The sequence below is a fragment of the Flavobacterium sp. Flavsp81 genome (assembly GCF_059491325.1).
Window position 1 is genome coordinate 2,364,530 of record NZ_CP168505.1, and the last position, 57,671, is coordinate 2,422,200.

At 34.5% G+C, this 57,671-nt stretch carries 52 protein-coding genes, 3 tRNA genes and 3 rRNA genes (1 of these 58 cut by a window edge); 27 read left to right on the forward strand and 31 right to left on the reverse strand.

The window, feature by feature from the left end:
• Positions 1-145 carry the 5' portion of a DUF8828 family protein gene (locus ACEN92_RS09605; RefSeq protein ID WP_007809997.1) on the reverse strand. It extends 83 nt beyond the left edge of the window, so only the first 145 of its 228 coding nucleotides appear in the window; the start codon lies at positions 143-145; its stop codon lies beyond the left edge, outside the window.
• Positions 146-172: 27 nt separating this feature from the next.
• On the reverse strand, positions 173-1,558 hold the full coding sequence (locus tag ACEN92_RS09610) for an MATE family efflux transporter (protein ID WP_495642146.1): 1,386 nt from the start codon (positions 1,556-1,558) through the stop codon (positions 173-175).
• Positions 1,559-1,865: 307 nt separating this feature from the next.
• Here ACEN92_RS09610 and ACEN92_RS09615 point away from each other — a divergent pair, with 307 nt between their 5' ends.
• Complete coding sequence (locus ACEN92_RS09615; protein WP_495642147.1) at positions 1,866-2,381, forward strand: hypothetical protein; 516 nt, start codon at positions 1,866-1,868, stop codon at positions 2,379-2,381.
• A gap of 79 nt (positions 2,382-2,460) precedes the next feature.
• On the opposite strand, the gene ACEN92_RS09620 is transcribed toward ACEN92_RS09615, so the two are convergent.
• A complete protein-coding gene (locus ACEN92_RS09620; protein ID WP_495642148.1) occupies positions 2,461-3,336 on the reverse strand; it encodes a PPK2 family polyphosphate kinase in 876 nt (291 codons plus the stop codon).
• Between the two features lie 208 nt (positions 3,337-3,544).
• On the opposite strand from ACEN92_RS09620, the gene ACEN92_RS09625 reads away from it, so the two are divergent.
• The 8 genes from ACEN92_RS09625 to ACEN92_RS09660 all read left to right on the forward strand — a co-directional run bounded on the left by ACEN92_RS09625 (position 3,545) and on the right by ACEN92_RS09660 (position 11,236).
• Positions 3,545-4,381, forward strand: coding sequence for a DUF6929 family protein (locus ACEN92_RS09625; RefSeq protein ID WP_495642149.1), 837 nt, complete (start codon positions 3,545-3,547; stop codon positions 4,379-4,381).
• A 183-nt stretch (positions 4,382-4,564) separates the two neighbouring features.
• Positions 4,565-5,521 (forward strand): STM3941 family protein, encoded by a 957-nt coding sequence (locus ACEN92_RS09630; RefSeq protein ID WP_495642150.1) that lies wholly within the window; start codon positions 4,565-4,567, stop codon positions 5,519-5,521.
• A gap of 47 nt (positions 5,522-5,568) precedes the next feature.
• Complete coding sequence (locus ACEN92_RS09635; RefSeq protein ID WP_495642336.1) at positions 5,569-6,069, forward strand: RNA polymerase sigma factor; 501 nt, start codon at positions 5,569-5,571, stop codon at positions 6,067-6,069.
• Positions 6,070-6,071: 2 nt separating this feature from the next.
• Entirely contained in the window at positions 6,072-7,034 is a 963-nt protein-coding gene (locus ACEN92_RS09640) for a hypothetical protein (protein ID WP_495642151.1), read from the forward strand.
• A gap of 33 nt (positions 7,035-7,067) precedes the next feature.
• Entirely contained in the window at positions 7,068-9,215 is a 2,148-nt protein-coding gene (locus ACEN92_RS09645; protein ID WP_495642152.1) for a vWA domain-containing protein, read from the forward strand.
• A gap of 75 nt (positions 9,216-9,290) precedes the next feature.
• Complete coding sequence (locus ACEN92_RS09650) at positions 9,291-9,878, forward strand: LURP-one-related family protein (protein ID WP_495642153.1); 588 nt, start codon at positions 9,291-9,293, stop codon at positions 9,876-9,878.
• A 110-nt stretch (positions 9,879-9,988) separates the two neighbouring features.
• Entirely contained in the window at positions 9,989-10,705 is a 717-nt protein-coding gene (locus ACEN92_RS09655; RefSeq protein ID WP_495642154.1) for a 3-ketoacyl-ACP reductase, read from the forward strand.
• A gap of 21 nt (positions 10,706-10,726) precedes the next feature.
• The gene (locus ACEN92_RS09660; RefSeq protein ID WP_495642155.1) at positions 10,727-11,236 is read left to right on the forward strand and encodes a hypothetical protein; all 510 of its coding nucleotides are present in this window, start codon (positions 10,727-10,729) and stop codon (positions 11,234-11,236) included.
• 119 nt (positions 11,237-11,355) lie between these two features.
• Here the strand turns inward: ACEN92_RS09660 and mtaB are convergent, their stop codons facing one another.
• Complete coding sequence (gene mtaB, locus ACEN92_RS09665; RefSeq protein WP_495642156.1) at positions 11,356-12,690, reverse strand: tRNA (N(6)-L-threonylcarbamoyladenosine(37)-C(2))-methylthiotransferase MtaB; 1,335 nt, start codon at positions 12,688-12,690, stop codon at positions 11,356-11,358.
• A 493-nt stretch (positions 12,691-13,183) separates the two neighbouring features.
• On the opposite strand from mtaB, the gene ACEN92_RS09670 reads away from it, so the two are divergent.
• A complete protein-coding gene (locus ACEN92_RS09670; protein ID WP_495642157.1) occupies positions 13,184-13,702 on the forward strand; it encodes a hypothetical protein in 519 nt (172 codons plus the stop codon).
• A 99-nt stretch (positions 13,703-13,801) separates the two neighbouring features.
• On the opposite strand, the gene ACEN92_RS09675 is transcribed toward ACEN92_RS09670, so the two are convergent.
• From ACEN92_RS09675 to hisS, 11 genes are all read right to left on the reverse strand, one after another.
• Positions 13,802-14,605, reverse strand: a complete 804-nt coding sequence (locus ACEN92_RS09675) for a Cof-type HAD-IIB family hydrolase (protein ID WP_495642158.1) — start codon at positions 14,603-14,605, stop codon at positions 13,802-13,804.
• A 73-nt stretch (positions 14,606-14,678) separates the two neighbouring features.
• Positions 14,679-14,897: a putative signal transducing protein gene (locus tag ACEN92_RS09680; protein WP_495642159.1), complete on the reverse strand. Its 219-nt coding sequence runs from the start codon at positions 14,895-14,897 to the stop codon at positions 14,679-14,681.
• A 33-nt stretch (positions 14,898-14,930) separates the two neighbouring features.
• Positions 14,931-15,746 carry an alpha/beta hydrolase gene (locus tag ACEN92_RS09685; protein ID WP_495642160.1) on the reverse strand — a complete coding sequence of 272 codons (816 nt, stop codon included), beginning with the start codon at positions 15,744-15,746 and terminating at the stop codon, positions 14,931-14,933.
• Between the two features lie 18 nt (positions 15,747-15,764).
• Entirely contained in the window at positions 15,765-16,427 is a 663-nt protein-coding gene (locus ACEN92_RS09690; protein ID WP_495642161.1) for a DEAD/DEAH box helicase, read from the reverse strand.
• A 94-nt stretch (positions 16,428-16,521) separates the two neighbouring features.
• The gene (locus ACEN92_RS09695; protein WP_495642162.1) at positions 16,522-17,685 is read right to left on the reverse strand and encodes a sigma-54-dependent transcriptional regulator; all 1,164 of its coding nucleotides are present in this window, start codon (positions 17,683-17,685) and stop codon (positions 16,522-16,524) included.
• 107 nt (positions 17,686-17,792) lie between these two features.
• Positions 17,793-19,109, reverse strand: a complete 1,317-nt coding sequence (locus ACEN92_RS09700) for an ABC transporter permease (RefSeq protein ID WP_495642163.1) — start codon at positions 19,107-19,109, stop codon at positions 17,793-17,795.
• A 61-nt stretch (positions 19,110-19,170) separates the two neighbouring features.
• Entirely contained in the window at positions 19,171-20,100 is a 930-nt protein-coding gene (locus ACEN92_RS09705; RefSeq protein WP_495642164.1) for an ABC transporter ATP-binding protein, read from the reverse strand.
• 163 nt (positions 20,101-20,263) lie between these two features.
• Entirely contained in the window at positions 20,264-21,373 is a 1,110-nt protein-coding gene (gene dnaJ / locus ACEN92_RS09710) for a molecular chaperone DnaJ (RefSeq protein WP_495642165.1), read from the reverse strand.
• 77 nt (positions 21,374-21,450) lie between these two features.
• Positions 21,451-22,029: a nucleotide exchange factor GrpE gene (locus tag ACEN92_RS09715; RefSeq protein ID WP_495642166.1), complete on the reverse strand. Its 579-nt coding sequence runs from the start codon at positions 22,027-22,029 to the stop codon at positions 21,451-21,453.
• A gap of 344 nt (positions 22,030-22,373) precedes the next feature.
• Positions 22,374-22,444 (reverse strand) — tRNA-Trp (locus ACEN92_RS09720).
• A 119-nt stretch (positions 22,445-22,563) separates the two neighbouring features.
• Positions 22,564-23,991: a histidine--tRNA ligase gene (gene hisS / locus ACEN92_RS09725; protein ID WP_495642167.1), complete on the reverse strand. Its 1,428-nt coding sequence runs from the start codon at positions 23,989-23,991 to the stop codon at positions 22,564-22,566.
• A gap of 190 nt (positions 23,992-24,181) precedes the next feature.
• Here hisS and ACEN92_RS09730 point away from each other — a divergent pair, with 190 nt between their 5' ends.
• Entirely contained in the window at positions 24,182-25,426 is a 1,245-nt protein-coding gene (locus tag ACEN92_RS09730; RefSeq protein WP_495642168.1) for an ABC transporter permease, read from the forward strand.
• A 152-nt stretch (positions 25,427-25,578) separates the two neighbouring features.
• Here ACEN92_RS09730 and prmC read toward each other — a convergent pair whose 3' ends face one another.
• Genes prmC through ACEN92_RS09745 form a run of 3 tightly spaced genes read right to left on the reverse strand, consistent with a single transcriptional unit; the run spans position 25,579 to position 27,763 of the window.
• Positions 25,579-26,433: a peptide chain release factor N(5)-glutamine methyltransferase gene (gene prmC / locus ACEN92_RS09735; RefSeq protein WP_495642169.1), complete on the reverse strand. Its 855-nt coding sequence runs from the start codon at positions 26,431-26,433 to the stop codon at positions 25,579-25,581.
• Positions 26,434-26,463: 30 nt separating this feature from the next.
• Complete coding sequence (locus ACEN92_RS09740) at positions 26,464-27,273, reverse strand: hypothetical protein (protein ID WP_495642170.1); 810 nt, start codon at positions 27,271-27,273, stop codon at positions 26,464-26,466.
• Between the two features lie 4 nt (positions 27,274-27,277).
• Positions 27,278-27,763 carry a GNAT family N-acetyltransferase gene (locus tag ACEN92_RS09745; protein ID WP_495642171.1) on the reverse strand — a complete coding sequence of 162 codons (486 nt, stop codon included), beginning with the start codon at positions 27,761-27,763 and terminating at the stop codon, positions 27,278-27,280.
• 97 nt (positions 27,764-27,860) lie between these two features.
• Here ACEN92_RS09745 and ribD point away from each other — a divergent pair, with 97 nt between their 5' ends.
• From ribD to ACEN92_RS09760, 3 genes are read left to right on the forward strand one after another with little or no spacing between them, the layout of a single operon-like run.
• Positions 27,861-28,913: a bifunctional diaminohydroxyphosphoribosylaminopyrimidine deaminase/5-amino-6-(5-phosphoribosylamino)uracil reductase RibD gene (gene ribD / locus ACEN92_RS09750; RefSeq protein ID WP_495642172.1), complete on the forward strand. Its 1,053-nt coding sequence runs from the start codon at positions 27,861-27,863 to the stop codon at positions 28,911-28,913.
• On the forward strand, positions 28,906-29,508 hold the full coding sequence (locus ACEN92_RS09755; RefSeq protein ID WP_495642173.1) for an HAD family hydrolase: 603 nt from the start codon (positions 28,906-28,908) through the stop codon (positions 29,506-29,508). Before ribD ends, ACEN92_RS09755 begins: the two co-directional genes overlap by 8 nt.
• Before the next feature lie 11 nt (positions 29,509-29,519).
• A complete protein-coding gene (locus tag ACEN92_RS09760) occupies positions 29,520-30,152 on the forward strand; it encodes an IMPACT family protein (protein WP_495642174.1) in 633 nt (210 codons plus the stop codon).
• 31 nt (positions 30,153-30,183) lie between these two features.
• Here the strand turns inward: ACEN92_RS09760 and ACEN92_RS09765 are convergent, their stop codons facing one another.
• Complete coding sequence (locus ACEN92_RS09765) at positions 30,184-30,588, reverse strand: acyl-CoA thioesterase (protein WP_495642175.1); 405 nt, start codon at positions 30,586-30,588, stop codon at positions 30,184-30,186.
• A 188-nt stretch (positions 30,589-30,776) separates the two neighbouring features.
• Between ACEN92_RS09765 and dnaA the strand changes: the two genes are divergently transcribed.
• From dnaA to scpA, 10 genes are all read left to right on the forward strand, one after another.
• Positions 30,777-32,204: a chromosomal replication initiator protein DnaA gene (dnaA, locus tag ACEN92_RS09770; RefSeq protein ID WP_042565136.1), complete on the forward strand. Its 1,428-nt coding sequence runs from the start codon at positions 30,777-30,779 to the stop codon at positions 32,202-32,204.
• A gap of 7 nt (positions 32,205-32,211) precedes the next feature.
• Complete coding sequence (locus ACEN92_RS09775; protein WP_495642176.1) at positions 32,212-32,679, forward strand: low molecular weight protein-tyrosine-phosphatase; 468 nt, start codon at positions 32,212-32,214, stop codon at positions 32,677-32,679.
• 84 nt (positions 32,680-32,763) lie between these two features.
• Positions 32,764-33,477, forward strand: a complete 714-nt coding sequence (locus ACEN92_RS09780) for an SAM-dependent methyltransferase (protein WP_495642177.1) — start codon at positions 32,764-32,766, stop codon at positions 33,475-33,477.
• Positions 33,478-33,499: 22 nt separating this feature from the next.
• Positions 33,500-33,880: an energy transducer TonB gene (locus tag ACEN92_RS09785; RefSeq protein ID WP_495642178.1), complete on the forward strand. Its 381-nt coding sequence runs from the start codon at positions 33,500-33,502 to the stop codon at positions 33,878-33,880.
• Between the two features lie 78 nt (positions 33,881-33,958).
• A complete protein-coding gene (locus ACEN92_RS09790) occupies positions 33,959-35,086 on the forward strand; it encodes a methionine aminotransferase (RefSeq protein WP_495642179.1) in 1,128 nt (375 codons plus the stop codon).
• Positions 35,087-35,160: 74 nt separating this feature from the next.
• Positions 35,161-36,042, forward strand: a complete 882-nt coding sequence (locus ACEN92_RS09795) for an SDR family oxidoreductase (protein WP_495642180.1) — start codon at positions 35,161-35,163, stop codon at positions 36,040-36,042.
• Positions 36,043-36,291: 249 nt separating this feature from the next.
• Positions 36,292-36,900 (forward strand): uridine kinase, encoded by a 609-nt coding sequence (gene udk, locus ACEN92_RS09800; protein ID WP_348098733.1) that lies wholly within the window; start codon positions 36,292-36,294, stop codon positions 36,898-36,900.
• A 158-nt stretch (positions 36,901-37,058) separates the two neighbouring features.
• The gene (locus ACEN92_RS09805) at positions 37,059-37,385 is read left to right on the forward strand and encodes an FtsB family cell division protein (RefSeq protein ID WP_495642181.1); all 327 of its coding nucleotides are present in this window, start codon (positions 37,059-37,061) and stop codon (positions 37,383-37,385) included.
• Between the two features lie 16 nt (positions 37,386-37,401).
• Positions 37,402-38,766, forward strand: a complete 1,365-nt coding sequence (locus ACEN92_RS09810; protein WP_495642182.1) for a methylmalonyl-CoA mutase subunit beta — start codon at positions 37,402-37,404, stop codon at positions 38,764-38,766.
• A gap of 43 nt (positions 38,767-38,809) precedes the next feature.
• Positions 38,810-40,951 (forward strand): methylmalonyl-CoA mutase, encoded by a 2,142-nt coding sequence (gene scpA, locus ACEN92_RS09815; protein ID WP_495642183.1) that lies wholly within the window; start codon positions 38,810-38,812, stop codon positions 40,949-40,951.
• Positions 40,952-41,017: 66 nt separating this feature from the next.
• On the opposite strand, the gene ACEN92_RS09820 is transcribed toward scpA, so the two are convergent.
• From ACEN92_RS09820 to dapF, 5 genes are all read right to left on the reverse strand, one after another.
• Positions 41,018-41,662, reverse strand: coding sequence for a peptidoglycan-binding protein LysM (locus tag ACEN92_RS09820; protein WP_495642184.1), 645 nt, complete (start codon positions 41,660-41,662; stop codon positions 41,018-41,020).
• Positions 41,663-41,760: 98 nt separating this feature from the next.
• Positions 41,761-42,681: a DUF2279 domain-containing protein gene (locus ACEN92_RS09825; protein ID WP_495642185.1), complete on the reverse strand. Its 921-nt coding sequence runs from the start codon at positions 42,679-42,681 to the stop codon at positions 41,761-41,763.
• A gap of 2 nt (positions 42,682-42,683) precedes the next feature.
• Positions 42,684-43,724: an endolytic transglycosylase MltG gene (gene mltG, locus ACEN92_RS09830; RefSeq protein WP_495642186.1), complete on the reverse strand. Its 1,041-nt coding sequence runs from the start codon at positions 43,722-43,724 to the stop codon at positions 42,684-42,686.
• A 12-nt stretch (positions 43,725-43,736) separates the two neighbouring features.
• Positions 43,737-44,270: a GNAT family N-acetyltransferase gene (locus ACEN92_RS09835; RefSeq protein ID WP_495642187.1), complete on the reverse strand. Its 534-nt coding sequence runs from the start codon at positions 44,268-44,270 to the stop codon at positions 43,737-43,739.
• A 37-nt stretch (positions 44,271-44,307) separates the two neighbouring features.
• A complete protein-coding gene (dapF, locus tag ACEN92_RS09840) occupies positions 44,308-45,090 on the reverse strand; it encodes a diaminopimelate epimerase (protein WP_495642188.1) in 783 nt (260 codons plus the stop codon).
• Positions 45,091-45,226: 136 nt separating this feature from the next.
• On the opposite strand from dapF, the gene ACEN92_RS09845 reads away from it, so the two are divergent.
• On the forward strand, positions 45,227-46,627 hold the full coding sequence (locus tag ACEN92_RS09845; protein ID WP_495642189.1) for a S1C family serine protease: 1,401 nt from the start codon (positions 45,227-45,229) through the stop codon (positions 46,625-46,627).
• Between the two features lie 158 nt (positions 46,628-46,785).
• Positions 46,786-48,228: a glyceraldehyde-3-phosphate dehydrogenase gene (locus ACEN92_RS09850; protein WP_495642190.1), complete on the forward strand. Its 1,443-nt coding sequence runs from the start codon at positions 46,786-46,788 to the stop codon at positions 48,226-48,228.
• A 62-nt stretch (positions 48,229-48,290) separates the two neighbouring features.
• Here the strand turns inward: ACEN92_RS09850 and ACEN92_RS09855 are convergent, their stop codons facing one another.
• Positions 48,291-48,749 carry an Lrp/AsnC family transcriptional regulator gene (locus ACEN92_RS09855; protein WP_495642191.1) on the reverse strand — a complete coding sequence of 153 codons (459 nt, stop codon included), beginning with the start codon at positions 48,747-48,749 and terminating at the stop codon, positions 48,291-48,293.
• Between the two features lie 199 nt (positions 48,750-48,948).
• Between ACEN92_RS09855 and ald the strand changes: the two genes are divergently transcribed.
• Positions 48,949-50,064 carry an alanine dehydrogenase gene (gene ald / locus ACEN92_RS09860; RefSeq protein WP_495642192.1) on the forward strand — a complete coding sequence of 372 codons (1,116 nt, stop codon included), beginning with the start codon at positions 48,949-48,951 and terminating at the stop codon, positions 50,062-50,064.
• A 134-nt stretch (positions 50,065-50,198) separates the two neighbouring features.
• Here ald and pafA read toward each other — a convergent pair whose 3' ends face one another.
• The 6 genes from pafA to ACEN92_RS09890 all read right to left on the reverse strand — a co-directional run bounded on the left by pafA (position 50,199) and on the right by ACEN92_RS09890 (position 57,330).
• Positions 50,199-51,815: an alkaline phosphatase PafA gene (gene pafA, locus ACEN92_RS09865; RefSeq protein WP_495642193.1), complete on the reverse strand. Its 1,617-nt coding sequence runs from the start codon at positions 51,813-51,815 to the stop codon at positions 50,199-50,201.
• 280 nt (positions 51,816-52,095) lie between these two features.
• A 5S ribosomal RNA gene (gene rrf, locus ACEN92_RS09870) occupies positions 52,096-52,205 on the reverse strand.
• A gap of 141 nt (positions 52,206-52,346) precedes the next feature.
• Positions 52,347-55,229, reverse strand: a 23S ribosomal RNA gene (locus ACEN92_RS09875).
• A gap of 182 nt (positions 55,230-55,411) precedes the next feature.
• Positions 55,412-55,485: transfer RNA gene (locus ACEN92_RS09880), tRNA-Ala, on the reverse strand.
• A 137-nt stretch (positions 55,486-55,622) separates the two neighbouring features.
• Positions 55,623-55,696 (reverse strand) — tRNA-Ile (locus tag ACEN92_RS09885).
• 122 nt (positions 55,697-55,818) lie between these two features.
• A 16S ribosomal RNA gene (locus ACEN92_RS09890) occupies positions 55,819-57,330 on the reverse strand.
• Together the 16S, 23S and 5S rRNA genes with 2 tRNA genes alongside form the textbook arrangement of a ribosomal RNA operon.
• Positions 57,331-57,671 lie beyond the last annotated feature (341 nt).

Here is a 57,671-nt window from a genome sequence, read left to right on the forward strand (position 1 = left end):
CTTCATCAAGATCTTCAGCTTCTTCCATAAACTCAACCTCATCATCTTTTAAATTGATTATGAATCTCGGGTAATCAAGGTGAACGATAAAAATATCATCTGGAAAATCAGTATTATCTCCGAGTAAAAATTTAGGTAATTCCATTTTTTATTTATTTTTTATGCTTCAAATTTAGTTATTTGAAAATGAATTATTGATTAATTTTTTGGTTAAGTAATGAAACCGGATATACAAGAATATTGCTGCTGCAGTTAAACCTGCCAAAAGCCCGATCCAGACTCCTTCTGCTTTCCATGAGGTATATTCTCCCAAATAATATGAAATCGGGAAACCAATTATCCAATACGCAGTAAAAGTAATATACATGGGCACTTTCACATCCTGTAATCCGCGTAAAGCGCCTAAAACCACCACCTGAATCCCATCAGAAATCTGAAAAACTGCTGCAATCAATAATAATTTCGAAGCAATTTCTATTACTTCAGTATTATCCGTAAGCTGCAGCGTATTTTCCATATTCAAAAAGATATAGGGCAAAATACTATGGAAAGCAATGAATATAGCTGCAAAAACAACTTCAAGGATAATTGAAAGTAAAAAGATGGAACGCGCTACAATAACCAGTTTTTTATAATCCATTAATCCTTTTTGGTTACTGACACGAATCATCGAAACTACACTTAATCCCATAGCAACCATAAAAGTCATTGAGGCAAGACTTAATGCAATTTGATTGGCAGCCTGGCTTGTTTTTCCAATATTTCCGCAGAGCCAGATCGATGCTGTAAAAAGCACAACTTCAAAAAGCATTTGCATTGCAGATGGCAAACCCAGGTTTATAATTTTCCTGATGGTTTCTTTTTTAATTTCTTCAAAACTAAAACCTTCAAAATAGGTTTTTAACCGTTCATGCCTGGACAAAATAATATGCATAAAAATCACCATCAGGATCCTTGAGATCACAGTTCCTAAAGCTGCACCAATAATACCCATTCTGGGGAAAATCCAAACTCCATAAATCAGCATATAATTGATCCCAACATGAATGATATTCGCCATAATAATGGCGTACATAGAATATTTGGTCATTGAAAGCCCATCTGCAAATTGTTTGTATCCCTGATACATAATTAATGGTACCAACGAAAAAGCTACCCAAACCAGATACGGCTTAGCCAAAGCAATTACATCGGCCGGTTGTTGTAATAATTCCATTAAAGGTTTGGCTAAAACCAGTAATCCAAAAAGAACAAAACCTAAAATGGTACACAGAAAGAGCCCATGATGAAAAGCTGAACGAATTTTAGTTTCGTCTTTTTCCGCATCAGCTTCGGCCACAATTGGAGTTAAGGCAGTAGAGAATCCAATTCCTAAAGACAAAGCAATAAAAATCATACTATTTCCTAAGGAAACCGCTGCAAGTTCAGTACTCCCTAATTTACCTACCATTATATTATCGACTATACCTATTAATGTATGTCCAACCATTCCTAAAATAACAGGATAGGCCAATCTTAAATTATACGAAAACTCCTTTGTATACTGAACTAAATTCACTTTTAAACTTTTTAGTTGGCAAAGATAATCAGATGCTTTCGATTCTATAGAAATATTGAACTTAAATGAATTCGTATAACTACACGAAAAGACATTACTGCATATCTCGCTGATTTTCAGTAATAAAATATAAAAACAATTAGGTCTTATTATGTGTTTTAATCAAAAAAAAACCAACAAAATCAAGCCTTTTGGGATCTTTTTCTATTATAACATCTACATTATGTAACGATTCCGAAAAATTATATAACAACCTACAAGCATGTCAAAACTACTTTTACACCATAGTAATTAAAAAAATACACGCATGAAAAATTTACAAAACATCAGGATTCTATTCTTTGCAATAATTGCAATGATTTACACAACGACTTCATCTGCTCAAACAGCAGAAAGCACTAACTACAATCAAGGATTTAAATTAGGAATTGGTTTAAGTGGCGGAATTCCTACTGACGGTGATGATTACGACTGGGCCCTTGGTGGTGATGTGAGACTTCAATATGATTTGTCTAAAAGAACCTCAGTAACTTTAACAACAGGTTTTACCAATTTATTTGTTGGAGATGATGTTCCGGATTTAGGTTTTATACCTGCTAAAGCTGGTTTCAAAGCTTTCGTTTGGGAAGATCAATTTTATGTTATGGGAGAAGTAGGTGCTGCTTTTGCGGTAACTAACGATTATAATGAGACTTCGCTTTTATGGGCTCCAAGTATTGGATATGCAGGTAAACATATTGATGTCAGTTTAAGATATGAAGATTATGACAAATTCAATACCAACCAGATTGCACTTCGTGTAGCTTATGGTTTTGATTTATAAAAAATAAATTATTTATAATTTTGTTTTTGGAAAACGAAAACCCCACAAGATTTTATAATCTGTGGGGTTTAGTTTTTAATTACTTTTCCAATTCTTTTTTATAAATTTCGATGTTGGCTTTTATTTTATCATCCAATTCAGGCTCCTGAATATCGGTATGTTTCTGCATTTCTTCCCAAATAATTTTAGCCACAATATAACGCGCCATTTCTTTATCATCTGCCGGAACAACATACCATGGCGCATGTTCTGTCGAAGTTTTATTTATAGCTTCTTCATAATACTGTTGATATTCATCCCAATGTTCACGCTCTTTCAAATCACCGGGAGAAAATTTCCAATTGTGTTTTCCTTCTTCCAGACGACGTAACAATCTTTCACGTTGTTCTTCTTTGCTCAGATGCAGAAAAAATTTCAGAACAATTGTTCCGTTTTCGACAATATGCTTTTCAAAATTATTGATCTGTTTAATTCTGTTTTTCCAGAACTTTGGCGTAATATCCTCAACCGAATTAATTCCGGGTAAATTCTCTGCCAAAATAAACTCAGGGTGCACTCGTGTTACCAGAACATTCTCGTAATGTGTCCGGTTAAAAATAGCAAACTTTCCTTTTTCAGGCAAAGCAATATAATGTCGCCACAAATAATCATGCTCTAATTCGGTTGAATTTGGCGTTTTAAAACTGTGAACCACCACGCCACGCGGATTAAATTCTTTAAAAACCTCGCGAATCAAACTATCTTTCCCTGATGTATCCATTCCCTGCAGACAAATTAAAACAGCATATTTGTTATGCGAATACATCACATCCTGCAAATCGCTCAATTTCGCCTGAACTTTATCCAGTTTTTCCTCTTTTTCCTCATCGTCCGCTTTTACCTTCAGCAAAGTTGGAATCTTTGATAATTTTATTTCATCTGTAACTTTAAAATCATTCGGATCTATCGATTTCATATTTTTTCCATTTTTTATATCATAAATATACTAATTTTACGAAGCATATTCCTGCTATTCATTGCAATACTTTTTCAATAAATTGTTTTTTCCTAAGCCATAACAAGAGCTTCCGCCGGTCGCTTTGTCCTGTCAGGAAAAATTCAATTTCTTATTAAAGTATTTTCATTGCTATCAGGGCTGGGCATTGATTTTCAAAACAAAATTCATGGAAAAATTTACATTAGAAATATTATTTCAAATCATCGGAATCGGTTCTGCATCAGGATTATTTTTCAACAACGATTCCCTTTATATTATTGGAGACAACAGCGGATTTTTATACGAATATAACATGCAGAATCAGCAATTAAGCCAACATCCTTTAATAGACAATCCATCGCAAAATATTCCAAAAAAACTCAAGCCCGATTTTGAATCCATCACGCATCATAATGACACTTTATATATTTTTGGCTCCGGCTCTACCGAAAACCGGAATAAAATGGTTGCATTTGATCTTAAAAGCAAAACCATTTTGCAAAAAAACAATCTGGTTGATTTATATGCTTTGATGCAAAGTTTTGGTGAAATAAAACCGGAAGATTTCAATCTTGAAGGTGCTATTTTCGATGGCGAAAACTGGTATTTATTCAATCGTGGCAACGGAATTTCAAACAAAAACACCGTTTTCACAATTCATGCAAAAAGTCTGGGAGAAGAATTTGCATTGGTTGCCACAAATTATAAATTGCCAAAAATAAAAGGCGTTCGTTCCAGTTTTACAGATGCAATTTTAGTCGAAGACAAAATCTATTTCCTATCCACAGCCGAAGACACTCAATCAACCTACGACGATGGCGAAGTTCTGGGAAGCTTCATCGGAAGAATAGATCTCAAAACCATGAAAATCGATTTTACCCAAAAAATCACTTCAACAAATAAATTCGAAGGTTTGACTTTATACAAAAAATCCAATAATAAAATCGAGTTTTTGCTTTGCGAAGATAATGATACGGAGCTTTTGGAAACGAAGATTTTTAAATTGAGTTTGCCGGTTAAGTAAAACTATATTTTTTTGACTTAAACAATATGTTTCAGAATCATATATAAAAACAATGACAGAAATAAAATTATACAAATCAAGCTGGAGAGGAATTAAACTTATAATAATGACTTTACCATTTGTTATAATTGGTGTCTGGATAATCTTGGAAGAAGAAAAAGGAACATTTAATTACATAATGGGATGGCTTTGTATCTTATTCTTTGGAATGGAATTCCATTAGGGATTTTTGTTTTATTTGATAAAAAACCACAAATAATAATTAATGATAATGGAATTTGGGATCGGACAATAAAACAGACTCAAATAAAATGGGAACAAATCATTGAAGCTTACCTGATTGATATTTATAGCCAAAAATTCATTTCAATTGTTGTTGATGAAACTTATCAATTCCAAACAGAACAATACAAATGGGCAGAGAAATTAACTGAAGCAATTGGTGCTCAAAAATTAAATCTAAACCTGGGTCAATTAAAAGTTGACGAAAACAAGCTTATAAGCTTAATAAACAAGATAAAAAAAGCCGAAAAAAATGACAGAAATAATTTAATTGAAACATTTGTATTAAATAATAAAGCGAATTCAGTTTCGGATTTTCAAAAATACTTCTTATACTTCTTAATTACGATATGCTTAGCTATATTTTCATTAAACAATTACTATGTTTTTTGGATTTCAATGATATTAATGGGAGTATCAGCATTAATTACCAGATGGTATAGAGGAACTACCAATAATTCAAAACTTCGAAAATATTCCGAAAGAATGACATTCGTAGGTCTTATAAATATGGTTTTAATTTTATTTGCTTTCAAAATGTATGATTATACTGCAGCACAAACAGGAATTAAAATAGTAACCGAAATTGAAAATTATAAAACTAAATACGGTGCATATCCAAATGAGTTAAAGATTGTTACTGATAAAATAGACTTAAATCCTGTTCAAAAATATATGGTTAACAAAATCGGTTATAAAACCAATAGAAAAGATTACATCATTGAACTTGAATTTTTGGATCATAATAAAAAAGTGTTTGACACAGAATTAAGGGAATGGATCTTGATTCAAATTAAAAATAATTTATTTTTCATCACTCTCCCAACCTTTTTATCTTTTTATCTCTCTTTAGTATAAAGACAACAATTGTGATAAACGAAATTCAAATTTCTAACTGCAAAAAAATGCATCGCGATGCGCAGCGTCAGGTGTATGAGTATATGGCTCCAAAGTTGTATCGTCTCTGCAAGCGATATCTAAAGAAGGAAGAAGAAATCGAAGAAGCTATGGCTGACGCATTCTATACTATATTTACAAAAATAGAACAACTCAAGGAAGTTCAGGCTTTTGAAGCCTGGGCCAGAAAAATAACCGTGAACCATTGTTTGGCTACAATTAAGAAGCATACTAATTTCAATATGTATCTTGATGATGTCAAATTGCTTTCTCAGCCTTTTACGGATGAAATCAATCATTTGGAAGAAGAAGATTTACTCAATTTACTAAACCATATTCCGGACGGCTGTAAAACTGTTTTTAACCTCTTTGTTATAGAAGGTTATGGACATAAAGAAATAGCCGCCATGCTTAACATTTCTGAAGGCACTTCAAAATCACAATTAAATGCTTCTAAAACCAAGCTGAAGGAATTAGTAAATAAATTGTATTATCAAAAAGCAAAATAGTCATGGACAATCAAGATAAAATATTCGAAAAATTTAAAGAGGCTTCGCACAACGCCGAGAGCAAGGATTTTCCGGCAATGGAAAAAGTCTGGTCCCGTGTTGAAGAAAAACTTGACAAAAAAGAAGACAAGAAAACCATTTCATTATGGAAAAAAATCGCAATTGCTGCTTCTCTTTTGCTGGTAATTTCTTTAGGATCTCAATTCCTTAAAACTGATAAAACGCCCAATATTGAAAATACTGATAAAGTTGTAACTAACGAAAAGGAAAAAGAAGCAGTTCAGAAAACTGATTCAGAAAAAAATAAAATGGCTGTTTCAGAAGATTCCGGAATAATTTCAAAAGCTGAAGCTGAAAAAATCTTAGATAATCAAATTAAACAGGAATCAGCAGTTGCAGTAAATGAAGTACAAAGTTCCAACACTGAGGCAATAGGCTACGGAACCTCATCAGTGATAGCTCCTGATGAAATTACTGCTTCCGCTCCAATAACAACTTCCGGTTATGTAAGTGAAGAAGATTCTGTAGAAAAAAACAAAGCTTTTGCTCCCATTGTAAGATCAGTAAAAAGAGAGCCCTACCGCATTGCAGATTCTGAGGCAGAAACTCAATTGGCTAAAAAAACTGCCCCGTTAGTTATAATGAACGGAAAAGCTATTTCTCACAGTAATGATGAGAAAAGAGATAAAATGATGCAGGAAGAACTTCCTAATATGAACCCGGAAAATGTAGAATCACTGGTAATATTAGATGAACCATTATATATTATTGACGGAAATTATTATTCTGAAGATGATTTATTTGGCAAAAACCCAAAGAGCCCTTATGCTCCTTTAAACAAGCAGGAAATCAAAACCATTACGATTCTTCAGGATCTTGAAGCCACATCAAAATATGGCGAAAAAGGTAAAAAAGGAGTTGTAATAATTACTACCAAAACAGGAAAACCGGCTTTGAAAAAATAGCCAAAACACAACATTAATTTAAAAATCATTATCATGAAAAGCTTAAAACTTATTTCATTAGCCCTTTCTATGCTTGTATGTTTCGTAACATTCGCACAGGAAAAAACGATTACGGGAATAGTTTCTGATGAAAACAGACAACCACTTCCCGGTGCAAATGTTATCAATCAGAATTCTAAACAAACTGCTCAAACCAATTATGACGGAAAGTACAGTATTCAGGCTCAAAAAGGAGATCTTTTGGTTTTTAATTACATAGGTTATGAAACTCAAAGACAAAAAGTAGAAAACTCATCTATGATGAATATCAAACTGCTTCCGGCTTTTCAAAGTTTGAACGAAGTTGTTGTTATGGGTTATGGAACAAGTTCCGGGGAATATGAAAGTAATAACTACCGCCCATCAAAGAGAAAAGAAAAAAAAGATACAGCTGCAATGGTCGCGGGTGTTCAGGTTACTCAAAATACCCAATATGTTGCCAGCCCAAAAGTAGTGATTCGGGGAGCTGAATCGGTTTCTCCTAAAAATGAACCTTTATATATTGTGGACGGAGTTGTCATAAAAGCGGATCAAATGGCACAAATAAATCCTAATGATATTCAGGACATCAAAGTTCTAAAAGACGCTGGCTCAACTTCTGTCTATGGCGCTAAAGGCTCAAACGGTGTTGTTGTAATAGCCACAAAAAATGATATTTATAAAAATCTTACGGAGAAAGAACTGAATACAAAATTGAAACACACTGACGTCATTCAACCCGAACAAGTAAATGACGAAGATTATGATGCCTTTACAGAAAATGCTTTTGAAAGTCCGAAAACCTCGCCGCTTTCTACTTTTTCAATAGATGTTGACAATGCTTCGTATACTAATATTAGACGTTTTATAAACAACGGACAGGCAGTTCCAAAAGACGCAGTCCGTGTTGAAGAAATGGTGAATTTCTTTAAATACAATTATCCCCAGCCAAAAGATCAAAATCCGTTCTCAATCAATACAGAATTAAGTGAATCTCCCTGGAATCCACAAAATCAAATCCTGAAAATTGGTTTACAGGGAAAAAACATCCCAACTGATGATTTACCGGCTTCAAATCTTGTTTTCTTAATTGATGTCTCAGGCTCTATGAGCGACCCTAACAAACTGCCATTGCTAAAACAATCTATGAAAATACTGGTAAATGAACTCCGCTCAAAAGACAAAGTGGCCATTGTAGTTTATGCCGGCGCTGCAGGATTGGTTTTATCCCCTACCTCTGGCGATGAGAAAGAAACAATTATTGAGGCTTTAGAAAATCTGAATGCGGGAGGAAGCACAGCCGGAGGTGCCGGAATTGAACTGGCTTATAAAATTGCTGCTGAAAATTTTATTAAAAACGGAAATAACAGAGTTGTCCTGGCAACAGACGGAGATTTTAATATTGGAAATTCCTCAAACTCAGACATGATGGCTTTAATAGAGCAAAAAAGAAAAACGGGGGTTTTCTTAACATGTCTGGGTTACGGAATGGGAAATTATAAAGACAGCAAAATGGAAACTCTTGCTGATAAAGGAAATGGAAATTACGCTTATATTGATAACATTCAGGAAGCGAATCGTTTTTTAAGCAAGGAATTTAAAGGCTCTATGTTTGCTATTGCGAAGGATGTAAAAATCCAGATCGAATTTAATCCTAAACAAATTCAGGCGTATCGATTGATTGGGTATGAAAACAGAAAACTTCGTCCGGAAGACTTTAAAAACGATGCCATTGATGCAGGTGAATTAGGAAGTAATCACACCGTTACGGCTTTATATGAAATTATTCCTGCCGGAGTTAAAAGTGATTATTTGAGCCAACAGGCAGACAGTTTAAAATATACTAAAGTAGAAGAAAGTACTAGTAAATATAACAATGAATTGGCCACTATAAAATTCCGTTACAAAAAACCTGATGGAGATAAAAGCATCGAAATGATAAACGTGATTGAAAACAAAGTTATTTCATTACAAAACTCCAGTGACGATTTTAAATTCAGCACAGCAGTTGCCTGGTTTGGACTAAAACTACGAGATTCGAAATTAATCACCAATAAATCTTCTGAAGAAATTATTAAACTGGCAAAAAAAGGATTGTCAAATGATGCTGATGGTTACAAAGCTGAATTTATTCGTCTGACAGAAGGTATAAAAACACTTTAATTAATAGATATTTTATTACATTTGGTTTTTCTCTAATTGAAGACAACTATTTATAAACAATTTTAAAAAATCATAATGAATCCAATTTTAAATCAGAATTTATTTCTTGTAAAAGAACACGTTGGCATGTTTAAAGCAGCAAACAACTACGATATTTACCATCCGGAATCTAACGAAATTATTATGAACTGCCGGGAAAACAATCTTGGATTTTTCACGAAAGTGCTTCGTTTTACAGATTATAAAAGAATGACGCCTTTTAATGTTGAAATTACTACTCCTTCCGGAGAAAAGTTAATTACGGTAAAACGTGGTATTGCGATTTTTCGCTCTACTGTAGAAGTTCTCGATGAGAAAGATCGTCTAATTGGAACTTTCAAACAAAAGTTTTTTTCTATTGGAGGAAAATTCGAAATTCTGGATAAAAATCAAAGACCCTGCGCCACACTTCAGGGAAAATGGACCGGCTGGGATTTTACATTTTCGCATGAAAACAAGCAGCTTGCACAAGTAAACAAAAAATGGGCCGGAATGGGCAGAGAATTTTTTACAAGCGCCGATAATTATGTCCTTCAAATAGAAGAAACTGTTGCTGCTGACAGTCCGTTGAGACAATTAATCCTTGGAGCTGTTATGTGTATTGATATGGTTCTGAAAGAATAACAAAGTTGTTAAACTTAGATTAAGAAACAGCAAAAAGCATCATTTTAGTAATCAAAAGAATTATTTTTGTGTAACTAAGATGGTGCTTTCTGCATTTCAAAAATACGATGATGACAGACTTAAAAAATAAAAATGCCCTAATCACAGGTGCAGGAAAAGGAATTGGAAAAGCTATTGCTCTCGCTTTAGCCAAAGAAGGCGTAAACGTAATTTTAATTTCAAGAACACAACTGGATGTAGATCAATTAGCCATAAAAATTGAAAATTTTGGCGTTAAATCATTAGCATTGTCAGCAGATGTTTCGGATATCAACTCAATAAATACAGCAATTAAAAAAGCGTTAGCTGAATTTAAAACTATTGATATTTTAATCAATAATGCAGGCATTGCCTCTTTCGGGAATTTTTTAGAATTAGAACCAACCGAATGGCAGAAAATCATACAAGTAAACTTAATGGGAACCTATTATACAACCCGTGCCGTTTTACCAAATATGATTGAAAGACAAACAGGTGACATCATTAATATTTCGTCTACTGCGGGATTAAACGGAAATGCTTTAACAAGTGCTTACAGTGCTTCTAAATTTGCTGTTATGGGTTTAACAGACTCCTTAATGCAGGAGATGAGAAAACATAATATTCGTGTTACCGCTTTAACACCCAGTACGGTCGCAACCGATATGGCAAAAGATTTGAACCTGACTGATGGAAATCCTGAAAAAGTAATGCAGTCTGAAGATATAGCAGAATTAATCATTGCCCAACTCAAATTAAACCGTAGAGTTTTTATAAAAAACAGCAGTATCTGGTCTACAAATCCGTAATTTTAAAATTAAAAACATCAAATGGAACAATATTTAAGACAATTGATTTCAATTGCATTTACAGACAAAAAAGAAATCTTCACCGGTTTTCTGATTGATTATTCGGATGATTGGATTTTATTAAAAAACAATCCTATTGATTTTATAATTGATGGTTTTGTGATTCTAAAAAACAAAAATATCGAAGCTATCGAAAGAGATGAAGAACTTATATTTAACGAAAAAGTGATTCGTCTGAAAGGTTTAAAAACTAATGCCGAAGATATTATTCCGATTAAGGACTTGAGTACGATTCTAAATTATATCAATACTAAATATGGCATTTTTCAGATTGTAAAGAAATCACCAAAATCTGTTTATTTAGGAAAACTCATTGAGATAAACGAGGATATACTAACCATTGATTTTCTGGACATCAGAGGTGCGTTTGGCGGTGAATTAAGTTTTAATCCTGAAAAAATAAGGGTTATTGAATTTGATTCGGATTATATCAATTCATTGAAATTGGTCGCTGAGGAAAACGAAAAGTAAAATTTTATAAAACAAGAAAGCCCTTTTTTGAAGAGCTTTTGTTTTTTTGTCACATCGAGCGGAGTTGGATGCTTTATTTTCTAAGGTTCCCCACTTCGCTCGAACTGACAAACTATGTGTTAAGCTTCAGCTAATTTACTTACAAACTCCAAGCGAACACTTCCATCCTCATCAATTTTGGTTAAATTAATTTCCTGTAATGTATTTACCAATTCCGGATTCCATGGCGTTTTTACTTTTACATAGTTTTCAGTAAAACCATGAATATATCCTTCTTTATTTTCACTTTCAAATAGAACCGTTCTGTTTGATCCTAATTGGCTTTCGTAAAAAGCACGGCGTTTTTTAACCGATAATCCCCTTAGCATTTTACTGCGTTTCGCTCTCACATTAGCAGGGACAACTCCCAACATATTTACCGCTTCGGTATTATCTCTTTCTGAATAGGTAAAAACGTGCAGATAAGAAATATCCATTTCATTCAGAAAATGATAGGTTTCTAAAAAATGCTCGTCAGTCTCACCCGGAAAACCAACAATAACATCAACACCTATACATGCATGAGGCATTACTTCGCGAATTTTATCTACACGTTCTGTATAAACTTCACGTAAATAACGGCGTTTCATTAATTTCAAAATATCATTGCTTCCTGATTGTAACGGAATATGAAAATGCGGTACAAAAATTCTGCTTTTTGATACAAATTCGATAGTTTCATTTTTCAATAAATTAGGTTCGATAGATGAGATACGCAAACGTTCAATTCCATCAACCTTATCTAAAGCCTGAACTAAATCAAGAAAAGTGTGTTCATGTTTTTTATTTCCGAACTCCCCTTTTCCGTAATCTCCTATATTTACTCCTGTCAAAACAATTTCTTTAATGTTTTGTGCCGATATTTCTTTTGCATTTTGTAAAACGTTTTCAAGAGCATCACTTCTTGAAATTCCTCTCGCTAAAGGGATCGTACAATACGTACATTTATAATCACATCCATCCTGAACTTTCAAAAAAGCACGGGTACGGTCACCAATAGAATAACTTCCAACATAAAAATCAGCTTCGGCAATTTCGCATGAATGAACTTCACCCATATCGTTTTTGCTTAAATCATGAATATAATCGGTAATTTTAAATTTTTCAGTGGCGCCTAAAACCAAATCAACTCCATCAACAGCTGCCAATTCTTCCGGTTTCAATTGTGCATAACAGCCCACGGCGGCAACAAAAGCCTTATCATTGAGTTTCATTGCTTTCTTTACAACTTGCTTAAACTGCTTATCAGCATTTTCAGTAACCGAACAGGTATTGATAACATATATATCCGCTATTTCTTCAAAATCGACACGATCAAAACCCTCATCATTAAAATTTCGGGCGATTGTAGAAGTTTCTGAAAAATTCAGTTTACAGCCAAGCGTATAAAAAGCAACTTTTTTTCTATTTTCCATAGGAACACACTACATTTTAAGCAGTAAGATATTATTTTACATCTTCATTAAAAGAGTTTGCAAATTTACACACAAATTTCTTTAAAATAAAATCAACAATACACTATAAATCAATATTTTGCTCCGGACGTTTATTTACCCTTTCTTAAAAAAACAAATATATAATCATATTTAAACAATAAGCAATATTCTGCTTTAGGTATTCATTATCAGCACGAAAAGTTAAAAAACAACAGAAAACACCGACAAAAAGCAAATAAACCCGATTAAATGTAAAATAAAATATAAAACAAAATATAAAATATTCTGCTATTTATTTTGCTTACATCAATTTTAAAGCTAAATTCACACATCGAAATTTGATAAAAAATAATTTAGGAAACATACGATTATTAGATTATTAACGTTTTTATCTTTTTAAAATACAATACAATTTCAATGGGAAAGCCGAAAACCACTATAGAGTAGGCAAATTTTTAAAATTTAAAACTTTATGAAAGCATTTTTCCCCACGATCTGCTTAATGTTCTTAACTATTTTTAGTTCACAGGCGCAAACAAATGCAGCTGCTACAAATCCGTTTCCAACAATTAGCACGCTAACAAACTGGGCTAGTTTTAACTCCCAACAACAGTTTGACATTGCTATTCGTGCTGTTGGATTTAAATTCGAAGTTAAAGAGCCAGGTGAAGGATCTACGGCGTATACCTATATTAGAAAAGTTGTTGTAAACGATGTAAACTATACAGACCGGATTGTTTACCGAATTACGAATAACAACTCTGCAAGCATAATTTCTTTAGTGACAGCTTCTACTGATTTAGTTAGCTTGTACACACCACAGTTAGCGACTTTTAAAAACAACAATTGCAAAACAGAAATGTCCAAAGACAAAAATACTACCTGCAGCTGTTACGAAAGTGCAAATTTTGCAATCGATCTTTGTGATGAACGCGTAAAATTGACAATGGGCGACGGAAATAAATATTTTGTTTCGGTAGCTAAAAAATAAAAAATCAGCTACATTACCTTAAGGTAATAGTAAATAAAAATCCCAAATTTTAAAAGTCTTTAAAATTTGGGATTTTTATTTATAGTTCTATCTGAAAAATCAATTCAGAATATAGCGCTGCACAACCTCTGCAACTCCGTCATTATTATTTGAAGCTACGATTACATTTGCTTTGTCACGCAATTCAGGCGTTACATTATCAACCCAAACACCCAAGCCTGCATATTCGATCATTGTTAAATCATTTCCTGCGTTTCCTACTGCAATAATTTCACTTTGATGAATGTTTAGCTTAGCTGCCAAGAGTTTTAAACTTGCCGCTTTATCAATTCCGTATTGAGCTGCTTCTAAGAAAAATGGTTTAGACATAGCAACACTTAAATGAGGCATTGCTTCTTTTAAATCCTTCTCCACTTCTTTTAAATAAGCGGGATTTTCCAACAAAATACATTTTACTGCCGGTCTGTCAATTGCCTCTTTAAAACTTGCTACTTTACGATGTACTAATCCTGTTATGTCCTTTTCAATTTCGATATATTCCGAATCAGTTTCGCTGATAATTTCATTATCCAGATAGGTAATAATGTGGGTTTTCATTTTCACGCTGTAATCATATAACTCGTGAATCTGTTCTTTTGTCAATTTCTGTTCAAATAAAACAAGATCATCTTTTACGGTACTGATTATAGCTCCGTTAAACGAAATTATGTACGAATTATTCAAATCTAATTCTAATTCTTTTGCATAAGCAGTCATGGCTGATGTTGGACGGCCAGAAGCCAAAACCACATAAACACCTTTAGCCTGGGCTTCAAGAAGTACTTTTTTATTCAGTTCCGAAATTTTATGATCGTCTGTCAACAAGGTATCATCCATGTCAAGCACCAGCATTTTATATTGCATATTTTTTTTAGTTTTCAGTCGCAGTCGCAGTTTTCAGTGATTACTGTAACTGAAAACTGTACTAATTACTTATTTAGATACTCATTCTGAAATTTTCAATAACCGGATTTGCTTTTGCAAAATCAGTTTCCTGAATAAATACCTCAACAGCCAAATCTGTTTGTCCAAAACCTGCCAAACGAGCCGATTGAATATTATCTTTTTTTGTTGTTTCTACTCCGGCTTGTTCTAATCTTTCCTGCAAAGCAATTGCTAAAACTTCGCTTCCCGAAAATACCTTCATTAATCCCATAACATTCTGTTTATATTATTATTTTTTAATTATTTATTGTAATATTATTTTTAGTTGGTTTTGAAAATCTTCATTTTCATTCATTCCGATGTGGCCTTGACCTTTTAAGGCACAAAAATGTCCTTTAAAATCTAATAGCTTATTTAATCGAACCGAATTTGAACACGAAATTAATTGATCATCTATACCGTGAAAAATATAAATAGGTCGCTTTACTTTTGGAAGATATCTGAAAGTTTCCAAATAAAACTTTTTCATGAAATCCGGAAAAAATGGTACTCTTTTACTCGATAATTCCGTGAAACTATAATAAGGTGATTGCAAAATTAAGGCTTTAGGTTTATTTTCAGAAGCCAAAATCGTGGCTAATCCTGAACCAATTGAATATCCTGCAATAATGATTTTATTCTCGGGATATCTTGCACACAATGTTTTATAAGCAACCGAAATATCTTGCCGTAACTGTTCTTCATTTTCTATTTCACCTTCACTTTTTCCAAAACTTCTGTAATCTAAAATAAAAATATCATATCCTAAATTGGTATAGATTTTAGCAATTCTTCCCCAGGTTTCTAAAGTTCCTGCATTTCCATGAAGGTAAAAAACTAAGCCTTTAGAATTTTCTGCTTTAAATAACAATCCATTTAAATTTACACCATCATAAGATTTAATATTTAATTCTTCGAACTTTTGTTGATAATCAAATTTATAATTCTTTGGAAGTCCGGCACCTTGAAAAACCATATCAACCTGATTGAAATATACATAGGAAACAATCAACAAATAAATAACAACAAAAAATGCTAAAAGCACTATTGTCAAAAATTTAAGCGTTTTTAATATTTCCATAAAATTTATAATTCCGGCTTATTCCTCTTCAATCTGATCTTCTTCTTCATCCAGTTCCTCTTCTCCTTCTTCATCCAAATCAAAAAGAAAAGGTTCCATTAACATTTTATCTGCCAAAATTTCGATGCGTTCCGTTAATTCTTCGGCAAAAACAATACGTTGTGTTTTAGCAATACTGTTCGAAATACGCATGATTTTAGTTTCATGACGCAGTTTCAAAATCGGATCAGCATCATCCAAAATAAACATTTTCAAACGGTTTACATTATAACCGGCACTCGCAAACATATCGCTTAATTTATTTGGCGTTCCAATAAGAACATCTATTCCAGTAGAAATATAGTTTTTATCATAATCCATATCGCCTTTGTCGTGCACACCATAAACTTCAAGATTGGTATATTTTCCGTATTTCGAAAAAAGTTCTACCATCTCTAAAACTTTGGTTTTGTCTTCAACAATAATTAAAGCTCTTGGAGATTCTTCTACCTGACCAGCCAATTGCTGAATTACGTTTATTACAATCGTAGTTGATTTTCCGCTTCCTTTTGGAGACAAAACAATACAGTCTGCTCCACTTTTTATAGTCGAAAAAGTTTCCTGCTGTAATATGTTTGCTTCAGTCAAACCATTTTCTATTAAAGCGTCTTGTAACTTCTCGTTTATTTTTTTTAATTTCATTCTTATTGATTAAAAGATTGAAAAATTGAAAAATTGAAAGATTTGGCTAAGCTGAAATCTTCAATTTTTCAATTTTAGAATCGTTAAATTTATTTTATTTACTTGCAAACATTTTCACGTCCGCTTCTGAGATTTCGTTTCCTCCCAGGATAATTAATCTTTCCACGACATTTCGAAGTTCACGGATATTTCCTGTCCAATCGTATTCCTGTAATAATTTTATGGCTGGTGCTGAAAACACTTTGACAACATTTCCCTGTTCCGAAGCAATTTTCTCTGCAAAGTATCTGATTAAAGCCGGTATATCATCACGCCTTTCGTTCAACGGCGGTACCTTAATTAAAATCACCGCCAAACGATGATATAAATCCTCACGAAAACGACCTTCCGCAATTTCTTTTTTTAAATCTTTATTGGTTGCAGCTACAACACGAACATCAACTTTTATATCTTTTTCAGCTCCTACTCTCGTAATCATGCTTTCCTGCAAAGCACGTAATACTTTGGCTTGCGCCGAAAGACTCATATCTCCAATTTCGTCTAAGAAAATAGTTCCTTTGTCTGCCGCTTCAAATTTTCCGGCACGATCTTTCACTGCCGATGTAAAAGCACCTTTTACGTGTCCGAATAATTCACTCTCGATCAATTCACTTGGAATCGCAGCACAGTTTACTTCGATTAACGGAAAATTAGCGCGCTCGCTTTTTTCATGTAATTGATGCGCTACCAATTCTTTTCCGGTTCCGTTTGGACCCGTAATCAAAACTCTGGCTTCGGTTTGAGCTACTTTATCAATCATCAATTTAATATGATTAATTGCTTCGCTTTCGCCTATCATTTCGTAATTTTTACTGACTTTTTTCTTTAGAATTTTATTCTCAACTACGAGTTGTTTTTTATCTAATGCATTACGAACAGTATTCAGCAAACGGTTTAAATCCGGTGGCTTCGAGATATAATCAAAAGCTCCTAACCTCATCGTATAAATAGCCGTTTCCATATCTCCATGCCCGGAAATCATAACCATCGGAATTTCAGGTTTTATTTTTTTTGCTTCTTCCAAAACCTCAACACCATCCATTTTTGGCATTTTTATATCGCACAAAACCAAATCGTAATCGTTGTTTTTTATTTTCTCAAGACCCAAAACACCATCTTCAGCTTCATCAACCTGATACGTATCATTTTCTTCTGATAAAATTTTTACCAAAACTCTTCTGATCGCTGCTTCGTCTTCTATAATTAGTATTTTACTCATTCTTTTTAAAGTTGCTAAGTTCTGAGTTGCTAAGATTCTAAGTTCTTTTTAAGAAGCTAAGAAAAACTTAGCAACTCAGTATCTTAGAATCTTAGCAACTTTAAAAATTAATATTTAAGCCATCTATACAATTCTTTCCATGTTGGTTTTTTTCCATACATTAAAATACCTACGCGGTAAATTTTTGCGGCAAACCAAACCACAAAGAAAAAGGTAGCAAACAATAATGATACCGAAATCGCAATTTGCCACCACGGCACACCAAACGGAAGCCGCATTAACATCACAATTGGCGAGGTTAACGGAATCATCGAAAACACTACAGCAATTGTTCCGTGAGGATCATTCACTACAGTAAAAAAACCAATATAAACACTCAAAATGAGCGGCATAATAATCGGTAAAAGAAACTGTTGAGAATCAGTCTGATTGTCAACTGCAGCTCCAATTGCCGCATAAAATGAACTGTATAAAAAATAGCCTCCGATAAAATAAACTATAAAACCAATCAAAATACTGGCTATAGGCAAATTCCATGCTTCACTAATATACATTTGTGCCGATCCTGAAAATTCCTGTTGCGCTGACTGCATCAATTCCGGCGAAATCCTTGCTGTTGGTCCAATATTTACTCCAAAAAATGCTGAAGCTGCAAACATTAATCCCAAACCAATTATTGCCCAAATTGTAAATTGTAATAATCCTGCCAAAGAAGTTCCAATAATTTTACCAATCATTAACTGAAAAGGTTTTACTGATGAAATAATGATTTCGACAATTCTGTTGGTTTTTTCTTCGATCACACTTCGCATCACCATATTTCCGTAAATGATAATAAACATCATGATTAAATATCCAAATGCGCCTCCAATACCAATTTTGATTTCGTTTAAGCCTTTTAAACTTTCTTCACCGGATGATTTTGCCAAGTGAATATTGATAGTCGCCTGTGCTTTTTGAATGGCAGTTGTATCTAATTTTGCTCTTTCAAGATTGAGCCTGGTGATTTTTGAAGCAATGACATACTGTGTTTTATCTATAAAAGAAAGACTCGGACTATTATTCGAAATAAACTCAACCTTGCTTTCTAAATCTTTTAAACTATCTGTTTTTGGAATAACAATTAATCCTTCAAAATTTTCTTTGACAATACTGTCTTTCAAAGCTTTTATATCAATTTCAGAAAGGTTCAGATATCTATATTCACTGTCTTTTTTATTCTGTTTTACAAAATCATCTGCAAAAAAACCCGTTTCGTCATGAATCGCAATTCGTTTGGTTTCGGCTTTCATAGAACTTAAATAAGCAATAAATCCGGCAATTGCCACAAACAATAACGGACTCAAAAAAGTCATAACAACAAAAGATTTATTGCGGACTTTTGCAATAAATTCTCTTTTTATAATCAATGAAATGATGCTCATTTGTATTTTAGATTTTAGATTGTTGACTTTAGATTTTAGGTTTTCACTCAAAATTTAAAATCTAAATTTCGTTTTCAGTTACTGTCTGGATAAAAATATCGTTTACGCTTGGAATTTTTTCTACAAAATGTGTCACCTGTCCGCGTTGCGTCAAGAGATGTAACAATTCATTTGGCGTGGCATTTCCTATCTGGATATCTAATTTTAAATCGTCATTTAATGATTTAAAATTAGCCGGCGAAACAGTAAATTTTTGTGTAATATCATACATTAAACCTTCTACGTTATCCGTCAGAATCCCAACCTCAAAACTATTCTTTCTAAATTGACGCTTAACATCACTTAGTTTTCCTTCAATTAATTTATTCGATTTATGGATTAAAGCAATATGATCACAAAGTTCCTCAACACTTTCCATTCGATGTGTCGAAAAAATAATTGTCGCCCCCTGATCTCTCAGAGCTAAAATTTCGTCTTTAATCACATTCGCATTTACAGGGTCAAATCCGGAAAAAGGCTCATCAAAAATCAATAATTTAGGTTTATGAAGCACACAAACCACAAACTGAATTTTTTGCGCCATTCCTTTAGAAAGTTCCTGGATTTTTTTATTCCACCAGCCCTGAATTCCTAAACGATCAAACCAATACTCCAGCTGTTGTTTGGCTTCGGCTTTAGAAAGCCCTTTCATTTGAGCCAGATACAAACATTGCTCGCCTACTTTCATTGAGCTGTATAATCCTCTTTCTTCCGGAAGATATCCAATTGTCTGTACATGTTTGGGATGCAATTTTTCTCCATCCAAAATTACTTCGCCGCTATCCGGCAGCGTAATTTGATTTATAATTCGGATAAGAGAAGTTTTTCCAGCTCCGTTAGGTCCTAATAATCCGTAAATACTGCCTTTTGGCACATTTAATGAAACTTCGTTAAGCGCTACATAATCACCGTATTGTTTTACGACTTTATGTACTTCGAGTAAGTTGCTCATGCTGTTTTTTAGAATTTGCTGCGTTGGTTTAACCATTGTGATTTCGCGCCTGTAAAAGTAAATAATTCGAAGCTAATCTGAGTAACAATACGCAAAAAACCCATCCTAATATTTACATTTGGATGGGTTTTATATTATTTGAACATTTTAGAAAAAGTTTAGCTTATGAAAACATATCTTTTACTTTCTCGAAAAATGATTTTTCTGATTTTTCAGGATTCGGAATAAAGTGTTCGTCGTTTAAAGCATTTTCAAAAAATTGTTTTTGCTCTTTATTCAATGTTTTAGGAGTCCAGACATTTACGTGAACCAGTAAATCTCCGCTTCCATAACCATTTATGCTTGGGATTCCTTTTCCTTTTAATCTTAGGATTTTTCCGGATTGGATACCTTCTTCCAGTTTAATACGAACTTTTCCGTTGATCGCTTCAATATCTTTAGAAACACCAAGAACTGCTTCCGGGAAACTGATATATAAATCAAAGTGAACATTTTCACCTTCACGTTTTAGGAATTCGTGTTCTAATTCTTCAATAGCAACGATCAAATCACCAGGAACGCTATTTCCCGGAGCATCGTTTCCTTTGTTGGAAACTTTAAGCTGCATTCCGTCAACAACTCCCGCAGGAATTTTAATTGATACTGTTTCATCTTCAAGAACCATTCCCTGTGCATCAGCTTCAGAAGGTCTTTTATCAAGAATTTGTCCGGAACCACCACAAGTTGGGCAAGTTGATGCTGATTGCATTCTTCCTAAAATAGTGTTGGTTACACGCATTACCTGACCCTGGCCGTTACAAGTCGAACAAGTTTTGTAGGTTACGCCTTTAGCCTGAACTTTACGTTTTACTTTTACTTTTTTCTCAACTCCATTAGCAATCTCTTCTAAAGTCAATTTCACTTTAATTCTAAGATTACTTCCTTTAGCGCGACGAGGACCGCCTCCGCCTCCGCCGAAACCGCCAAATCCTCCACCAAAAATATCACCAAACTGACTGAAAATGTCATCCATATTCATGCCGCCATGACCTCCGCTAAATCCTCCGGAACCATCAAATGCCTGGTGTCCGTATTGATCGTATTTCGCTTTTTTGTTAGGATCGCTTAAAACTTCATAAGCTTCTGCCGCCAATTTGAAGTTTTCTTCTGCCTCTTTGTCGCCCGGGTTTTTATCAGGATGATATTTTAGCGCACTTTTTCGGTAAGCTTTTTTAATTTCGGCAGCATCAGCATTTTTTGAAATGCCAAGTATTTCGTAAAAATCTTTTTTCATAATTAGAATAAATTCCAAATCCTAAAATTTCAAATTCCCTTTAAAATAAGGGCTTAAAACTCTATGTTTGTATTTTTTTAGTTACCGATCACCACTTTAGGGAAACGAATAATTTTGTCTCCTAATTTGTATCCTTTTTCTATAACATCAACAATTTTACCTTTTAATTTCTCAGAAGGTGCAGGAATTTGGGTAATTGCTTCAGCAAAATCAGCGTTAAAAGCATCACCTGCTCTTACTTCAACCTGCTCTAAACCTTTAGCTACTAAAGTGCTTTTTAGCTTTTCGTGAATTAATTCTACTCCTTTTTTCAAATTTTCATCGTCAGACTTGTTGATCTCTACAGCTGCTCTGTCAAAATCATCCAAAACAGGAAGCATTGCTAACAAAACTTCTTGATTAGCTGTTTTAAATAAATCGATACGCTCTTTTGAAGTTCTTTTTTTGTAATTCTCAAATTCGGCAAATAATCTCAAAAACTTATCTTTTTCTTTTGCCAAGTCTTGAGCCAATTGCTCTTCAACACTTAATTCCTCAACAATTAACTGCTCACCGTTGGCGTTGTTCTCTAACGTTACATCATCTAATTCCTGATCGAATTCTGTATTTTCCGTAGTCATATTACTTTTATTTTTAAAAATATTCTTAAACTTCATTTTTATTCTTTTTTTTGGATTGCAAAAGTACTGCCAAATCTTTTAAAATGTCAAATTGTCACTTTTATCAAAAATATAGATTCTTTTTTAAATAATTCCGCCTTTGAAAATTTAGTATAATTTTATGACTATTACGTTTTAGTTTGAAGTATATTTGAGTCACCAATATGTAAAATAAATTATTGCCTGTCAAAATTGAATTTAAGGGTTAGCCTCGGCTTTATAAATAATTATTAATTCAAGTTACCTTATATTAAAAAAAGCTTCGCCTATTTCAGACGAAGCTTTTTTTTTGTTTTTATCTTTATCCCTGTAAATATCTGATAAACATTAAAACCATTGTGCACGGGCGGAGGGATTCGAACCCCCATCAACGGTTTTGGAGACCGCTATTCTACCCTTGAACTACGCCCGTAACTTAAGGTCGGCAAATTAAAAGTTTTTTTTCTTCCCCAGCAACTATTTCAAGGAGAGATTTAAAAAGAAAATCCTTTAAAACTGTGTCTCTGCGGCAAAAACCTTCGCTACAAACAGTTAACCCAACAAAGCATTTTTCAATTCTTCAAAATCAACAGAAGTTTGTTCTCCTGTCACTAAATTTTTAAGCGAATACGAATTTGACGCAATTTCCTGATCGCCTGCAATTACTGCAAACGGGATCAATCTTTTATCTGCATACTGAAACTGTTTACCTACTTTTACGTTATCAGGATACAATTCCACTTTTATATTTTCTTTTCTTAATTTCTGAATCGCCTGCGAAGCGTACAAAGCTTCTGTATCTCCGTAATTTATAAACAAAGCCTTAGAAGTCGCTGCAACAGTTTCCGGAAATAATTGCAATTCTTCCAAAACCAAATAAATTCTGTCTAATCCAAAAGAAATTCCGACACCGCTCATATTTTTTAAACCAAAAATACCGGTTAAATCATCGTATCTTCCGCCTCCGCCGATAGAACCCATCGAAACGGTTTTTGGGGCTGCAACTTCAAAAATAGCTCCTGTATAATAATTCAATCCGCGAGCCAATGTCACATCCAGATCTAATGCCGCTGTCGACAATCCTAAAGTAGCCACATTGTCACAAATAAATTTAAGTTCTTCAACCCCTTTCATTCCTTCTTCTGATGAAGCCAATAAAACTGAAAGCTGACTGATTTTATTTGCAAAAGTTCCTGCAAAACTAAAAAGCGGCTGAACTTTAACCAAGGCTTCTTCAGAAATTCCTTTTTCGATCATTTCTTTCTTTACACCGTCTTCACCAATTTTATCTAATTTATCTAAGGCAACCGTAAAATCGATCAATTTATCTGAAGCACCAATTACTTCAGCAATTCCAGATAATATTTTTCTGTTATTAATTTTAATCGTTACACCTTCTAAACCTAAAGCCGAAAAAACAGTATCATACAATTGAACCAATTCTACTTCCTGCCACAATGATTTTGAACCAACAACATCGGCATCACATTGATAAAATTCTCTGTAACGCCCTCTTTGGGGTCTGTCAGCTCTCCAAACCGGTTGAATCTGATATCTTTTAAACGGAAATTCAATTTCGTTTTGGTGTTGCACCACGTATCTTGCAAACGGAACTGTTAAATCGTAACGTAATGCTTTTTCTGAAATTTTCCCGGTAAATTTATTCAACTCAATTCTTTGATTAAGATCAATCGTTTCAGCAGAATTAACTTGTAGGGATTCTATAGATTCCGGTAAATCAATTTTATTTTTATTGAAGAAAAAATTTCCTGAATTCAATATCTTAAAAATCAAACGATCACCTTCTTCTCCATATTTCCCCATTAAGGTATCTGAATTTTCAAACGAAGGGGTTTCGATCGGCTGAAAACCAAATTTCTCAAAATTATTTTTTATCGTTTGAATAATATATTGACGTTTTGACACCTCTGCAGGCGAAAAATCTCTTGTCCCTTGCGGTATGCTTGGTTTTGAAGCCATCTTTTTTATTTTAGATTTCTGATTTTAGATTTTAGATTTGTTGGAAATCTTAATTAAAATCTTCTTGGATTATTTTATTTTTAGATTTTTTTATTTCTAATGGACTGCAAATATCTTATTTTTTAAAATAAATTAGGGCAGTTCCAAAACAAACTTGTAACAAAAAACGTATTTTCGTGTCAAATTGGTCATGATGCTAAAATTATTCAAAGAAAATATCCGAATTGCGTTTGGTTCAATCAAAACACAATTATTACGTACCATTCTTACCGTATTAATTATTGCTATTGGAATTACCGCTTTGGTTGGAATCCTAACTGTTGTTACGGCATTAGAAAACACCATTTCTACCAATTTTGCATCAATGGGAGCCAATACTTTCAACATTAATCAATACGAAAACACTGTTAAGAATCGTGGTGGCAACAAGCGTGAAATCATAAATCCGATTATTTCATACCCCGAAGCTGTCGCTTTTAAAAACAAATACAAATATCCTTTTACCGAAACTTCTCTTTCCTTCACAGCAACTACAACTGCCGAGGTTAAATATTCAGACCAAAAAACAGATCCGGAAATTACAATTGTTGGTGTTGATGAACATTTTATAAGTAATTCGGGTTTAGAAATTAATTTAGGACGAAGTTTCAATCAATTTGATATTGAAAATAATACGTATTCCTGCGTTGTGGGATCAGATTTCGAAAAAGGTTTATTAAAAGACATCAACCCAATTGACAAGATAATTTCAATTCGTGGAGCTCGTTTTAAAGTTATTGGAGTTTTAAAAGAAAAAGGTTCAACTTTTGGAAACAGCCAGGATTTACGGGTTCTGATTCCGATTCAGGTAGCCCGTTCTTTATTTACTGCTCCAAATATTAATTACACCATAAGCGTAATGGTTTCTAAAAAAGAACTTTTGGACGAAGCTGTTGACAACGCTACAAGCATCATGCGAAGAGTACGTAAACTGAGTCCGGTTCGTGACAATAACTTTGGCATAGGGCGCAGTGACGATTTAATCAACAAAATTCTCGGAATCACTAAATATTTAGGCTGGGCTTCCTGGATTATCAGTATTATTACCATTTTAGGATCATCGATTGCTTTGATGAATATTATGATTGTTTCGGTTACAGAACGTACCCGCGAAATTGGAGTCCGTAAAGCATTAGGAGCAAAAAGAATAACTGTTGCAACCCAGTTTTTTATAGAAACCCTATTAATTGGACAGATTGGCGGTGTAGTCGGAATTATACTGGGAATATTAGTTGGTTTTGCATTTTCAACCGCTATGGGCTTTGCTTTCGTTATTCCGTGGATAGCTATTTTTGCAGCATTTGCAACGAGTTTCATGGTTGCAATTGTATCAGGTTTGTATCCTGCATTAAAAGCTTCAAAATTAGATCCTATTGAAGCTTTACGTTATGAGTAATATATTAATCTTTCCAGAGAAAAGAAACGAAATTTAATAAAAGGAATAAATCCAAATTTAGAGTTCTGGAATTATCATTTTGAATAATAGATTCCTACGGAATGACAAACTGTGTGTAAAAAACTTTCGCCTATAACAGACTGATAATAAAACTAAATACTCCCTTTAATCATACGGTCATTATCATAAATATCTTTTCGTAATTCTATATTCTCAAAATTCATATTTTCAAGTAAATCAATCATTTCTTTTCCTAAATATTGATTAATTTCAAAATACAGTCGTCCTTTTTCCAAAAGATTTTTTTGAGCCAGAGAAGCAATTTTTTTATAAAAAACAAGTGCATCATTATCTTCCACAAAAAGAGCAAGATGCGGTTCATAACCCAATACATTCTTTTTAATCTCTTCTTTTTCTAAATTCCGGATATAAGGCGGATTCGAAACAATAATATCGAAGTTATATTTTAGGTCGTCCAATTTCAGAATATCCTGAAATATAAAAGTAACTTCTACATTATTATTTACAGCATTTCTTTTGGCAGTTTCCAATGCCTTCTTCGATACATCAATCGCACAAATTTCTGCATTCGGGAGATTTTTTGCCAACGATATAGCAATACACCCACTTCCTGTTCCGATATCTAAAATCTTGAGTTTTTTAGATTTGTTTATATTAGAGTTTTCATGAATAATCCATTCGACTAACTCTTCTGTTTCGGGTCTCGGAATCAGGACATTCTCATTCACTTCGAAATCTAAACCATAAAAATTAGTTTTTCCTAATAAATATTGAACAGGAACTTCTTTTTTTAATTGATCTAAAAAAACATTCCAATCTACTATCTCAGCCTCCGAAAAATTCAATTCATGATTTAAAGCCAAATCAATCTGTCTCAATTTATGCTTATCTTCTAAAATTAAATAGAAAAAACTTTCCGATTCATATGCATCGTAAAAAGGCGACAATTCCTGAATAAATTGAGTTCTATATTGTTTAATTTTCATTTTATATCAATTATTAGAAAGCAGATTCAATTAACAGTCAAATTGTACCGCAATTTCAGCAACCCTTTTCATCGCCTCCCCATTTTTAGCCTTTGACGAAAGAAATAAAATCATTCGTTCCTCTTCATAATCCCTGCTTGCATTAAAAATCAAATCTAATTTACCATCTCCATCAATATCTCCTGCAAAAAGTAATTCGACAAAGGTGTCATTAAATCCCGCCTCTTTTAAAAGCACTTTTTCTATAGTCTTATCTGTAGTTAAGTAAAGTATATAGTTTTGTACATTTTTAAAAACCTCTTCTTTACCGTTCTCATCATTATGCCTTTTGCCCGAAGAAAGAACTTTCCCTTCAGCTCTCAAAGTATAATTGACATTATTTAATTTAAAAGTTACTTTTTCTTCTGGCCAGATCTTGTTTTTATCAATTTTTAAAAATTTTATTTTTCCTGGTTTCAATTCAGGATAATTCATAAAAACTATAGATTTATTTTCAGGAATAATAACCTTCAAAGAATCTTCTATACATTCATCATATCCATTTTCTATTTTATATAATGCTTTCCCCAGATAATATGATCCATTTTCTTTATATAAATCTACCCAGTTTGATGTTAATGCAGTAACCCGATCATCATAAGAAATTCGATAGGAACGTGGAAGTAAAATATCAAAATCGTTTTTAAAATCTTCATCAACAGCAGCTCCATTCTTTTGGGCAGTATCTTTAATAACGGTATTTTCTACAACTTTGATTTCCTTTTTTACTTTTTTTTCTTTGATATCTTTACAAGAAAACAGAATCAAAGCCAAAACAACTCCAACAAATAAATTTTTCATAGGCTTATAAATTTTTCAACATCCAGACCGGGCAAGAACAATGTCCGGTATTACCCATTGGAGCATCTAAATATTCAAAACCTGATTTTTTATATAATTTTTGGGCAGCATGCATAAATGGCATTGTTTCGATATAACATTTTTCAAAACCAAAGTTTCCTGCCTCATGCAAACATTTTTCCATCATTTGACTTCCAATTCCGAGGCCACGGGTTTCGGGCAAAAAATACATTTTCTGCAATTCGCAAATTTTCGGATCACCATTTTCTAAAGGAGCAATTCCGGCACATCCTACAATTTTACCTTCGTTTTCAACTACAAAATAAACCGATTGAGACTTATTATATTCTTCAAACATTAAATCCAAACATGGATCCTCATAAGCTGTTCCAACTTTTGGAATTTCCATTTCATCAAAAACAGATCGTATTAATTGAGCAACTGCCTGATTATCTTCTTTTTCAATTGTTCTTATAACCCAATTTTCCATATTTTTTACTTCATCTGATATAGTTACAAAAGTAAAAATAGTTTTCCGATAGTTCACTTAACTAAACCATAAACTCAAAAATAACTACTTTTGTATTGTGAATGTACATGAGAAATATATAAAACGCTGCATTGAACTGGCCCAAAATGGTTTTGGAACTACATATCCAAACCCAATGGTCGGAAGTGTAATTGTCTGTGAAAATCAAATTATTGGCGAAGGCTGGCATAAAAAAGCCGGCGAAGCACATGCAGAAGTAAATGCGATTAAATCTGTAAAAGACAAATCGCTGTTAAAAAAAGCTACTATTTATGTGAGTTTAGAACCTTGCAGTCATTTTGGAAAAACGCCGCCGTGTTCTGATTTGATTATTGCAAATGAAATTCCAAATGTCGTAATAGGAACTGTAGATCCTAATGAAAAAGTTTCAGGAAGAGGAATCAAAAAAATTGCTGAATCCGGAGCAAATGTTATTGTTGGTGTTCTGGAAAAGGAATGTAATGAACTGAATAAACGTTTTTTTACTTTTCATAAGAAAAAGAGACCTTATATAATATTAAAATGGGCAGAAAGCCGGGATGGATTTTTAGCTCCTGAAAAAAAAATCAGCCAGGATCGAAAACCTGTTTGGATAACAAACTCACACTCAAGGCAGTTGGTTCATAAATGGCGAAGCGAAGAACAGGCTATTTTAGTGGGAACTCAAACTGTCATTGATGATAATCCGAAATTAAATATTAGGGACTGGACTGGAAATAATCCTGTTAGGGTTGTTTTAGATCAAAATAACAGGATATCAAAAGACAGTTTTATTTTTGATGATACTGTTAAAACGATTGTTTTTACTAAATCTGAAATTGTCAGCGAAAAAGAAAATACTACCTTTGAAGTAATTGATTTTAGTCAAAATATAATTCCACAAATTCTGGAAGTTTTATACCAAAATCAAATACAATCTATTATTATAGAAGGTGGTTTGCAGACTTTGCAAACTTTTATAGACCAGAATATTTGGGATGAAGCAAGAATCTTTACAGGAAAAAAAACAACTTTCGGAAAAGGAACAAAAGCTCCGGTTTTATCTGGGAAAATCTCCACTAAAACCAATATCGAAGGTGATGAATTAATACAAATTAGAAATCATGATTGATACTATCATTTTTGACTTTGGAGATATTTTTATCAATTTAGACAAACAAGCCACCATTTCCGGATTGCAGAAATTAGGAATGACCGAATGGAATTCAGAATTTGACCGTTTAAATCTTTTATTTGAAACCGGTGATATTTCATATGATGATTTTCTGGCAGGCTTTCAGGAACAGCTTCCAAATGCTTCAAAAGAAGAGATTTTAGACGCCTGGAATGCTATTTTGGCTGATTTCCCTTTATATCGATTAGAATTCCTGCAGCTGCTTTCTAAAAAATACCGCTTATTTTTATTGAGCAACACCGACTCAATTCACATTGAAACTTTCGAAAACAAAAGCGGAATCTCTTTTTACAGTGATTTTTACCAATGCTTTGAAAAAGTTTATTTTTCTTTTGAGATTGGAAAGCGAAAACCAAATCCTGAAGTTTTTCAATACTTAATAAATAAACATGAGCTATCTCCAAAACGCACTTTGTTTATTGATGATAAAAAAGAAAACACAGATTCAGCTGCTGCTTTAGGCTTCCATGTCTGGAATTTACAGGTGGGTAAAGAAGATGTCGTCGATTTGTTTGACAAAAAAATACTTTAGAGATTTTACTTTTGGAATATAACGATACTTATCAAACAATTGCTTTTGAGTCAGAAGAAGTGCTTTTTAAGGAAAAAGGCAGTAAATTCTTTGGGTATGCTTTTCCCATAGAAAATGAAGACGAAGTAAAACCCATCATCGAAAGTTTAAAGAAACAACATCCACACGCTGTGCATTATTGTTATGCTTATCAACTTGGCACAGCGCCAAAAATATCTTATAGGGCAAACGATGATGGAGAGCCAAACAATACTGCCGGAGCACCAATTTATGGACAAATTCAATCATTTGGATTAACTAATGTTCTTTTAGTAGTTGTCCGCATTTTTGGCGGAATCAAATTAGGTGTTGGCGGATTAATTGCTGCTTATAAAACCACTGCACAAATGACACTTGAAGTTTGTGAGATTATTGAAAAAACAATTGACGTTCACTTTATAATCTCTTTTGATTATAAAAACATGAACAAAGTAATGCGTGTCGTCAAAGAAAAAAAACTGGAAATTATATCTCAGGAAATAGAAATTGATGAAGATTCCGGACTGGCAATTGGCAAAATAACAACAAAAACACGTAAAAAAAATGCCGAATCAGTATTCGACATTTTTAATTTAATGTTTGAAATTGATATAAAAATTATATAAATTGATATAAAAACAGATTTCCTCTTAATAATTATTCAAGCGTTTTAAACAATTCTAAAATATAATCCGGAGGAGCTGTTGGACGCCCCGTTTTTAACGAAATAAATACTAAAATAAACACAGCTGTTGTTAATAACTCATTTGTTTCATTATAGATTGCGCAATCAAATTCTATCTTGACTGACGACTGACTTTTGAAAGTCGTATGAATTGTTAACAACTCATCGTAACGGGCTGATTTTTTATAGTTTATTTGCATAGAAACAATTGGCAATCCAATACCACTTTCTTCCATGCTTTTATAGGAAATCCCTTTGTTTCTGAGCCATTCAACACGCCCTATCTCAAAATACGGAATATAATTTCCGTGATATACAACTCCCATTTGATCAGTTTCAGAGTAACGAACCCGTACTTGAGTTTGATGATTTTTCATTATTTACAGATTAAAAAAATTTAGTTTTAAAAAGTTCCCTTACAACATTTTTTTTATAAAATTAGAGCCCAAAATATTTTTTTTTACAGAAATTTGTTCACATATTTGTTATCCCGAAATACGGAATAAAATTGCTCCTTTTTTATTAGGAGAATCTTTATCAATAATAAAAAAATTTATCTGAATTTATGACTAAAACTGCTCAATCGGTATGGGAAAACTGTTTGTCCTTTATAAAAGACAATATTCAAGATCAAGCATACAAAACTTGGTTTGAACCAATCAAATCAGTTGAGCTAACCGACAACGCGTTATATATTCAGGTACCAAGTAAATTTTTCTACGAATGGCTCGAAGAGCATTACGTTAAATTATTGAAAGTTGCACTTACCAAAGAACTGGGAAAAAACGCGAAGTTACTCTATAAAATTAAAATGGAAAACACTTATGGCAACAAACAACCGTTTACCGAACAGTTGCCAAGTGCCAATAGAGTACCAATGAAACCGCAAGAGGTTGATGCTCCGTTTAAAAACTTAAATCCTGAACTTAAAAATCCGTTTGTAATCCCCGGAATAAGAAATTTAAAAATTGAGTCGCAATTAAATGCGAACTACAGTTTTGACAATTTTCTTGAAGGAGATTCAAATCGTTTGGCCCGTTCTGCAGGTATGGCTGTTGCCAACAAACCGGGAGGCACATCTTTTAATCCCTTATTGATTTTTGGCGGAGTTGGTTTAGGGAAAACACACTTAGCACATGCGATAGGTGTAGAAGTAAAAGATAAATATCCGGAAAAAACGGTTTTATATATTTCTGCCGAAATTTTCACACAACAATATATTGATTCAGTCAAAAAGAACAATCGTAATGATTTCATTCACTTTTATCAATTAATAGATGTTTTGATTATTGATGATGTTCAGTTTTTATCTGGAAAATCAGGAACTCAGGACGTTTTCTTTCATATTTTTAACTATTTACATCAAAACGGAAAACAGGTAATTTTAACTTCTGACAAAGCTCCTGTTGATATGCAGGATATTGAGCAGCGTTTGTTATCACGTTTTAAATGGGGATTATCAGCTGAATTACACCAGCCGGATTATGAAACCCGGATCTCAATTCTTAAAAACATTTTATATCGTGACGGTGTTGAAATTCCGGAAGATATTATTGAATACGTTGCACGCAATATCAAAACAAATGTCAGAGAGCTTGAAGGTGCCATCATCTCATTAATTGCACAATCTTCTTTCAACAAAAAAGAAGTTACGATTGAGTTAGCCAAAAGCGTAGTAGAGAAATTTGTCAAGAATGTAAAAAGAGAAATCTCTATCGACTACATTCAAAAAATTGTATCTGATTATTTTCAGTTGGATATCGAAACACTTCAATCAAAAACCAGAAAAAGACACGTAGTTCAGGCAAGACAACTTGCTATGTTTTTTGCAAAAAAATTTACGAAAGCTTCTTTAGCAAACATTGGTTCACAAATTGGAGATCGCGACCACGCCACTGTATTGCACGCTTGTAAAACAGTTGACAATTTAGTTTCCACAGACAAACAATTCAAAAAATTTGTCGAAGACATCAACAAAAAATTAACGTTGTAAACATATCATGCCGGTAAAAATTTTAATGGTTTGTTTGGGAAATATTTGCAGGTCACCTTTAGCTGAAGGTATTTTAGCATCTAAATTACCACAAAACAAATTCAAAGTAGATTCTGCAGGAACCGGATCCTGGCATGTTGGTCATTCACCGGATAAACGTTCTATCGCTGTTGCTCAAAAAAATGGTTTATGTATTGACCATCAAAAAGGAAGACAATTTAAAGCTTCAGATTTTGATGAATTTGATTATATTTATGTAATGGATAATTCTAATTATAATGATGTAATTCATCTGGCAAAAACACCTGAGCATAAAGAGAAAGTTCAACTTATCCTGAATGAATTATTTCCGGACGAGAACGTCGATGTTCCGGATCCTTACTTTGGTGTGACTAACGGCTTTGATAACGTATATCAGATGCTGGATGAAGTAACAGATGTAATCGCAAAAAAACTCATCGAAAAACACTCTTAACTTATTTATCTTTCAATGATTCTATATCTAAGTAATTGAAAGATATTATATTATATTTTATTTTATAATCTATAAATAAATCACATGAAACTTCTCGGAAAACTATATTTAATTCCAACGACTATGGGCGAAAGTGATCCGATGGATGTTTTGCCGCAAACAGTTAAAAGAAGTATCGATTTTATAAATCACTATATTGTTGAAAACGAAAAAACTGCCAGAAAATCAATAAAAGCAGTTTCACCAGAGAAAAAGCAATCTGAACTTATTCTTTTTACACTTAACAAACGTACAGAACCAAGCGAACATTTAGACTTCATCAAACCTTTATTAGAAGGAAAAAATGTTGGTTTAATGAGCGAAGCAGGATGCCCTGGAGTTGCAGATCCCGGTGCTGTGATTGTAAAACTGGCACATGAAAAAGGAATTCAGGTCGTTCCTTTAGTTGGTCCTTCATCTCTTTTATTAGCCATGATGGCTTCCGGAATGAACGGACAAAGTTTTACTTTCAATGGATATCTGCCAATTGATAAAGATGAGAAGAAATCGGCATTAAAATATTTTGAAAAATTATCGCAGGATAAAAATCAGTCTCAACTTTTTATTGAAACACCATACAGAAACAATAAATTGGTTGAAGATTTATTACAGATTCTAAACCCTGCAACACATCTTTGTATTGCGACAGATATTACCTTACCAACAGAATTCATTAAAACAATGCGAGTTTCTGATTGGAAAAAATTAAAAGTTGATTTGCATAACCGACCAACAATTTTCATTATACATAAAATGTAAACTAACTTAAAAACCATCATCTATGAAAAAGTTTTTAATCCTGATTTTAATTTGTTTTGTACAAAATATATTTTCACAAGGCGTTATTAATGATAATAATATTTACAATAGAGCTGGTATAGATATAAAACCTGAATTTCCGGGAGGTGAGAACAAATTTTTAAAATTTTTTGATGCCAATTTTAAAAATCCAAAAGAATGCAATAAGCAATGCCAATTTATAGTTGAATTTGTTGTTGAAAAAGATGGTTCACTCACCAATATTAAAACCTTGAGAGAACCTGATTACGATATAAATAGTGAAATTATTCGTGTTTTAAACATATCTCCTAAATGGATTCCCGGCAAACACAATGGCAAAACATTAAGAGTACTATATTCATTTACTATGTCATTAAAATAATTAACACAACAGGTTCTTATTCTTTAAAAACAGAATTATTTTATTCCACTCACAAGTTTTCCCCAAATCAAACTTTCCATGAGTAAACTTCCAAACGTCAGCACTAGTATATTTACGGTTATGTCAAAAATGGCGACTGAATATAATGCAATTAATCTTTCCCAGGGATTTCCAAATTTCCCTGTTGATGAAAGATTAACAGACATTATTGCAAAATTAGCCAAAGAAAACGTGCACCAATATACACCAATGGCAGGTTATCCGCCTTTGATGAATCAGATTGCAAAATTAATTCAGAGTTCTTACAAACGAACAATTAATCCTGATTTAGAACTTCTAGTTACAGCCGGTGCAACACAAGGAATTTTTACTACTATTTTAGCTTTGGTAAAAACTGGCGATGAAGTTATTATTCTCGATCCAAGTTATGACTCTTATGAATCTCCCGTTTTATTGTGCAATGCTAAACCAGTTCGGGTGGCACTAAACGATGATTATACACCAAATTGGGAAACGATAGAAAAAGCCTGCTCTTCAAAAAGCAAGATGATTATCATCAATAATCCACATAATCCAACTGGAAAAATTCTAACTCAAAATGATTTTTTAGAATTAGAAAAAATACTTGCAAAATTTCCAAATATACTTGTATTATCTGATGAAGTTTACGAATACATCACTTTTGAAGAAAAACACATTTCGGCACATACAAAAGATTTCCTTTTAAACCGTTGTATTATGGTTTCTTCTTTCGGAAAATCATTTCATATTACAGGCTGGAAAATAGGTTATACTGTAGCTCCCGAATATCTGATGAAAGAAATTAAAAAAGTACATCAGTTTTTGGTTTTTAGTGTCAACAGTATTTCACAAGCTGCTATTAGCCAATATTTAGATGTTGTTGATGTAAATCTGCTTGGAAAATTCTATCAGGAAAAACGTGATTATTTTCAAAAACTATTAGAAAACAGCCGATTTGAATTAAAACCATGTGAAGGAACTTATTTTCAGGTTGCTTCCTATGCAAATATTTCTGACGATGATGATGTGACTTTCTGTAAAAAATTAATCATCGATCATGGCGTAGCTGCAATTCCTATTTCAACCTTTTATTCTGATCATAAAGACCAAAAATTAATACGTTTTTGCTTTGCCAAAGATGACTTCACATTAGAGTCGGCAGCAAAAAAAATATGTCAAATATAAATTTTTTCTAAAATTTATAACAATATTATGCACGCATCCTATTTAAATTAATTAATTTTGTAAAATAAAAAAGTATGAGCTATACAGATAAAATGTTACGAGACGATGCTTTAAAAGGTAAAGTCATTGTAGTTACAGGCGGCGGAAGTGGTTTAGGGAAAGCAATGACCAAATATTTTTTAGAATTAGGAGCTCAGGTAGCCATTACTTCAAGAGATTTAGAAAAGCTAAAAACAACAGCAACTGAGCTCGAAGCTGAAACTGGTGGAAAATGTTTACCGCTTCAATGTGATGTTCGTCATTATGAAGAAGTAGAAAACATGCTTCAGGAAGTTTTAAAAGCTTTTGGAAAAGTAGACGTTCTTTTGAATAATGCAGCTGGAAATTTCATTTCTCCAACAGAAAGATTATCTGCAAATGCATTTGATACTGTTATCGACATTGTACTAAAAGGTTCTAAAAACTGTACACTCGCTTTTGGAAAACACTGGATCGACAGCAAACAAAAATCAGCTACGATTTTGAATATTGTTACCACATATGCCTGGACAGGATCTGCTTATGTTGTACCAAGTGCAACCGCAAAAGCAGGAGTTCTGGCCATGACAAGAAGTTTAGCTGTAGAATGGGCAAAATACGGAATTCGTTCTAATGCAATTGCTCCGGGACCATTCCCGACTAAAGGTGCCTGGGACAGATTATTACCGGGAGATCTTGCTGAAAAGTTTGATATGGCTAAAAAAGTACCGTTAAAACGTGTTGGAGATCATCAGGAATTAGCCAATTTAGCAGCATATTTGGTTTCTGATTTTTCTGCTTACATAAACGGAGATGTAATTACGATTGATGGTGGCGAATGGCTAAAAGGCGCAGGACAATTTAATTTACTTGAAGCAATTCCGGAAGAACTTTGGGATCAGCTTGAAATGATGATAAAAGCAAAAAAGAATAAATAATTACAAGTGCTTACTAAATTCAGAATATTTTATAAAAACTATACTGATTGCACCAATCCCGATAGCATTTCTGTCGGGATTTTTTATGTTTTAACCATTTAAGTAATATAAATTCAGTTAAGTAATACAATGTTTAAACATTTTGCTGCTTAAATTTACTTACACTACTTAAATGGTTTAAATACATAATATAATTACACAATTGACTTAAATTATTATTTTTGTCAAACAAATATATAACATCAAATTATGCTCATTATTGGAATTGCAGGAGGAACAGGAAGTGGAAAAACGACAGTAGTACACCAAATCATGAACGAATTGCCAGACACTGAAGTTGGCGTAATTTCTCAGGATTCATACTACAAAGAAACTCATAATTTATCATATGACGAAAGAGCATTAATCAATTTTGATCATCCGAGATCTATTGATTTTGAATTATTGGAAAAACACCTTAAAGCTTTAAAAGCGGGTGAAACCATTGATCAGCCGGTATATTCTTTTATCCAGCACAACAGAACTGACGATACCGTTTCGACACATCCCCGAAAAGTAATGATTGTTGAAGGTATTTTAATTTTAACTAATCCTGAGTTACGTGAGCTTTTTGATATTAAAATTTACGTACATGCCGATTCTGATGAAAGATTAGTTCGCCGTTTAAAACGTGATATTTCAGAACGCGGACGTGATATCGACGAAGTTTTAACACGTTATCAAAATACGTTAAAACCAATGCATGAGCAATTTATAGAGCCTTCAAAAGCATTTGCCGATATCATAATTCCAAACGACAAATACAATACCGTGGCTATCGATGTAGTTCGTGCCGTAATTAATCAACGAATTTTATAATTTTTATTGTAAATTTATTCCATAAAAATCAGGAGCTGTTTCCCGCTCTCGCCTTTATCTTTTAATGGCAGAAAAAGCCATAAAAAGGATATCGGCTCCATCGGGGCTAAAAAGACGAGTCTCATTCAAAAGAAGTAATCGGTTAAAAGTAAACTAAAATGAAAAATCCATATAAAGACAAAAAATGGTTTAAACTCCTGAGCAATAAATATGTCTGGGTTCTACTTTTTTTTGTCGTTTGGATGTTATTTTTAGACAATTACTCCTATTTTGATCATCGTTTTTTAGACAATCAAATCAATGAACTCGAAGATAATAAAACCTATTATCAAGAGGAAATTAAAAAAGACCAGGAACAAATAAAACAACTTAAAAATCCTGAACAGATAGAAAAATATGCTCGCGAAAAATATTTCATGAAAAAAGACAGCGAAGATATTTACATCATAAAATTTGAAGGAGACACTATTCAGGAAAAAGAATAATCAGAAAAAATAACCAATGGCTACTACCCTATTCGACGATTTTAATCCGATTTCATCCAAACAATGGAAACAAAAAATTCAGTTTGAGTTGGATGGAGCTGATTATAACGAAACTGTAATCTGGCATTCTCCGGAAGATATTCAGGTAAAGCCCTTTTATCACAGCGACGAATTTTCAAAACCAGCTTCAGTAGAAACAAAAGCAACAGATTTTAAAATCTGCCAGAACATCTTTGTTTATGATATCGAAAAATCAATACAAAGGGCTGCAAATACACTTGAAAGAGGCGCTGAAAGTTTACGTTTTACTATTCAAAACGAAAAAATTGATCTTCAAAAACTATTAGAAAATCTTCCTTTAGAAAATAGAATCGTTTACTTTAATTTGAATTTTATTTCAATCGATTTCGTAAAAAAACTAGAGACTATTTCGATCCATAAAAAAGCTGTTTTTTATTGTAATCTGGACCCAATTGGTCATTTTGCCCGTGAAGGGAATTGGTTTACAACTTCAGATAAAAATAATTTTGAAACCATTGATTTAATTTCAAAAGCAACCAAAAATCTTTCTTTAATAAGTGTAGATTCTGGTTTGTATCAAAATGCCGGAGCCAATATTATACAACAAATCGCTTATAGTTTAGCTCATGCAAACGAATATTTAAACCGCCTGCCAAATATTCCGAAACAAATTGTTTTTCAGGTTGCTGTCGGAACAAATTATTTCTTTGAAATTGCTAAACTTCGTGCATTGCGAATGCTTTTCAAATTAATTGCAGACGAATATAACCCGGATTTAGAATGTCATTTATTAGTTACTCCCACCAAACGCAATAAAACCATTTACGATTACAATGTAAACATGCTCCGCACCACAACCGAATGTATGTCGGCGATACTTGGTGGCGCTGATACTGTAGCCAATTTACCTTATGATTCACTATATCATAAGGACAATGAATTTGGCGATCGGATTGCACGAAATCAATTACTGATTTTAAAACACGAAAGCTACTTTGACAAAGTAAACAATCCGGCCGACGGAAGTTATTATATTGAAAGCCTTACTATGCAGCTAGCTGAAAAAAGTCTCACTTTATTTAAAGATATTGAAGCAAATGGAGGCTTCCTGAAACTTTTGAATGATGGAACTATTAAAAAGAAAATCCAGGAAAGCGCCAATAAAGAGCAGGAATTATTTGATGCAAAAAAAGAAGTTTTAGTGGGTACAAATAAACATCCAAACAAAGACGACAAAATGAAACATGATTTAGAACTGTTTCCTTTTGTAAAAATAAAACCAAGAAAAACATTAATTACGCCAATTATAGAAAAAAGATTAGCCGAAAAATTAGAGCAAGAGCGGTTAGAATTAGAATAATAATTTTCAAAGTAATTAATAAATTACTCCAAAGAGTATTTCCATGATAAGAAAAGATCTAAAACATATTAAGTTAAAAGTTAAAAGCGAAGAGTCAAGTAAACTGACGCATAACTCAGAACATATAACTAAGAACTTTGTCACCGCTGAAGGAATTGAATTAAAAGAAACCTATTCTGAAAAAGACATCGAAGATTTAGAATTTCTGGATTTCGGAGCAGGTTTTTCGCCTTATCTACGCGGACCGTATGCGACTATGTACGTAAGACGCCCGTGGACAATTCGTCAATACGCTGGATTTTCTACAGCTGAAGAAAGTAATGCTTTTTACAGAAGAAATTTGGCAGCGGGACAAAAAGGATTATCCATTGCTTTTGATTTACCAACCCACAGAGGTTACGATTCAGATCACGAAAGAGTTGTTGGTGATGTTGGAAAAGCAGGTGTTGCCATAGATTCTGTTGAAGACATGAAAGTGTTGTTTGATCAGATTCCACTTGATGAAATGTCGGTTTCTATGACAATGAATGGTGCTGTTTTACCCATTATGGCATTTTATATTGTTGCCGCAGAAGAGCAAGGTGTTGCCATAGAAAAACTTTCAGGGACTATTCAGAATGATATTTTGAAAGAATTTATGGTGCGTAATACTTATATCTATCCGCCAGCACCATCAATGAAAATAGTTGCTGATATTTTTGAATTTACCAGTAAGAAGATGCCAAAATTCAATTCAATATCAATTTCAGGTTATCATATGCAGGAAGCCGGCGCAACTGCCCATATTGAATTGGCATACACACTTGCTGATGGTTTGGAATACATAAGAACCGGATTATCAACAGGAATGACGATAGATGAATTTGCGCCACGATTGTCTTTCTTTTGGGCAATTGGAATGAATCATTTTATGGAAATTGCCAAAATGAGAGCCGGCAGAATGATTTGGGCAAAATTGGTAAAACAATTTAATCCGAAAAGTGATAAATCATTAATTTTAAGAACACATTGTCAAACGAGTGGATGGAGTTTAACAGAACAGGATCCTTTTAATAACGTATCCAGAACTTGCATAGAAGCTGCCGCGGCAGTTTTTGGAGGCACCCAGTCTTTGCATACCAATGCACTTGATGAAGCCATTGCACTTCCAACCGATTTTTCGGCAAGAATAGCCCGTAATACTCAGATTTTTTTACAGGAAGAAACTAAAATAACAAAAACGGTTGATCCATGGGCAGGGAGTTACTATGTTGAAAGCCTTACCAATGAAATGGTAGAAAATACCTGGAAACTGATAGAAGAAGTAGAAGAATTAGGTGGAATGACAAAAGCTATCGAAGCCGGAATTCCTAAATTACGAATTGAAGAAGCTGCTGCGCAAAAACAAGCACGAATAGACAGCGGACAAGATATAATTGTTGGCGTAAATAAATTTCGGTTAGAGAAAGAAGATCCATTGCACATTTTGGATGTTGACAATCAAATGGTTCGTAAACAGCAAATAGAACGTCTTGAAGAAATAAAATCAAAAAGAGATACTGAAAAGGTAAATCAATCACTCGAAAAATTAATTCTTTGTGCTAAAACCGGACAGGGAAACTTACTGGCTATTGCTATTGAAGCTGCCCAAAACAGGGCTACCTTAGGAGAAATCAGCGATGCTCTGGAAAGTATCTTTGGCAGATTCAAAGCACAAATTAAATCCATTAGCGGTGTGTATAGTGCAGCAATAAAAAACGATGAAAGTTTTGAAAAAGCAAAACAATTAGCAGACGCTTTTGCAAAACAAGAAGGCAGACGTCCGAGAATTATGATTGCCAAAATGGGACAAGACGGACATGATCGCGGCGCAAAAGTAGTAGCTACAGGTTATGCCGATGTTGGTTTTGATGTAGACATTGGTCCACTTTTTCAAACACCTGCAGAAGCAGCGAAACAAGCTGTTGAAAATGATGTACATATTTTAGGTGTTTCATCATTAGCAGCAGGGCATAAAACATTGGTTCCTCAGGTAATCGAAGAACTTAAAAAACACGGAAGAGAAGATATCATGGTAATTGTCGGAGGTGTAATTCCTGCACAGGATTATCAATATTTATTTGATGCCGGAGCAGTTGCTGTTTTTGGCCCCGGAACAAAAATTAGCGAGGCAGCTATTAAAATTCTTGATATTTTAATCGATTAAGAAAATCTATGACATAAAAAAACCTGCCTTAACAGCAGGTTTCTTTTTTATAAAGCTTACACTTTATTAGTTGTTAATTGTAGCATTACTGTCTGCTTCAATATAAGAAAGATCATAACCTCCAAAGGCTTTCATATAACTTCTTAACGAAGTACCATAAGCATCCTTAAAATGTCTGCTTCCTCTGTTTTTAAAGAAGTTTTTTACCGAACCTGCACCTCCAAGATGTGCAGCAGCTAAAATTCCGGATTCTGTAATTTCAACACCATTAATGACCTTTCCTTCATACCTTTCAATTTCATTACGCAAAATCCATTTGTTTTTAGATAATAACGCAATAAAAGCTTTTTCTTGTAAAGCAGGGTTTTTCAGAAAAGCTTCATCATTATTAATTCCGATAGCTCTTAAGGCTTTAGACCCAAATTGGTATTTTCCCATGTAACCCAGAGAATTTACTTTTCGGTATTTCCCTTGAGATTCCTTAAAAGCAACCGCTTCTTTAAAGCCAATAAAATAATTTCCGGTGTATGGGAAGTTAAAATTTAAATTAGGATAATCATCCTCTTCTTGCGATGGAAATAAGTATTCGGATCCATCTGTCTTTTCAGTTAAAAACCAAGGTTTGGTTTCCAGGGTAAAGGGTTTAAAACCCAGGCTTAAAAATGTAATAATAACAATCAAACTCGAGTAAAAGTACCATTTCTTTATCATAAATTGCTTTTCTTCAAAACGCTGTCACCTTTTTGAAATTTCTACGGTGCAAAGATAAAACAAATACAAATATACTGAAAATCAATTATTTAGCATTTTTAAAAATAAAACGCATGTGCTTTAAACCCTTTATTGGCGGAGTATTCCAAAGTTGGAGCAGGAATTTTAATTGTATTCAAAACAGAAAAAATAGTTTTCAAAAAATGCGATTTTATGTTAATTTTAGCTAAATCCACATCAAAACTAAGAAATAACTTACGATGTCTTTGAGGGTTTTCGGCCGAAAACGGAATTTCATTTTTAATATTTCCTGATAGCATTCCTTCAGCTCCATGACCAAAAGCTAGATTTAGCCATTTTGGAATTTTTGATTCTTTAGCAAAAGAATGAAGATTTACAGAAAGCCAATATGTTTGTCCATTATAGTCTTTCAGGATTTGCTCATTAAAGGATTTACCCAAAATATCGGGGTTCTGTTTTGCGTATGAAGTAGTATGAAAAGAAAATTTAGGTATAATTCGTTGCTCTTTCCAAAGTAATTCCTGTGATACATACAATGCTGTTCCCGTTGTGTTAGCAATAATGTCTCCTGAAGAAGCGCCCCATTCGGATGAATAACCGTCTAAAACTTCAACAGCGGCCAAAAAGGCAAAACCTATACCAGCTCCATAAATTAATTGTTTTTTAGAACTTGCTCCACTCCAGTTAAGAGCTTCGGCGCTAAATCTTCCTAAATGGTAAGCGGAATAAAAATGTCCCACTTTATCCATCTGAAGCCATTCATTATTATCATTTATAAAATGAAAATCTGATTTTGAATAATCAGCATACCAGATCTGATTCAAACCAATTAAAGTAGCTGAAGCTAAAGCCGCTTCAGTTACAATAACTGTATTTTGTCTTTTTATATTTAAAGTATCGGAAGGTGTTAAAAAACTTTCGATTTTACTTTGAGCATATATTGATTGAAAACTCAAAAAATACAAAATCAATAAAATAATGGCATTTTTTAAATTCAAAACTATCTTATTACACCCTGACCAGCGATCCAGTCTGAATATTTTTTTGCATTTATAGTATGCTGCTCATAAGTAGAAGCAAATTCGTGGTATCCAAAACGATCTACACTTGCACAAAAATAAATATAATCATTCTTTTCAGGATTTAAAACTGCATCAAGAGCGGTAATATCAGGCATTGCAATTGGTCCCGGAGGAAGCCCAATATTCACGTAAGTATTATATGGAGATTTCATAATTAAATCATTATAAAAAACTCTTTTGATAACCTGATCAAAGTTATTCGATTTTAATTTTAAAGCATAAATTACAGTTGGATCTGCCTGTAAAGGCATTTCTAAACGTAAACGGTTTAAATAAACACCGGCGATACGAGGTCTTTCATCTTTTTTAACCGATTCTTTATGAACAATCGATGCTAAAATTGTAGCCTGAACAGGTGTTAATCCCTGAGCTTTAGCTTTTGCAATTCTTTCGTCAGTCCAAAAATTATGATATTCCTTAATCATTTTATCACGAAATTTTTCAGCTGAAGTATTCCAATAAATTTCATAGGTATTAGGAATAAACATCGCAAAAACATTCTCTTCGTTAAAACCATTAGTTTTTAAGAACGCAGAATCTTTAATTGCTTTCATAAGAGATAAACTGTCTGCTTCAATCTCAGAACCTACTCTTCCTGCGAAATTCTCCAAACGCTCCTGATTATTAAAAGCTAATTTTACCGGAACATTCGAACGCATTGCTCTAACCAAATCGATATTATTCATACCTTTTTTAAGCAAAAAACGACCTGATTTTACATTTTCAGGATAGCCTCTTTTATTGGCAACCATTTCAAAATTATCAAAATTCTTAATGTAGGGCTCTAATATTTTTTTAACATCTGTATAATTAGCTCCCGTTGGAACATGTACATAAAGTTCTTTTTCTTCAAATTTAGTATTGGCACTAAAAATTCTGCTTATTAATATAAATCCGTAAATCATTAAAACAGATATTACGGCTACGGCAGTTAACGTGATAATTTTTTTTATAGTCAAAGCTGTGTAAATTTAAACTTGTTTATTAATTAACTGGAAAATTGCCTCATCATGATATTGGCCATTCAGCAAAATCCAATCTTTTTTAATTCCTGTTTTCTCAAAACCAAATTTAGTAAAAAGAGCTATACTTGCTACGTTTTCTACACTAATATTTGCATACAACTGATGCAAATTTAAATTATAAAAACAATACTTAATTAAAAGTGCTAAAGCTTCAGATCCAATGTTTTGATTTCTATTGTCTTTGTTTTGGATTACAATTCCAATTCCAGCCCTATTGTTTTTAGGATCAAATTCAAATAAATCAATCAAACCTATAGCAGGAAAATCCTCATCCTGACAAATTGCAAGGCGTAATTGCTTGGCCTCATAAATATCCTGAGCTGCATTTTCTAAATATTGTCTGACTAAAAAACGGCTGTATGGAGTTTGCGTGTTGCTGACTTCCCAAATACTCTGATCATTCTCCATTGCATAAACAAACTCCAGATCATTAGGTTCTAATGCACGCAGGTAAACTGATTCGCCTTGGAGTGTTATCATCTTAATTTTAGATTTTAGATTATTTCCAATTGAAATTTTAAATCTCTATAGTTCCTTTAAATACGAATTTTGCTGGTCCTGTTAAAAAAATATTTGTAAAATGATTTCCGGTTTTATCAAAAGAAACAACAAGTTTTCCTCCTTCAACATTCAAATTAATGGAAGTTTTGTCAGTTTGTCCAGTTGCATTCATCGCAATTGCAACGGCTGTTGCGCCAGTTCCACAAGCTAAAGTCTCATCTTCAACACCTCTTTCGTAAGTACGAAGTGAAAATTCAGAATCATCAACTTTTTTTACAAAATTAATGTTACTTCCTTTTTCTCCATACAACTCACCATACCGAATCGCAGCTCCATTATCTTTTACATTGTAATGTTCCAAATCTTCAACAATTTGAACATGATGAGGAGAACCGGTATTCAAAAAAGTATAAGTATCTTTTTTTTCTACCTCATTAACATCAATCATTTGAAGAGAAATAATGGCATCATCTCCAACAGAAGCATGATGCAAGCCATCAGTAGCCATAAAAATTGTGTTATTTTTAATAATCCCCAGTTGATTTGCAAAAGCCACTAAACAGCGACCTCCATTACCACACATAGAACTCTGATTTCCATCTGAATTATAATAAACCATTCTGAAATCAGTATTCGAATCATTTTCAAGTAAAATCAATCCGTCAGCGCCGATTCCAAATCGCCTGTCACACAAACGTTCAATTAATTTGATATTGTCTTTAGGAAAAAAATCTAAACGATTATCAATCATTACAAAATCATTTCCGGTACCTTGGTATTTATAAAATTCTATTTGCATTTTTATTCAATTATGAACTACAAAAGTACGAAGATTAATTAATGAAATGTTAATCAATGTTAAAGAGAGTTAAACCGTTTTATCAAATAATTTTTTTAAATAAATTTGCGTTAATAACTAAAATATAAACTCTATTATGAAAAGATTTTCAACCTTATTTTTAGTGTCATTATTAAGTGGTGTCACTACTCTTGGTGCTTACAAGTTATTATTTGAAAGCAACAATTCTTTTTTAGGAAGAGGAAATTCTGTTGTAACTCTTGCCCCTGATTCATACGGAAAAACTGTTGGCTTACCAGCGGAAACTGTTGATTTTACCGAAGCTGCAGATAAAACAATTCACACCGTGGTTCACGTTAAAAATGTTTCTCGTCGAACAGTTACTAATCCTATGCTGGAATTTTTCTACGGTTATGGAGGTCAACAACAGCAAGAACAAGTTGGGACCGGTTCCGGTGTTATTATTTCTGAGGACGGTTATATCGTAACGAACAATCACGTTATCAGAGATGCAACTGAAATTGAAATTACCTTAAATAACAAAAAATCATATAAAGCAAAATTAATTGGAACTGATTCCAAAATGGATATTGCTTTATTAAAAATCGATGCCAGTGAAAAACTTCCTTATAGTGTTTTTGCAAATTCTGATAGTGTAAAAGTTGGCGAATGGGTATTAGCCGTTGGAAATCCATATAATTTAACTTCGACCGTAACTGCAGGAATCGTTTCGGCAAAAGCCAGAAATTTAGACACTAGCGGAATCCAATCTTTCATTCAGACTGATGCTGCCGTAAATCCAGGAAACAGTGGTGGTGCATTAGTTAATACCCGTGGCGAATTAATTGGTATTAATACTATGATTTCTTCTATGACAGGATCATACGTTGGATATTCTTTTGCAGTTCCATCAAACAATGCCCGTAAAATTATTGAAGATATTATGGAATTTGGAAATGTTCAGAGAGGAATCTTAGGAGTTGAGGGTGGCGAATTAAACAGCAATGCTTCTAAGGAATTAGGAATTTCTGAAACACAAGGCTTTTACATTAATAAAGTTACTCCAAAATCCGGAGCTCAAAAAGCCGGTCTTACAAAAGGAGATATTATTGTAAAACTTGATGGTCAAAACATTTCTACTTTTGCAGATCTTTCCGGTTATATAAATACCAAAAGACCAAATGATGTCGTGCAGGTTACTTACATGAGAGAAGGAAAATCAAAAGTTGTTCCGGTAACGTTAAGCAAGAATGAATTTTTCAGTGCTGAATTTAAAGGAATAGAATTAGAAAATATTGACGTTACAGATAAAAAGAAATTTCATATTGATTATGGTGTAAAAATTAAAAACATCACAAATGAAAATTTAATGCAATATCAAAACGAACTACAAGGTAATATTATCTTAAGTATTGATAATATAAAAGCAACAAATGTTGAAACCGTTTCTAAACTTTTAAGCAAAAAAGACGAAGGTCAAAGTGTGCGTATCGAAATGATAAATAAGAATGGTGAAATATTTAGAATCATCATATAAAACATCTTAAAATTAATAATCAAAAGTCATCTGAAAAATCAGGTGGCTTTTTTTATTTCAAAAAAAATCATAAAATCATCTACGAAATCGATTGAAATAGATACTTTTGCACAAAATATAAAATAAGTGAGCGTTTTATTATTTCAATTTAATCAATTATGAGCAAAAAAACTTTGTACCAAAAAGAAGTATCAATTCAAGTCGACCGAAGAAGAGCTGGTGTCGAATTAATTAAAATTATAAGCGATTTATGGTATGACAAATCGATCGAAATGGTTTTATTTAGAAATCAATTGTTAGATAAAAATGTCAGCGATATTATCAATTTACACCAATATGCAGGTGAATTTGTTGGTAAGCCTATCTCTATTTTTGATTCGGTCGAAATTGCAAAAGTCATTTTATCTTTAGATCTTCCACCTGCTAAATTAGATCTGGGCAAACTGGCATATGAATATGGCATTGATGAGGAAAAATATCCTGACGCCAGATATTTTGTAATCGAAAAATTAAAAAAAGCTAAAGCTACGGAAGAAATTCAGCCAAAAGATGTTATTTTATATGGTTTTGGAAGAATTGGCCGCTTATTAGCCCGGGAATTAATGTCGAAAACAGGAAAAGGAAACCAATTACGCCTTAGAGCAATCGTACTTCGCGATAAAATTGATAGTTTAGAGAAAAGAGCTTCTTTATTACGTTATGATTCTATTCATGGAGATTTTAAAGGTTCTGTATTTGCAGATCCAAAGAATAGTGCCTTAATTATAAACGGAACTACAGTTCACATTATTACTGCAAATTCACCTGAAGAAATAGACTATACAGAATTTGGAATCAGCGATTCGCTTGTAATTGACAATAGTGGTGCTCATACAACTGAAGAAGCTTTAAAACGACATTTAAAATCAAAAGGTGTCAGCAAAGTTTTATTAACAGCACCTGGTAAAGGTGTTCCTAATATTGTACATGGTGTAAACCATCATGAATTTGATCCTGATAAAATCAATATTTTTTCAGCTGCATCTTGTACTACTAATGCAATAACCCCAATTTTAAAAGTCATTGAAGATACCTTGGGAATTACAAAAGGCCATCTGGAAACTATTCATGCCTACACAAACGACCAGAATTTAGTTGACAATATGCATAAAAAATACCGTCGTGGCAGAGCAGCGGCACTAAATATGGTTATTACAGAAACTGCTGCCGGAAATGCAGTAGCAAAAGCTTTACCATCATTAGAGGGGAAACTAACCTCAAATGCAATTCGGGTCCCAGTTCCAAATGGTTCACTTGTTGTTTTGAATCTGGAAATAAAAAAGGCTGTTTCTGTTGCTGCTATCAATAAAATCATAAAAAAACATGCTCTTGAAGGCGAATTGGTAGAGCAAATAAAATATTCTTTGAATAACGAGCTGGTTTCATCTGACATTGTTGGCACTTCGGCACCTTCAATTTATGACAGTAATGCAACTATCGTTTCAAAAGACGGTAAGAGTATTGTGCTCTATATTTGGTATGACAACGAATATGGCTATAGTCATCAAGTAATTCGTTTAGCCAAATACATTGCCAAAGTAAGACGTTTTACCTATTATTAATTTACAACCAAAAAACCAATTTTCTTTAAACCATCAAGTCTCTTGGTGGTTTTTTGTTTTAATTAAATAGGTAAAACCGTGGTACTTTTCACTTCTGAAATTACAAAAACAGTATTAATCAATGAAACCTCCGGCAAAACCGATAATTTCTTCTGGTGAAAATGATGGTAACTTTCCATATCGGGAATGATGATTTTTAACATATAATCAAAGTTTCCTGAAACATAATTACATTCAACAACTTCAGGCAAATCTAAAATTGACTGATTAAAACCTTCAGAGGTGTCATAAGTCTGTTTTGTTAATGTAACCTGACAATAAACAGTGAGATTATTTCCTAATTTCTTTTTATTTAAAATCGAAACATATTTTTCAATAACTCCTTCTTTTTCAAGACGTTTAACCCGATCATGAACAGGTGTTAATGATAAATTTATTCTGTTTGCAATATCTTTTAAGGTATAATGCGCATTTTCCTGTAAAAGACGTAAGATTTTCTTGTCAATTTCATCTAAAGCCATAATAAATGTTTTTATATCATCTTTAAAATTCAGTCAATTTTTCTTTTAAAAGAGGTTTTCAATTCGATAAAAAGAATATTTTTCTGTAAAAGTAATTATTAAAATAATATTTTCTTATTTATTCCTCAATAATCAATAATAAATTCTCTATTAATATATTTGTAACACAAACACAACAAAAACACTAAAACATAACAAAATGATAATAGGCGTTCCAAAAGAAATAAAGAATAACGAAAACCGTGTAGCTTTAACTCCTGCCGGTGTTTCTGAAATGTTAAAAAACGACCATACTGTTTATGTACAAGCTACTGCAGGTTTAGGAAGTGGTTTTAGTGATGATGAGTATACAAATGCTGGAGCAACAATTTTGGCAACTATTGAAGAAGTATATGCAATTGCTGAAATGATTATTAAAGTAAAAGAGCCTATTGCATCTGAATATAAGTTAATTAAAAAAGACCAATTACTTTTTACCTATTTTCACTTTGCTTCATCAGAAGAACTAACCCATGCTATGTTAGAAAGAGAGGCAGTATGCTTAGCATACGAAACAGTTGAAAAAGCAGATCGAAGTTTACCTTTATTAATTCCAATGTCTGAAGTTGCAGGTCGTATGGCTATTCAACAAGGGGCTAAATATCTTGAAAAACCATTAAAAGGAAGAGGTATTCTTTTAGGTGGTGTTCCTGGTGTTCCTCCTGCAAAAGTTTTAATATTAGGTGGTGGAATTGTTGGAACTCAGGCTGCTAAAATGGCTGCTGGTCTAGGTGCACAGGTAACCATTATGGATTTAAGTTTACCACGTTTACGTCAACTTGACGATATCATGCCTGCAAACGTAAATACAGAAATGTCTAACCATTACAATATCACAAGAGCAATTGCTGATGCAGATTTAATTGTAGGAGCTGTTTTAATTCCAGGAGCAAAAGCCCCTCACTTAATTACTCGCGACATGCTAAAATTAATGCGCCCGGGAACTGTTGTTGTTGATGTAGCTGTAGATCAAGGTGGCTGTATCGAAACTTGTACTCCTACAACCCATGAAAATCCAACGTTTATTATTGATGACATCGTTCACTATTGTGTAGCCAATATGCCGGGAGCTGTTCCTTATACATCAACTTTAGCTTTAACGAATGCTACTTTGCCATATGCTGTACAACTAGCAAACAAGGGATGGGAAAAAGCATGTGCTGAAAACGATGAATTAAAAAAAGGATTGAACATTGCTAATGGAAAAATTCTTTATAAAGGAGTTGCTGAGGCATGGAATCTTCCTTTTAACGAATTAGTGTTAGCAAACGCATAGGCTAACATTAAAATAAGTGCTTACTAAACACTAAATTTAAAAAGGCTTTTCAATTAAGAAAAGCCTTTTTTATGGAATAAAAAAACCATCTTTATGAAAAAAAAAAGACAAGTTTTACTTTTTAATTGGTAATATTATTTATCTCCTAAAATTTCCTGAAGTACTTTAGCTTCTGTGCCATTTGGGAAAGTAACTTTGATTTTTTGAGCTATTGTAGGTGCAATTTCAGTAATTGCCTTTTTATCATAAGATTCTCCCTTTTTAATGTGCCATCCATAAAAAATAGCAGGAACATGAGTATCATATGTGTAAGTAGTTCCGTGAGAAGTCCCTGTCCCAGAGTATTCAATATAACCTGGCTTATCTAAAATAATCAAATCTCCATTTTGAGTAACATCATAACCCTTTGCGATAAAATCCAAATAGTAATCATTACCAGAAGGGTGCAAGATTTCTTCTTCCGTATAAACTCTTTTTACATAATCCTGAGTCATTAAATAAGCTTTAAAAGCATCTTTCACCTTTGTTAAATCAAGTCCTTTACTTTTAATAATGTCTTTATTAAAATACAAATTAAAACTTGAATAGTTCAAAACTAAATCCTCACCAAAAGTCTTAATAGAAAAATCCTTTAAATTCAAACGAATATCTTTTGGAAGTACACTTCTTACATTATATTTATTGTCTTTCAAATAATTCACATTTTCTGCTCCGGCATGATCTGCAGTTAAAAAAAGTAAATAATTATCTTTACCAACAGTTTTATCAAGATAGGTTAAAAAATCAGCTATAGTTTGATCTAAACGCAAATAAGTATCTTGTAATTCCATTGATCGTGGGCCTATAATATGACCTACATAATCTGTAGAAGAAAAACTTACTGTTAAGAAGTCAGTAATATTATCTTTTCCTAATTCTTCCTTTTCAATAGCTTTCTTTGCAAATTCAGCTAAAAAATCATTACCAAAAGGAGTTGCTCTTAAAACCCCAGCATCATTTTTATCATACATTTCCTTCAGATTATATGGAAAAACAGGTGCTGTACTGTTATATAATTTACCTTCATAAGAGTTATTATCTGCTAAGCTTTCATTATAGGTGGATAAAGGCTTAAATAAATTCCAACCTTTATCAAAATAAGGTAAATAATGCTTTTCATTATTAAATTGAGTTACCCATTCCGGTAATTTATCCCCATAAAAAGTACTCGAAATAAAAGCTCCGGTCTTACTATACCAAAATGCCCAATTGGCAAAATGCCCAGCTGGCAAAATAGCACCACGGTCTTTAAGGCTCATTCCAATAACTTTACCTTGAAAATTAGTAGCCATTCTAACTTCGTCGGTAATAGTAGTGGCTTGTAAATTTTTTGGAGACATCGCACCTTCTTCAGCTGTACCATCACCGATAGTTTTCACTAAAGCATCATCCGTACAATAAGTTTCTTTTCCAAGACTCCTGCTAAACCATTCATTACTAACTATTCCATGAGTTGCTGGAGTTGTGCCTGTATAAATTGAAGCATGCCCTGGTGCAGTATAAGTTGGCATATAATTGTAATGCATATTCTGAAAAGTATATCCATTATTCATTAACCTCTTAAAGCCATTTGGTGAAAAATCATCATAAAACCGGTACAAATACTCCATTTTCATCTGATCCACTACAATACCTATTACTAGCTTAGGGCGCTGTTGAGCATTTAAATTTGAGATAACAAACAAGGTTAACAATACAATATTTTTTTTCATGTTTACAATTATATATTTGTTACAAAAATACAGATTCACATTCAAAAAATAGAGCTGACTATAATTTAAAAAGTCAAAATTGACTATAATTTAACAGAAATAAGATATTTATTGAGAGAATAATCATTTTGTGTGTTTCCCTATGGGCTGGACTGTCCGCTGTATCTTTTTCTACTGTTTTTTTGAAAAAATTAAACTTCCAGATCCGCCTTGAAAGTATTATGCATAAAATACCGAAAAAACAAAAAACCCCATCCGATTTGGACAGGGTTTTTTAAAAGAAAGGCGACGACATACTCTCCCACATAACTGCAGTACCATCTGCGCAGGCGGGCTTAACTACTCTGTTCGGGATGGGAAGAGGTGAGCCCCGCCGCAATAACCACCTTAAGGTCGTTGTTACTTGAGGTAACTTTTTAATTGACAATTGACAATTGATAATTAAAACAATATCTTAACATACTGAGATAAAGAAAGTTTTTATATTTTAGAAAGTTTCTTCCCCCCGGTTTGCACCGGGGAGAAAAGGGTGTACATAAGCTTACGGATTATTAGTACTACTCGACTATGACATTACTGCCTTTACATCTATAGCCTATCAACGTGGTCATCTTCCACGATCCTTAAAAGAAATCTCATCTTGTGGTGGGTTTCGCGCTTATATGCTTTCAGCGCTTATCCCTTCCAAACGTAGCTACTCTGCGATGCTCCTGGCGGAACAACAGATACACCAGAGGTTTGTCCAATTCGGTCCTCTCGTACTAGAATCAGATCCACTCAAATTTCTAACGCCCACAGTAGATAGAGACCGAACTGTCTCACGACGTTCTGAACCCAGCTCGCGTGCCACTTTAATGGGCGAACAGCCCAACCCTTGGGACCTTCTCCAGCCCCAGGATGTGACGAGCCGACATCGAGGTGCCAAACCCCCCCGTCGATATGAGCTCTTGGGGGAGATCAGCCTGTTATCCCCGGCGTACCTTTTATCCTTTGAGCGATGGCCCTTCCATGCGGAACCACCGGATCACTATGCTCTACTTTCGTACCTGATCGACCTGTATGTCTCTCAGTCAAGCTCCCTTATGCCATTGCACTCTACGCACGGTTACCAAGCGTACTGAGGGAACCTTTAGAAGCCTCCGTTACTCTTTTGGAGGCGACCACCCCAGTCAAACTACCCACCAAGCAATGTCCCCCGCAAAACGGGGTTAGGCCTCAGATAAACAAAGGGTTGTATTTCAACAATGACTCCACAACGCCTGGCGACGCCGCTTCAAAGTCTCCAACCTATCCTACACATCATTTATCCAAGGTCAATACTAAGCTATAGTAAAGGTGCACAGGGTCTTTTCGTCCCACTGCGGGTAAACGGCATCTTCACCGTTACTACAATTTCACCGAGCTCATGGCTGAGACAGTGTCCAGATCGTTACACCATTCGTGCAGGTCGGAACTTACCCGACAAGGAATTTCGCTACCTTAGGACCGTTATAGTTACGGCCGCCGTTTACTGGGGCTTCAATTCAATGCTTCTCCGAAGATAACATCTCCTCTTAACCTTCCAGCACCGGGCAGGTGTCAGGCCCTATACTTCATCTTACGATTTTGCAGAGCCCTGTGTTTTTGATAAACAGTCGCCTGGACCTCTTCACTGCGGCCAGCATTGCTGCTGGCGACCCTTCTCCCGAAGTTACGGGTCTATTTTGCCTAATTCCTTAGCCATGAATCTCTCGAGCACCTTAGGATTCTCTCCTCAACTACCTGTGTCGGTTTACGGTACTGGTACTAATTACCTGAAGTTTAGAGGTTTTTCTTGGAAGCCCTTAGGCGCACTATCTCTTTGTCCGAAGACTCCGAGTACTATCGTATTTCCCCAAGCCGCGTGGATTTGCCTGCGCAGCTTATAGGTAGGTACTTCAACGAACTATTCCGTCAGTTCGCGGCGCTTTCATCACTCCGTCACCCCATCACAGTAATTAGTAGTACGGGAATATTAACCCGTTGGCCATCGACTGTCCCTTTCGGGTTCGCCTTAGGACCAGACTAACCCACAGCTGATTAGCATAGCTGTGGAAACCTTAGTTTTTCGGTGTGCGGGTTTCTCGCCCGCATTATCGTTACTTATGCCTACATTTTCTTTTCCAGCCGGTCCAGCATACCTTACGATACACCTTCAACCCTGCTGGAATGCTCCCCTACCACTTACAGTAAACTGTAAATCCATAGCTTCGGTAATACGCTTATGCCCGATTATTATCCATGCTCGTCCGCTCGACTAGTGAGCTGTTACGCACTCTTTAAATGAATGGCTGCTTCCAAGCCAACATCCTAGCTGTCTGGGCAGACAAACCTCGTTCTTTCAACTTAGCGTATATTTGGGGACCTTAGCTGATGGTCTGGGTTCTTTCCCTCTCGGACTTGGACCTTAGCACCCAAGCCCTCACTGCTGAGAAACATTATATAGCATTCGGAGTTTGTCAGGAATTGGTAGGCGGTGAAGCCCCCGCATCCAATCAGTAGCTCTACCTCTATATAACTTAAATTCAGCGCTGCACCTAAATGCATTTCGGGGAGTACGAGCTATTTCCGAGTTTGATTGGCCTTTCACCCCTACCCACAGGTCATCCGAAGACTTTTCAACGTCAACCGGTTCGGACCTCCACTGTGTGTTACCACAGCTTCATCCTGCCCATGGGTAGATCACACGGTTTCGCGTCTAACACTACTGACTAAAGCGCCCTATTCAGACTCGCTTTCGCTACGGATCCGTGGCTTAACCACTTAACCTTGCCAGCAACGTTAACTCGTAGGCTCATTATGCAAAAGGCACGCCGTCACCCCACGAAAGGGCTCCGACCGCTTGTAAGCGTATGGTTTCAGGATCTATTTCACTCCGTTATTCACGGTTCTTTTCACCTTTCCCTCACGGTACTGGTTCACTATCGGTCTCTCAGGAGTATTTAGCCTTAGCGGATGGTCCCGCCAAATTCAGACAGGGTTTCACGTGCCCCGCCCTACTCAGGATACCACTATCCATTACACTCGTTACCCATACGGGGCTATCACCCTCTATGGCTCAGCTTTCCAGCTAATTCCGGTTCCTTGTGCATAAAATCTCGTGGTCCTACAACCCCAGCCATGCCGTAACATCACTGGTTTGGGCTAATCCGCGTTCGCTCGCCACTACTTACGGAATCACTTTTGTTTTCTTCTCCTCCGCCTACTTAGATGTTTCAGTTCAGCGGGTTTGCCCACCTATCGGTGTACTATGTCTTCAACATAGTGGGTTGCCCCATTCGGGTATCTGCGGATCAATCAATGTGTGCTTGTCCCCGCAGCTTTTCGCAGCTTATCACGCCCTTCATCGCCTCTGAGAGCCAAGGCATCCCCCATACGCCCTTATTTTGCTTATTGTACCAATCTTAAAATTAATTAAGACCGTTTTTTTTGTCTCTTGCTATAAATAGCAAAAAACGCTTTCTACTTTTTATTATTTTCTTATCTCAATATGTCAATGAACTTTACAGCTTTAGGCTTTAAGCAATACGCTTTAAGCTTTTAGCTTATGGCCTACAGCTTATAGCTTACGGCCTTTGTGGAGAATAACGGAGTCGAACCGTTGACCTCCTGCGTGCAAGGCAGGCGCTCTAGCCAGCTGAGCTAATCCCCCAATTTTCTTATGAGTTATTAGTTATGAGTTATGAATTTTCAGCTCATAAGGTCTCAACCCTAGAATTTCCTTTTTTTTAAGCTTACAGTCTTTTTTAACTTATAACTCATAACTTATGACTCATAACGCTAAAATAGTAGTCCCGGGCAGACTCGAACTGCCGACCCCTACATTATCAGTGTAGTACTCTAACCAGCTGAGCTACGAGACTCTGTTTTACTTAAAATTTATTATTTGAACTAACAGCAAGAGTAAAATATTCTCAAAATCAAAACCTTTAAAGCTTCTTCTTTTTTCCCCATCGTGTGCAAGCACTAACAATTGGGGCTCTAGAAAGGAGGTGTTCCAGCCGCACCTTCCGGTACGGCTACCTTGTTACGACTTAGCCCTAGTTACCAGTTTTACCCTAGGCAGCTCCTTGCGGTCACCGACTTCAGGCACCCCCAGCTTCCATGGCTTGACGGGCGGTGTGTACAAGGCCCGGGAACGTATTCACCGGATCATGGCTGATATCCGATTACTAGCGATTCCAGCTTCACGGAGTCGAGTTGCAGACTCCGATCCGAACTGTGACCGGTTTTGTAGATTCGCTCCTGGTCGCCCAGTGGCTGCTCTCTGTACCGGCCATTGTAGCACGTGTGTAGCCCAAGGCGTAAGGGCCGTGATGATTTGACGTCATCCCCACCTTCCTCACAGTTTGCACTGGCAGTCTTGTTAGAGTTCCCGACTTGACTCGCTGGCAACTAACAACAGGGGTTGCGCTCGTTATAGGACTTAACCTGACACCTCACGGCACGAGCTGACGACAACCATGCAGCACCTTGTAAATTGTCTTGCGAAAGTTCTGTTTCCAAAACGGTCAATCTACATTTAAGCCTTGGTAAGGTTCCTCGCGTATCATCGAATTAAACCACATGCTCCACCGCTTGTGCGGGCCCCCGTCAATTCCTTTGAGTTTCATTCTTGCGAACGTACTCCCCAGGTGGGATACTTATCACTTTCGCTTAGCCACTGAGATTGCTCCCAACAGCTAGTATCCATCGTTTACGGCGTGGACTACCAGGGTATCTAATCCTGTTCGCTACCCACGCTTTCGTCCATCAGCGTCAATCCATTAGTAGTAACCTGCCTTCGCAATTGGTATTCCATGTAATCTCTAAGCATTTCACCGCTACACTACATATTCTAGTTACTTCCTAATAATTCAAGTCTGGCAGTATCAATGGCCGTTCCACCGTTGAGCGATGGGCTTTCACCACTGACTTACCAAACCGCCTACGGACCCTTTAAACCCAATGATTCCGGATAACGCTTGGATCCTCCGTATTACCGCGGCTGCTGGCACGGAGTTAGCCGATCCTTATTCTTACGATACCGTCAAGCTCCCTCACGAGGGAGTGTTTCTTCTCGTATAAAAGCAGTTTACAATCCATAGGACCGTCATCCTGCACGCGGCATGGCTGGATCAGGCTTGCGCCCATTGTCCAATATTCCTCACTGCTGCCTCCCGTAGGAGTCTGGTCCGTGTCTCAGTACCAGTGTGGGGGATCTCCCTCAGGACCCCTACCCATCGTAGCCTTGGTAAGCCGTTACCTTACCAACTAGCTAATGGGACGCATGCTCATCTTTCACCGTTGTGACTTTAATTATAAAATGATGCCATTTCATAATACCATGAGGTATTAATCCAAATTTCTCTGGGCTATCCCTCTGTGAAAGGTAGATTGCATACGCGTTACGCACCCGTGCGCCGGTCTCTCTGCCCGAAGACAAATACCCCTCGACTTGCATGTGTTAAGCCTGCCGCTAGCGTTCATCCTGAGCCAGGATCAAACTCTTCATCGTATATTGTTGATTTGATTTGCATCAAATCGTATTGTTATTCGAATCAGTCTCTATCGGTTCTTTTCAATCTCTCGATTATCTTACTCTTTATTCTTGTGTTTTGAAATCTCTCTCAAAACGGCTGTCAATTCAATATGTCTACGAACGTGTATTTCTTTTTTGTTTCGCTTTTCGTTTATCCCTCAAAGCGGGTGCAAAACTACAACTTCTTTTTTAATTAGCAAGAACTTTTTAAAGTTTTTTTTGAAACTTTTTTTTCGCCTCATTTCTTTATAATTCTCACCAATCTATCAAGGAACTTCCGATGTTTTGCGGGGTGCAAAGGTAACATCCGTTTTCAA

Excerpts from the sequence above, each read along its gene's own strand:
- ACEN92_RS09615 (WP_495642147.1), top strand. The coding sequence starts at position 1,866 with ATGAAAAATTTACAAAACATCAGGATTCTATTCTTTGCAATAATTGCA.
- ACEN92_RS09620 (WP_495642148.1), bottom strand. The coding sequence starts at position 3,336 with ATGAAATCGATAGATCCGAATGATTTTAAAGTTACAGATGAAATAAAA.
- ACEN92_RS09625 (WP_495642149.1), top strand. The coding sequence starts at position 3,545 with ATGGAAAAATTTACATTAGAAATATTATTTCAAATCATCGGAATCGGT.
- ACEN92_RS09630 (WP_495642150.1), top strand. The coding sequence starts at position 4,565 with ATGGCTTTGTATCTTATTCTTTGGAATGGAATTCCATTAGGGATTTTT.
- ACEN92_RS09635 (WP_495642336.1), top strand. The coding sequence starts at position 5,569 with ATGCATCGCGATGCGCAGCGTCAGGTGTATGAGTATATGGCTCCAAAG.
- ACEN92_RS09640 (WP_495642151.1), top strand. The coding sequence starts at position 6,072 with ATGGACAATCAAGATAAAATATTCGAAAAATTTAAAGAGGCTTCGCAC.
- ACEN92_RS09645 (WP_495642152.1), top strand. The coding sequence starts at position 7,068 with ATGAAAAGCTTAAAACTTATTTCATTAGCCCTTTCTATGCTTGTATGT.
- ACEN92_RS09650 (WP_495642153.1), top strand. The coding sequence starts at position 9,291 with ATGAATCCAATTTTAAATCAGAATTTATTTCTTGTAAAAGAACACGTT.
- ACEN92_RS09655 (WP_495642154.1), top strand. The coding sequence starts at position 9,989 with ATGACAGACTTAAAAAATAAAAATGCCCTAATCACAGGTGCAGGAAAA.
- ACEN92_RS09660 (WP_495642155.1), top strand. The coding sequence starts at position 10,727 with ATGGAACAATATTTAAGACAATTGATTTCAATTGCATTTACAGACAAA.
- mtaB (WP_495642156.1), bottom strand. The coding sequence starts at position 12,690 with ATGGAAAATAGAAAAAAAGTTGCTTTTTATACGCTTGGCTGTAAACTG.
- ACEN92_RS09670 (WP_495642157.1), top strand. The coding sequence starts at position 13,184 with ATGAAAGCATTTTTCCCCACGATCTGCTTAATGTTCTTAACTATTTTT.
- ACEN92_RS09675 (WP_495642158.1), bottom strand. The coding sequence starts at position 14,605 with ATGCAATATAAAATGCTGGTGCTTGACATGGATGATACCTTGTTGACA.
- ACEN92_RS09680 (WP_495642159.1), bottom strand. The coding sequence starts at position 14,897 with ATGGGATTAATGAAGGTATTTTCGGGAAGCGAAGTTTTAGCAATTGCT.
- ACEN92_RS09685 (WP_495642160.1), bottom strand. The coding sequence starts at position 15,746 with ATGGAAATATTAAAAACGCTTAAATTTTTGACAATAGTGCTTTTAGCA.
- ACEN92_RS09690 (WP_495642161.1), bottom strand. The coding sequence starts at position 16,427 with ATGAAATTAAAAAAAATAAACGAGAAGTTACAAGACGCTTTAATAGAA.
- ACEN92_RS09695 (WP_495642162.1), bottom strand. The coding sequence starts at position 17,685 with ATGAGTAAAATACTAATTATAGAAGACGAAGCAGCGATCAGAAGAGTT.
- ACEN92_RS09700 (WP_495642163.1), bottom strand. The coding sequence starts at position 19,109 with ATGAGCATCATTTCATTGATTATAAAAAGAGAATTTATTGCAAAAGTC.
- ACEN92_RS09705 (WP_495642164.1), bottom strand. The coding sequence starts at position 20,100 with ATGAGCAACTTACTCGAAGTACATAAAGTCGTAAAACAATACGGTGAT.
- dnaJ (WP_495642165.1), bottom strand. The coding sequence starts at position 21,373 with ATGAAAAAAGATTTTTACGAAATACTTGGCATTTCAAAAAATGCTGAT.
- ACEN92_RS09715 (WP_495642166.1), bottom strand. The coding sequence starts at position 22,029 with ATGAAGTTTAAGAATATTTTTAAAAATAAAAGTAATATGACTACGGAA.
- hisS (WP_495642167.1), bottom strand. The coding sequence starts at position 23,991 with ATGGCTTCAAAACCAAGCATACCGCAAGGGACAAGAGATTTTTCGCCT.
- ACEN92_RS09730 (WP_495642168.1), top strand. The coding sequence starts at position 24,182 with ATGATGCTAAAATTATTCAAAGAAAATATCCGAATTGCGTTTGGTTCA.
- prmC (WP_495642169.1), bottom strand. The coding sequence starts at position 26,433 with ATGAAAATTAAACAATATAGAACTCAATTTATTCAGGAATTGTCGCCT.
- ACEN92_RS09740 (WP_495642170.1), bottom strand. The coding sequence starts at position 27,273 with ATGAAAAATTTATTTGTTGGAGTTGTTTTGGCTTTGATTCTGTTTTCT.
- ACEN92_RS09745 (WP_495642171.1), bottom strand. The coding sequence starts at position 27,763 with ATGGAAAATTGGGTTATAAGAACAATTGAAAAAGAAGATAATCAGGCA.
- ACEN92_RS09755 (WP_495642173.1), top strand. The coding sequence starts at position 28,906 with ATGATTGATACTATCATTTTTGACTTTGGAGATATTTTTATCAATTTA.
- ACEN92_RS09765 (WP_495642175.1), bottom strand. The coding sequence starts at position 30,588 with ATGAAAAATCATCAAACTCAAGTACGGGTTCGTTACTCTGAAACTGAT.
- dnaA (WP_042565136.1), top strand. The coding sequence starts at position 30,777 with ATGACTAAAACTGCTCAATCGGTATGGGAAAACTGTTTGTCCTTTATA.
- ACEN92_RS09775 (WP_495642176.1), top strand. The coding sequence starts at position 32,212 with ATGCCGGTAAAAATTTTAATGGTTTGTTTGGGAAATATTTGCAGGTCA.
- ACEN92_RS09780 (WP_495642177.1), top strand. The coding sequence starts at position 32,764 with ATGAAACTTCTCGGAAAACTATATTTAATTCCAACGACTATGGGCGAA.
- ACEN92_RS09785 (WP_495642178.1), top strand. The coding sequence starts at position 33,500 with ATGAAAAAGTTTTTAATCCTGATTTTAATTTGTTTTGTACAAAATATA.
- ACEN92_RS09790 (WP_495642179.1), top strand. The coding sequence starts at position 33,959 with ATGAGTAAACTTCCAAACGTCAGCACTAGTATATTTACGGTTATGTCA.
- ACEN92_RS09795 (WP_495642180.1), top strand. The coding sequence starts at position 35,161 with ATGAGCTATACAGATAAAATGTTACGAGACGATGCTTTAAAAGGTAAA.
- udk (WP_348098733.1), top strand. The coding sequence starts at position 36,292 with ATGCTCATTATTGGAATTGCAGGAGGAACAGGAAGTGGAAAAACGACA.
- ACEN92_RS09805 (WP_495642181.1), top strand. The coding sequence starts at position 37,059 with ATGAAAAATCCATATAAAGACAAAAAATGGTTTAAACTCCTGAGCAAT.
- ACEN92_RS09810 (WP_495642182.1), top strand. The coding sequence starts at position 37,402 with ATGGCTACTACCCTATTCGACGATTTTAATCCGATTTCATCCAAACAA.
- scpA (WP_495642183.1), top strand. The coding sequence starts at position 38,810 with ATGATAAGAAAAGATCTAAAACATATTAAGTTAAAAGTTAAAAGCGAA.
- ACEN92_RS09820 (WP_495642184.1), bottom strand. The coding sequence starts at position 41,662 with ATGATAAAGAAATGGTACTTTTACTCGAGTTTGATTGTTATTATTACA.
- ACEN92_RS09835 (WP_495642187.1), bottom strand. The coding sequence starts at position 44,270 with ATGATAACACTCCAAGGCGAATCAGTTTACCTGCGTGCATTAGAACCT.
- dapF (WP_495642188.1), bottom strand. The coding sequence starts at position 45,090 with ATGCAAATAGAATTTTATAAATACCAAGGTACCGGAAATGATTTTGTA.
- ACEN92_RS09845 (WP_495642189.1), top strand. The coding sequence starts at position 45,227 with ATGAAAAGATTTTCAACCTTATTTTTAGTGTCATTATTAAGTGGTGTC.
- ACEN92_RS09850 (WP_495642190.1), top strand. The coding sequence starts at position 46,786 with ATGAGCAAAAAAACTTTGTACCAAAAAGAAGTATCAATTCAAGTCGAC.
- ACEN92_RS09855 (WP_495642191.1), bottom strand. The coding sequence starts at position 48,749 with ATGGCTTTAGATGAAATTGACAAGAAAATCTTACGTCTTTTACAGGAA.
- ald (WP_495642192.1), top strand. The coding sequence starts at position 48,949 with ATGATAATAGGCGTTCCAAAAGAAATAAAGAATAACGAAAACCGTGTA.
- pafA (WP_495642193.1), bottom strand. The coding sequence starts at position 51,815 with ATGAAAAAAAATATTGTATTGTTAACCTTGTTTGTTATCTCAAATTTA.